We start from the raw sequence: 47859 nt of genomic DNA, 5'->3' as shown, positions 1-47859 counted from the left end.
CGACCTGGGCTCGAACCAGGGACCTACGGATTAACAGTCCGGCGCTCTACCAACTGAGCTATCGAGGATCAAACTCGTGTGTCATACATCGCTGTCGTGACGTATCGACTAAAACAAAAGCCCCGCGTGTGCGAGGCCATCGCTTCGGTATTCTTGGCTCCCCGACCTGGGCTCGAACCAGGGACCTACGGATTAACAGTCCGGCGCTCTACCAACTGAGCTATCGGGGATCAAAAGAGAAAGCGATTATAGAGGCGATTTTTGCACGCTGTCAACACCAGGCGCGCATTTTTTCTGCATCAAGGAGGCGAACTTCGCCACTAACGCTCGTGGTTCAGCGCTCAAGCAGATGCAGCTTCTCGGTGACGTCTTTCCACTGATCCGCGTCGGGCAGCGATGGCTTGGTCTTCGTGATGCTCGGCCAGTTCGGCGAGAGTTCTGCGTTGAGTGCGATGAAGGCTTGCTGATCGCCCGGCACGTCCTCTTCGGCATAAATGGCGTTCACCGGGCACTCGGCCACGCAGACGGCGCAATCGATGCACTCGTCCGGGTCGATTGCCAGGAAGTTCGGGCCTTCGCGGAAGCAGTCCACGGGGCAAACGTCCACACAGTCGGTGAATTTACATTTGATGCAGCTTTCGGTGACAACGTGCGTCATGCCAACTCCAGAGTAGGGCGCGAAACGGCTTCGAACGGCCGTTAAAACGCGTATTGTAACGCAGCCCGCCGCAGCAGGGGCGAGAGCCGAAATGCGGCCGGAGCAAGGCGTCCCGCCATTGCGCAATCCGCGGGGATACCATGGGTGACACCGCTTTGCGGTACGATGTTTGCTGTTCCCGTGCGCTGCCGAATGGACCATTGGCCGATCGGTCGTGTTCGCTGCTTTCTCGTGAGTGCTCCTTCCCGAGCCTGTCGTCATGATCATCACCTCGCTGCTCGATACCGATCTCTACAAGTTCACGATGATGCAGGTGGTGCTGCATCATTTTCCTGCTGCGCAGGTGGAGTACCGCTTCAAGTGCCGTACCGAAGGTGTCGACCTGACACCCTATGTCGAAGAAATTCGAGACGAGATCCGGTTGCTGTGCGGATTGCGCTTTACCGAGTCGGAATTGGGTTATCTCGGTGCGATGCGCTTCATCAAGAGCGATTTCGTCGACTTTCTCGACCTGTTCCATCTGAACGAGAAGTACATCACGGTGCAGCCGTCGACGAAGGGCAACGGTGAGATCGACATCACGATTCGCGGCCCTTGGCTACACACGATCCTGTTTGAGATCCCGGTACTCGCGATCGTCAACGAAGTGTATTTCCGCAATACGCAGCGCACGCCGGCGTATCAGGAAGGCCGTCTACGGTTGCGCGACAAGATCTGCATGCTTGCCGAGCGCGTGGATTATCGCGAGTGCAAGATCGCCGATTACGGTACGCGCCGCCGCTTCTCGAAGGAGTGGCACGAGGAGGTGATTCTCACGTTGCGCGACGAACTGGGTGAACAGTTCGCAGGCACGAGCAACGTGTATTACGCGTCGAAGCTCGGCCTTACGCCGCTCGGCACGATGGCGCATGAGTATCTTCAGGCGTGTCAGGCGCTCGGCCCCCGTCTGCGCGATTCGCAGATCTTCGGCTTCGAGACCTGGGCGAAGGAGTACCGTGGCGATCTGGGTATTGCACTCTCGGATGTGTACGGCATGTCTGCCTTCCTGCGCGACTTCGACATGTATTTCTGCAAGCTCTTCGACGGGGCGCGCCACGATTCGGGCGATCCGTTTGCGTGGGGCGAACGACTGCTGGAGCACTATGCGCAGAACCGTGTCGATGCGCGTACCAAGACGATGATCTTCTCGGACGGTCTCGATATTCCGAAGGTCCTTCAGCTTTTCGAGCGGTTTCGCGATCGCTGCAAACTGGCGTTCGGTGTGGGAACGAACCTCACGAACGACCTTGGCTATCAACCGCTGCAGATCGTCATCAAGATGGTGCGCTGCAACGGCCAGCCGGTGGCAAAGCTGTCGGATTCGCCGGGCAAGAACATGTGCGACGACGATGCGTATCTGGCCTATCTGCGTCAGGTTTTCGAGATCGCGCCGGAACCGGCGGCCCATGCCTGACGCTGCGTAACGCGTTGATTCGTACTAGCGGCCGTGTTGTCCGAACGACGGGACAGACCATTCCGATAATGTGCGAACGTCCGTCGTGCGGGCTGGGGCAGCCGCTATAATTGCGCATCGCCCGCCGGACTTGCACCGGCGGCTTCGAGAGACGATAAGTGACGATGCCGGCGGCAGACCGCGCGTCGGCTTCACAAGGACAGCCCATGGATACCTCCGACGCCCGCAATCGCATCTTTGCCCGCATTCGTCACGCACAGCATCGTCCCGATGTGGCGCGCGCAAACGAGCAGGCTGCGGCCGAGGAATATCTGGCGCGGCATCCGCAAGGGCCGCGTCCGGCACTGTCCGCCAATCTCATTGCCACGTTCATTGGCAAGGCGGAAGCGCTGTCGACCACGATCACGCGCGTGCCGGGCATGAGCGATGTCCCCGCTGCCGCCGCGACCTATCTGCAGGCCAACGGTCTCACCATGCAGGCCGTCGCGTGGCCGACGTTGCGTGAACTCGATTGGACGGGGGCAGGCTGCCAAGTGACATTCCGCAAGCCGCATGGCGACGATCTGGTGGGCATCACGGGGTGCTTTTGTGCCATTGCAGAGACCGGGGCGCTGATGATGATGTCCGGGCCGGAAACGTTTGCTTCGGCCACGCTGCTGCCCGAGACTCACATCGCCATCGTGCCTGCCCCGCGCATTGTCGCCGGCCATGAAGACGGTTTCGCCCTCATGCGCAGCGAGCAAGGTCAACTCTCGCGTGCGACCAATTTCATTGCCGGACCTTCGCGTACCGCCGATATCGAACAAACATTGGTGTTGGGCGCTCATGGTCCCTACCGCGTTCATCTCATCATCGTCGACGGCGCCTGACGCGGGACACGCACCCGCCACGTCTGGCGACGCCAGTCCGATACCGACAGTCGCCACCCGCCGCGCAGGCTTCGACTCGCGGCGGCGCGCCGTCCTTCGAGAATCAACTGAGGACTTGGGTCTTCGGTTTGCCGGGTGGTACGTAGATTTTGTATGGGAAATCTCCCAAGCTGGTGTTGCTTGGGGCACTCGGCCGCTAACGTCGACTCGTAAGGAGTTGACCATCAATCAACAGGAACCATAAACAATGCTTAAGCGGATTTGGGGCGCCCTGATTGCGGCGGGGCTGGCATTGGCGAGTCCTGCGGCGTTTGCTGCGGGACCGGACGGCGCACAACTCGTCGCCTGGTGGGGCGTGCCGTTTGCAGGGCTGTTGCTCTCGATCGCGCTCGGGCCGTTGCTCGTGCCCGCGTTCTGGCATCACCACTTCGGCAAGATTGCGGCGTTCTGGGGCGCAGCGTTTCTGCTGCCCTTCGCGCTCGTGTTCGGCGCCGGTGCCGCGTGGCACGGCGCGGTGCATGCCGTGGTCGCGGAATTCATCCCATTCGTCGTACTGCTCACGGCGCTGTTCACGACGGCCGGCGGCATTTGTGTTCACGGCAAACTGCGAGGCGGGGCGTGGCTCAACACCGGGCTGCTGACGCTGGGTACGGTGCTGGCGAGCATCATGGGGACGACGGGCGCGGCCATGCTGCTGATTCGTCCGCTCATCCGCGCGAACGACAATCGCAAGCACAACGTGCACGTTGTGGTGTTCTTCATTTTCCTCGTAGCGAATGCCGGGGGCTCGCTCACACCGCTGGGCGATCCGCCGCTCTTCCTCGGCTTCCTGCAAGGGGTGGATTTCTTCTGGACGGCCGCTTACCTCTGGCCCGAGACGCTGTTCATCTGCGCTGTGCTGCTGGGGCTGTTCTTCTTGATCGACAGCTATTACTTCCGCCAGAAGGACGAGCGTCAGGTCGAAGCACAGGACCCGGCATCGCATGTCGAGCCGCTGCGACTCGAGGGCAAGCGCAATTTCGTACTGCTCGCCGCCGCCGTGGGGCTGGTGCTGATGAGCGGGATCTGGAAGCCGGGCGTCGAGTTCGACGTCTTCGGGACGCCTGTCGCACTGCAAAACATCGCGCGTGACGTGGGATTGATCGTAGTGACGTTGATGTCGCTGGCGATAACACCGCGCACGGCGCGTAAAGGCAACGACTTCAACTGGGAGCCGATGAAGGAAGTCGCCAAGCTGTTCGCTGGCATCTTCCTGACGATCATTCCGGTGGTGGCCATCTTGCGTGCGGGCGAAGCCGGCGCACTCGGCTGGGTGATCCGTCTGGTGACTGGGCCGGACGGTGCGCCGGACAACGTCATGTATTTCTGGGCGACGGGTTTGCTCTCGTCATTCCTTGATAATGCGCCGACGTATCTGGTGTTCTTCAATACAGCAGGCGGCGACGCGGCAACGCTGATGACTTCCGGAGCGGCCACGCTGGCGGCGATTTCGGCGGGGGCGGTGTTCATGGGTGCCAACACCTACATCGGCAATGCACCGAACTTCATGGTGAAGGCCATCGCTGAGCAACGCGGCGTTCGCATGCCGAGCTTCTTTGGTTATATGCTGTGGTCGGGCGCGATTCTGCTGCCGCTGTTCGTCGTGACGACCCTGATATTCTTCTGAGCCGCGACATTGCCACGCGGTCAACCTCTGCGAGACAACTGGTGAAACCGAAGATCCTGGTAGCCCGAGCTATTTTTCCTGATGTCATCGAGCGTCTGGCGCAGTATTTCGATGTCGAGCGCAACGACACCGACACGGTGTATTCGCCTGACGAACTGCGCGCGCGTCTGGCCGACAAGGCTGGCGCCATCACCACGGCGAGTGAGCGCATCGATGCGTCGGTGCTCGCCGGTGCGCCGCATCTGCGTGTGGTGGCCAATATGGCGGTGGGCTACAACAACTTCGATATCGACGCCATGACCGCCGCCGGCGTCATGGCGACGAACACCCCCGACGTTCTCAACGAGACGACAGCCGACTTTGGCTGGGCCTTGTTGATGGCAACGGCGCGTCGTGTGACCGAGTCGGAGCGCTGGCTGCGCGAAGGACATTGGGATAAGTGGGCCTACGACATGTTCCTGGGCGCGGACGTGCATGGCAGCACGCTGGGCATCATCGGCATGGGACGCATCGGACAAGCCATTGCGCGCCGTGCGATGGGGTTCAACATGCGCGTGGTGTATCACAATCGCTCGCGTCTCGATGCCGCGACGGAAGCGGCCTGCAAGGCAAGCTACGTGGACAAGGACACACTGCTGCGCACGGCGGATCACGTCATCCTGGTGTTGCCGTATTCGGCCGCGACACATCACACGATCGGCGCGGCGGAGCTGGCCACCATGAAACCGACAGCCACGCTGGTCAATCTGGCGCGGGGCGGCATTGTCGACGATGCCGCACTCGCCGCAGCCCTTACGAACCGGCAGATTGCGGCGGCGGGGCTCGATGTCTTCGAGGGGGAGCCGAAGGTGCATCCCGACTTGCTGAAGGTGTCGAATATCGTGCTGACGCCGCATATCGCAAGTGCATCGGCGGCAACGCGTCGTGGTATGGCGAGTCTGGCGGCCGACAATCTGATTGCGGCGCTGGGATTCGGCGCGGCGGCGGGCAAACCGCCGTGTCTGCTGAATCCCGCGGCACGCAAGTCATAACGCGCCGCCACAGCAGTCGTCATGATCGTTACGATCGTCATGGCCAACTACGGCATACGGTAAGTTCTGGAAGCAGGATCGGCAGGCGTCAACGGGAGGTCGCAACGCGATGGTGGAGATGGTGTTGGTAGCGCTTGCAGCGCTGAATCTGTTGGTGATGATTGCGATTGCGGTGAAGGTTTGGCAGCGCAATGGCGATACGTCGCTGCGCGAGACACTCGTTGGCTCGCTCACTCAGGTGCGGGACGACTTGTTGCAAGCGGCCGATCGTAGTGAGCGCGGGCTGCGTCAGGAGTTCGCGGAAATCGCGCGCGCCGGACGCGGCGAACAGAGCGCGCAAATGGCGCAATTCCAGCAGACGCTGGCGGCGCAAATGACCAGCGTGGCCACGGTACAGAACAATCAGATCGATGGCTTTGCGCAGCAACTGGCGAAGCTGACCGAGTCCAACGCGGCACAGCTTGAGGCGGTGCGCCAGAGTCTGGTGCTCAATGGACAGCAGATGCGAGAGGAGCAGACGTCGGCGCTACGTCGCTTCGGCGACGCCCAGCATCAGCAACTCACGCAACTCGCGGAAGGCAACGAGCGTCGGCTGGCGGAAGTGCGCGCTACGCTCGAGCAGAAGCTCAAGGACATCGAGGTCAACAACGCGACCAAGCTCGAAGAGATGCGCCGCACCGTCGACGAGAAGCTGCATGCCACGCTGGAACAGCGGCTCGGCGAGTCGTTCAAGCTGGTTTCGGATCGTCTGGAGCAAGTGCATCGCGGTTTGGGCGAGATGCAGACGCTCGCCGCCGGTGTGGGCGATCTGAAGCGCGTGCTGACCAACGTGAAGACGCGAGGCATCTGGGGGGAAGTGCAGTTGCAGGCATTGCTCGAACAATTGCTGACACCCGATCAGTTCGCCAAGAACGTGGCGACCAAGCCGGGCAGTGCCGAGCGGGTGGAATTCGCGATTGCGCTGCCGGGACAGAGCAGCGACAGCAACACACCGGTCTGGTTGCCCATCGACGCGAAGTTTCCGCGTGAGGACTACGAGCGTCTGCTCGACGCGCAGGAGCGCGCGGACCCGGTGGCTGTGGAAGAGGCATCGAAGGCGTTGGAGACCCGCATCCGTCTGGAAGCGAAGACCATCGCCGACAAGTATCTCGCCCCACCGCACACGACCGACTTTGCGCTGCTGTTCCTGCCGACGGAAGGGCTCTACGCCGAAGTGCTGCGGCGTCCGGGGCTCTCGGATCTGCTGCAACGCGAGTATCGTGTGACCGTGGCGGGCCCGACAACATTGACCGCTCTGCTCAACAGTCTGCAGATGGGCTTCCGCACGCTTGCCATCGAACGTCGTTCCAGCGAAGTCTGGCAGGTGCTTGGCGCGGTGAAGACCGAATTTACCAAGTTCGGCGACGTACTTGCCAAGACCAAAGCGCAACTGGAGACGGTGACTCGCTCCATCGACAAGGCGGAGGTGCGCACGCGCGCGATGGCGCGTCAGCTCAAGGCCGTGGAGGCGCTGCCCGGTGAGCAGGCCGTCGAACTGCTGGGTGCGGAGTTGGAGAATGACGAAGAAGAGGCGTGAGCGGCAGAGCGCTCACGCCGGCGGCGGCCGAGATGCTTATTCGCCGCCCTTGGCGAAACGGTCGAGCGCCTCGCCCGTCATGCGCACCACGCGCCAATCGGGCAACACCGTCGCGCCTTGCGACGCGTAGAAGTCGATAGCTGGCTGATTCCAGTCGAGTACCGTCCATTCGAAGCGTCCGCATTGCCGTTCTACGGCAATGCGGGCGAGTTGGCGTAGCAACGCCTGTCCTACACCTTTGCCGCGTACGGATGGCTGTACGTAGACGTCTTCGAGGTACAGACCGCGCCGGCCGAGAAACGTCGAGAAGTTGTGGAAGTACAGTGCGTAGCCGACCGCATTGCCGTCCCATTCCGCCATAAGGCACTCAGCCGCCGGAGCGTTCCCAAACAACGCTTCGTGCACGCTATCAGGCGTGGCTTCGAAAATATCGAGCAACTTCTCGTAGACAGCCAGTTCGCGCATCAGGTGGTAGATCGCGCCGACATCATCGGCGGTGGCTGCACGCAGGGTCAGGGACATGGGAGCAAAAGAATGAGAGGCGGGGCTGTCTCCGGCAAAATACGCCGAATGTCAGCCACCGCAGGTGCGAGAATCAGTATTCTTCTTCGGGGACGTCGCTCAGCGCGACTTCGATGCCGCCAAATCGTTCAGCCACCCAGTTGTAGGCGTGACAGGCGATCCAGAGCAGCACGAAGCCGACGATGGCGTTGAGGATCAGCGCCGAAATGAACGCGAGGCCCGGCAGGTCGCCATAGCGGATGAATGCCGCCAGGAAGGCGAGCAGCACCAGCGGAATACTGAAAGTGAGATAGACCAGCACCAGCGCTTTGGCCGTCTGGCCGGGACTGATGTAGGTGATCTGTTTTTTCGTTGTCATTGACGTGTGTGCTTTTGGTTTGTTGCCGTCATCGTCGAAGCGCCAACGCCGGCGATATAGTGCTATTTCGTTGCTTCGGTTTTTGGGTATCGGGAGCGGTGTTCGCGCTAAACCAGTCCGTCGAACACAATGACGTCGACCAGTTCGCCTGCCGCCACGTCGCCGCGTGCGGCGCCCAGCGCGACGAAGCAGTTGGCTTCGCTCATCGTGCGCAGAATGCCGGCGCTTTGCGCATCGGCGACCGTGACCTGCCAGCGGCCCTGTGCGTCGGCGGCGAGAATACCGCGCAGGAAGTCGGTGCGGCCGGGACGTTTGGCAATGGCCGTTGTCGTTGGTACGGGCAAGCTCGGTGTGGCTTGCGGCTCGGCCCCCATCAGTGCGAACAGACCATCGCGAACCAGGTGATAGAACGACGCCATCACGGCTGCCGGATTACCCGGCAGCCCGAAGAGCAGCGCGCGTTGACCGTCGCTCTCGAGTTCGCCGAAAGCGAACGGGCGGCCCGGGCGCATCGCCATCTTCCAGAACACCACGTTGCCAAGGCGCGTCATCATCTCGCGCGTGAAATCGGCTTCGCCGACGGAGACCCCGCCTGACGTAATGACGGCATCGGCCTCGCGGCAAGCGGTGCGCAGCGTGTCTTCAATCGCCTGCGGATCGTCCCGTACCACACCCAGATCGAGCACTTCGACACCCAGCCGTTGCAGCATGCCAAAGAGCGTGTAGCGGTTGCTGTCGTACAGATTGCCCGGTGCGAGCGGTTCGCCGACAGAGCGGAGTTCGTCGCCCGTCGAGAAGAACGCCACGCGAATGCGACGGCGTACGGGCACTTCGGCAATCCCCAGCGACGCGAGCAGCCCGAGGGCCGCCGGGCGCAGACGTTTGCCGGCATGCAACGCCGCATGGCCTGTGCTCAGATCTTCACCGACATGGCGCACATGGCGACCAGCGGTGACGGCATTGGCTGCAAAGGAGATAACTTCGGTGTCGCCTTCGCGACGTACCTGTTCCTGAGGAATGACGGTGTCGCATCCGGCGGGCAACAGCGCACCGGTCATGATGCGCACGCATTCCCCCGGTGCCGCCACGCCATCGAACGGATGGCCGGCGAAAGAGCGGCCTGCCACGCGCAGGCGCACCTCGCCGCCAGCGGCCAGCGCGCTGCCGGCGAAGGCATAACCATCCATGGCGGCATTGTCGAAAGCGGGGACGTCGAGCGGCGAAATGACATCGCGCCCGAGTACGCGGCCCAGTGCACTGCGTACGGCGACCTGCTCGATGGCCGACACCGGACGCGCGGTGCGCACAATGATGGCACGCGCCAATTCGACCGGCATGTCGTTGGGGTCGTAGTCCGGCAAGCCGGCCAAGGCGTCGTCTAGTGTTGTCATCGGTGTGGCGTCGTCATCCGGCACGTATCCGGCATGAATCCCGTAAAAGCGGTGGCGACGGATCTGACCGCGTCAGTGCCCGGATTTGTCAGGGGCGCGCGGTGTATCGGTATGGAGGTCGTCCAGCGTGTTGACATTGTAAAACGGACGCTCGTCGCCGAAGTGAACTTGTACGGCCTTGTGGCGTGCCAGCCACGCTCGCACGCGATGCTCTCCGGCCGCCAGTGTGGCAGCCAGATCGTCTGCCAGCGAGCGGTGCAAAAGGGCGAATACCGGATGTGGGCCCTGCGCGGTGGCGGCATACGCGGCCAGTGATGGCGTGGCTGCACCGGAGTGCGACGCGCTTAGCGCAGCGGTCAGTCGTTCGCCGAGGTCCAGGGGAAGATAGGGGGCGTCGCATGGTGCGGTGAGAACGTAGTCCGTACGCGCGGCCCGCAGTCCGGCCAGCATGCCGGCGAGCGGTCCCGCGAAGTCCTGGGTCTCGTCGCTGATGACTGCCGCGCCGAGGTCCGCATAGGCATCGCGATTCCGATTTGCGCTGATGAGTAACGTCCCGACCTGCGGTTGCAGCCGTTCGACGGCATGTGCGGCAAGCGGCCGGCCGCCGAAAATCTGCAAACCCTTGTCACGCCCGCCCATGCGTTGCCCGCGTCCGCCTGCAAGAATCAGGCCGGTGATGGCATTGCGGGGAATCGGCGTGGCGGTCATGGACGTGGGTTCCTGCTCCGTGGGCGCGAGGTGATTTCCTAGGATCGGTTCAGCCCGATGACGCGGCCGTTTGCATCGAACCAGACAGCGCCGTCACCCAGCATCACGCCCTGATCGCGGGCGAACATCAACCGAGGTACCGCAGCGCCAATGGTGCGAACGTAACTGTCGGTGAAGATTTCGTTATAACGCGCGAGCAGCGACTTCGGGTTCCGAAGGATCAATGTCTTGCCGCGCAGCGACACGTGCAGCGGATAACGGATCAATTGTGCGACGACATCGCGACGGTCGTCGAGTACGCCTTTGCGGAACTGTGTCGCCGCCCGGTTGACGGTTTCATCGTCGCTCACGCCAGCAATGCCGTAGAGATGGCCGATCTTGCCGCTCTGGATGCTCGAGAGCGTCAGTTCGAACGGCATCGACCGGCCGGTGCGCAGATCCTTCCATTGACCGGAAATGGCCTCGCAGGCGGGGGACGCACCGCGTTGGCGATTGACGTCGTCGCTGGAGGAGAACTCGCCTTCGAAAGTGGCGCGCGGCATGCCGCCCGCGTCAAATTCGGTCAGATGCAGGCGAGACTTGGCTTCCAGTTTCCCCGTGAGATACGTATCGCTTTGCGACGAGGCGTTGGCATAGCGGCCTTCGAGTTTGCCGCCCGATGTGGGGCGCAACACCAGCCGCAACGGATTGCGCTCGCCAAGCTGACCGCTGTAGGTCATCAAATGGTTCGCAATGTCGCGATCGGATGGGTCGCAATCGGCTCGCGCGACCGATGGTGCAAAAGCGCTCAGCAGCAACGTCAGGGTGCTCAGACCTGCGACGATCAGACGCCGGGCCTGGAGACGTACGCCAAGATGTGACGTGCGTTGGGGGGCCAGCAGAGAGTCTCGAACGTGGTGAGCGTCCGGGGCAAGAGGAATCATGAGTCGAGAAGGAATTCGATAGTTCGAAAGCGTGCGGATGACCGAACGGGCGATGCCCTGGACGTTTAACCGCCGATGTAGGACATCTCCACTTTCGGTGGTGTGTTTTCGGGCAGGCCGGTGGCCGCCGTACGTAATGCTGAGTACCGGTCGGTGCGACCCCGCCAGATGTCGCCGATGACGGTCGAGATCTGCGCGTCGCTCGCGCCGTTGCGCAGCAACGTGCGCAAGTCGTACCCGGCGCTGGCGAACAGACACAGGTACAACTTGCCTTCCGTAGACAGGCGTGCCCGGGAACAAGTGCCGCAAAAAGCGCGCGTGACCGACGAAATGACACCAACTTCGCCGCCGCCATCGCGATATCGCCAGCGCTGCGCGGTCTCGCCGGGGTAATTCGGTTCGAGCGGCTCGACCGGCAGGGCTTCGTCGACTCGGGCGATGACGCTTGCCGACGGCAGCACGTCGTCCATGCGCCAGCCGTTCGATGTGCCCACATCCATGTACTCGATGAAACGCAACACCACGCCGCTGCCGTGGAAATGCCGCGCCATGGGCACGATTTCGGTGTCGTTGGTGCCGCGTTTGACGACCATATTGACTTTCACCGGGCCGAGTCCGACGTGCTGCGCTTGCGCGATGCCTTCAAGCACGTTGGCGACCGGGAAGTCGACATCGTTCATTTGCCGGAAGATCGTATCGTCGAGACTGTCCAGGCTGACGGTCACCCGCGTGAGTCCCGCGTCCTTGAGCGATTGTGCCCGGCGCGCGAGCAGCGACCCATTGGTCGTGAGCGTGATGTCGAGCGGTTTGCCCGACGGGGTGCGCAGGCGAGCCAGCATCTCGATCAGACGCTCGATGTGCTTGCGCAGCAGCGGTTCGCCACCGGTCAGACGCAGCTTCTCGACACCATGGTCAACAAACAGGCGCGCGGCACGCTCGATTTCTTCGAAAGACAGCAGGGAAGCGTGCGGAAGGAAGGTGTAGTCCTTGTCGAACACGTCCTTCGGCATGCAATACACGCAGCGGAAGTTGCAACGATCGGTCACCGAGATGCGCAGGTCGTGCAACGGCCGTGCCAGCGCATCTTCGAGATGGCCGGTGGCTGCGCGCACTTGTGCGGGAACCTGCGGGGAGTGCGTCGCATACCGCGCGTCGCTACGCAGATCGGTGAGTCGGATGATCGTTTCAGTCATGGTGGGGCCTTAGCTTGCGTCCCCATTCTAACGAATTGGCTCGTTGGCCGCCGATGCCAGCCATTCGGACATTGGATATCGGTACCAGAGCGTTCATTGGGGACGTCAAGCCCGTACGACGTCACAAGATACGGGCAGGGCCGGGAAGGCACAAGTCGGGACAACGCGGAGTTGCGGGAGAAAGGCAATCCCCATCAGCAAAAAAGGAGGCCGAAGCCTCCTTTTCTGATGTGTCACATCACGTTGGGCGGCGCCTTGCCATGAGGCGCGAGCCGCCCGAACGTGATACGCGGCACACGTTATGCCACATGATCCGACGGGGTGCGTGTTTCCACCTGCTCCATCGGGCCGCTGTTGACCGGCGTGGCCGGACGGCGCTCGCGCCGCACTTGCGGTGCCGGTGCCGTTTGCGCTGCGGCTTCCTTGGCGGCGCGGTGCTTGTCGGCGTCCGTGTGGACCCAGACGAGACCGGCGCTTGCCAGCGTCGATTCCAGTGCGCCGCGTTCCAGCGCCGGCGCGACGGCCGCAGGAGCCGGTTGCCGCGTCACGACTTCCGTAACAACCGCAGCGGCTTCCGGCGCGATCGGCGCGACCGGCGCGGCTTGCACCGGCTTTACCGTTTCGACCATCTCCACCGGCGTGGCCGGTGCAGCGGCTTCGACAGGTGCCGTCGGCGCGGGGCTAACGTCTGCCGGGGCGTTGGCCGTGGCTGCCGTGGCGGCGATTTCGGTCAATGCCTCGGCGGGAACCGTGGGCTGAGCCGGGCTCGGCGTTGCGGCGGGCAGCGGTGCGTTAACCGGCGGAACCACCGGCGCGGCGGCCACTTCTGCGGCGGGCAGCGGTGCTGCATTGACCGGGGCGATCGGCTCGGCGATCACATGGACCGGGACTTCCGGCGTTGCGGCCGGTGCTGCGGCAGCCGGGGCTTCCGCTTGTTCGGCGTGAACCTGCACCGGGGCGGGCGTCGGTTCGACTTGCTCGGCAGGTGCCGGCGCGGCCGCGATGCTCGCCGGGATTGCCGGTGCTGCCGCGCGGACCAGTGCATCGGTCGCTGCGTTTTCGCTGGCTTCGTCCGTCAGCATCGGGGCGCGAACGCCTTCGATACCTTCAGACGTCGAGCCTTCGGCGTGTTCGCCGTCGGCATGCTGTTGCTGCTCGTTGGCTTCGCGCTCACGACGACCGCCGCGGCGGCCGCGACGACGGCTGCGACGACGCTCCTCACCGCCTTGCTCGCCTTCTTCGCCTGCCGAGACCGTTGCACCGTCTTCGACTTGCGCCGTCAGACGATCCTGCTCGAGGTCTTCATGCTCGGCGACGAGCGGTGCGGCAGCTTGTGCAACACGTTGCGGTGCCGCTTGCTGGCCATCCGTGCCTTCCGGCTGACGACGTTCGCGGCGCTCGTTGCGGTCACGGCGGCTACCGCGCTCGCGGCCTTCGCGCGACTCACGACCCTCTTCGGTGCGCACGTCCTGTGCCGGCTGACGCTGGGCATCGTCGCGCTCACGCTTGTCACGACCCTCCTGACGCTCATTGCGGTCACCACGTTCGTTACGCTCGTTGCGTTCACCACGCTCGGCACGTTCTGCACGTTCCGGACGTGCGCCGCGACCTTCACGGGCCTCGCGTGCCGGTTGACCCGCGTTGTCCTTGCCCGACTTGTTGTCGTCGCGGGCATTGCCACGACGATTGCGGTTCTGCTGATGCGGACGGTCATGACGCTCACGCGGCGGGCGTGCGGTCGGCTTGGCTGGCTCTTCGGCCTTGACCGGTGTCGGTGCGGCCGGCTCAAGACCCAGCAGGCGCTTGACGAAGCCGATGAAACCACCGCTGCGCGCGGGGGCGGCGGCGGCCGGTGCCGTGGCAGCGACAGGTTCCGGACGCGGTTGCGCGGCGGGCGCCGGTTGCTCGGGCGTAATGCCCTTGACGGCGGCTTCCTGGCGCGGACGCACGTCTTCCTTCTTCTTGCTGTAACCCGCCGGATCGTCTTCCAGTGCACGCGCGGCTTCCTCGGCGAGCGCGTAGCTGGCCTTCGGCGCATCCAGACGCGGATCGTCGAAGCGCAGGCGTTCGAGCTTGTAATGCGGCGTTTCGAGATGCTTGTTCGGGATCAGCAGCACGCCAACCTTGAAGCGCGCTTCGATCTTGTTGATTTCCTGACGCTTTTCGTTGAGCAGGAAGGCGGAGACCTCGACCGGCACCTGGCAGTGGATAGCTGCCGTGTGCTCCTTCATGGCCTCTTCCTGGATGATGCGCAGGACTTGCAGCGACGACGATTCGGCGTCACGGATGTGGCCGGTGCCGTTGCAGCGCGGGCAGGTCACGTGCGTGCCTTCCGAGAGCGACGGACGCAGGCGCTGACGCGACAGTTCCATCAGGCCGAAACGCGAGATCTTGCCCATCTGGACGCGGGCACGGTCGTGCTTGAGCGCGTCCTTCACCCGTTGTTCGACTTCGCGCTGGCTCTTGGCAGACTCCATGTCGATGAAGTCGATCACGATCAGGCCACCCAGGTCGCGCAGACGCAACTGGCGCGCAACTTCGTCGGCAGCTTCCAGGTTGGTGCGAAGGGCCGTTTCCTCGATGTCGGCACCCTTGGTGGCGCGCGCCGAGTTGACGTCGATCGAGACCAGCGCTTCGGTGTGATCGATCACGATCGCGCCACCCGAGGGCAGCGGCACCTGACGCGAATACGCCGTTTCGATCTGATGTTCGATCTGGAAACGCGAGAACAGCGGCACATCGTCGCGATACTGCTTCACGCGGTTCAGGTGATCGGGCATGACCACTTGCATGAAGTTACGTGCCTGTTCGGCAATTTCTTCCGTATCGATGAGAATTTCACCGATGTCAGGCTGGAAGTAGTCGCGGATGGCGCGAATGACGAGGCTCGACTCGAGATAGATCAGCGCCGAGTCGCGTGGCAGTTCGATGTTGGCGGCGGCGCTTTCGACGGCGTGCCAGAGTTGCAGCAGATAGTTCAGGTCCCACTGCAGTTCTTCGGCCGAGCGGCCGATGCCTGCGGTGCGGGCGATGATGCTCATGCCTTCCGGCAGTTCGAGCTGCGCCATCGTTTCGCGCAGTTCCTGACGGTCTTCGCCCTCGATGCGGCGCGACACGCCACCGCCACGCGGGTTGTTCGGCATCAGCACGAGGTAACGGCCTGCCAGCGAAATGAACGTAGTGAGGGCTGCGCCCTTGTTGCCACGCTCTTCCTTTTCGACCTGAACGATGAGTTCCTGGCCTTCTGAGAGGGCGTCCTGAATGCGCGCATTGCGCACATCGGCACCTTCGCGGAAGTACGCGCGGGCGACTTCCTTGAACGGCAGGAAGCCGTGGCGGCCCTCACCGTAGTTGACGAAGCAGGCTTCGAGAGAGGGTTCGATACGGGTGATGACACCCTTGTAGATATTGCCTTTGCGTTGTTCGCGGCCGGCCGTCTCGATATCGATGTCGATGAGTTTCTGCCCATCGACAATTGCCACGCGCAGTTCTTCCTGCTGCGTGGCGTTGAACAACATGCGTTTCATGAAAACGACTCCCACCCGCCGCAGTTGCCAATGCGCAGTGCGTCGGGCACGTATCACTCGAGTTATCCAACACGCGAGGTTCGAGCCGGGAGTGGAAGAATTGCCGGGGGGTCCGGGCGATGAGGCCCACGGACGCAAAGGCGCCTGCAAATACGTTATCGCGCTCACCCGGAACCGCCGAGACACCGGAAAATTCCGGCCCAGCGCAGATCACTTCGGGCTTGCAGTCCTTACCAGGAGAAACTGGACGAGAAATTTCATCAGCATTTTCTCGGGGCGCCTGCCGACACTTATTCTTCTTGTGACGGCGCCTCACTATGACTATGTGCGCGAACAATATTCACAAAGCGATCAGCTCGGGCAATGGAGCCCGGGCTGATCGCCAAAAAATTCTATAACCACCAACTCTATCCGCGTCCCGCGCGCTGCGACCGAAGCGGCCTATGGGCCCACTTCCTGCCGACGCTGCGTGACGTGCGTGCGCTCGCTGCTCCAGGGTCACCGGACGAGCAGCCTGCCCGGGGTGCAAGTAAAATACCGTTTTGGGGTATGCACCGACAGAGGTGGGGATTTGGCATGATTCCCGCTACCGCCACCTCTGTTGGGCAAATTATATTCATAATGAATGAGTTAGGCAAAAGTCGGCAGAAAATGGTTTCGCCGGCACCCACGCCGCAGGTTCGGCTCGTCGAGGTTGACGACGGCTCGGCCGGCCAGCGAATCGATAATTTCCTCCTGCGCGAATGCAAAGGCGTCCCGAAAAGCCACGTTTATCGCATATTGCGTAGTGGTGAAGTGCGCGTAAATAAAGGGCGTATAGACGCTTCCTATCGACTCGTTCTTGGCGATATTGTCAGAATTCCGCCTGTTCGCGTCGCGGTGCCTGCCGCCGAAATCCCGGCCCATGTTCCCGCCGCCACCTTCCCGGTGCTGTTCGAAGACGATTACCTGATGGCGATCGACAAGCCCGCCGGCGTTGCCGTGCATGGCGGCAGCGGGGTGTCGTTCGGCGTTATCGAGCAGTTGCGCCGGGCGTTGCCGCACCTGAAGTTTCTCGAACTGGTGCACCGTCTGGACCGTGAAACGTCCGGCATTCTGCTGCTCGCAAAAAAGCGGGCGGCGCTTGTCGGCATGCACGAGCAGATTCGCCACAACCGGATGGACAAGCGTTATCTGGCGTGTGTCACAGGCGAATGGCGCGATCGCCAACGTGCGGTCAAGGCACCGCTGTATAAGTACGTGACGGCGGAAGGAGAGCGCCGCGTGCGCGTGCAGGAAGACGGGCAGGTCTCGCATACCGTATTTCGCATGGTGGAATCTCTGCCGCCTTATACGTTACTGGAAGCGGAACTGAAAACGGGGCGAACCCATCAGATCCGAGTTCACCTGGCGCATTGCGGTACGCCGATTGTCGGCGACGACAAGTACGGCGACTTTACGCTGAACAAGACACTCGCCCGTCCCGGTGCCCGGCCCGGAATCAAGCGGATGTTCCTGCATGCATGGCGGCTGAAGTTCACTCACCCTGTGTTGGACACGCCAATTGCGTTGCAGGCAGCGTTACCGCCAGAATGTGAGCAATTCCTGAATCAACTTCGAGGCGCTTCCGCCGATGCCAAGCCCTGAGTTTGACCTGGTCGTTTTCGACTGGGATGGGACGTTGATGGACTCGACGCCCACGATTACCCGTTGCATCCAGGCGGCCTGCCGCGATCTGGGGCTGCCTGTGCCGTCCGATGAGGTGGCGAGTCACGTGATCGGCCTTGGTCTGCGCGATGCGCTGCAAATGGCCGTGCCGTCTCTCGACCCGGCCCACTACCCGCGTTTGTCGGAGCGCTATCGCTTTCACTATTTGATAGGCGACAAGGAGACCGTGCTGTTTCCCGGCATTCGCGAACTGCTCGACGAATTGCGTTCGCGGGGGCGTTTCCTCGCCGTGGCGACGGGCAAGTCGCGTGTCGGCCTGAATCGCGCGCTTGAGGCCGCGGGCCTGATGCGGATGTTCGATGCGACCCGTTGTGCCGATGAGACATTTTCGAAGCCGCATCCGGCGATGCTGCAGGAACTCACGCGTGAGCTCGGTCAGGACCTTAGCCGCACGGTCATGATCGGTGACACCACGCACGATCTACAGATGGCGCGTAGCGCCGGAACGGCGGGCGTAGCCGTAGCTTACGGCGGGGCACATCCGCGCGAACAACTGGTGGCGCTGGAGCCCGCGTATTGCGCGGGGAGCGTGATCGAGCTGCGCGACTGGCTGCTGGAGCGCGTGTGAGCGAGCCGGTGCCGCTGCCGATTTGTCCGGGCTCCGTACTTGAGGACGGCGGTCGAGGTGTGCGTTTCGAGGTGCTCGTCTGCGGTCGCCGTACGCCTGCGTTCGTCGTTCGGTACGGCGGGCAGGTCTACGGCTATCTCAATCAGTGCGCGCATGTGCCGATGGAACTCGACTGGTCGGAGGGGCAGTTCTTCGAGGCGTCCGGCTTATACTTGATGTGCGCGACGCACGGCGCGACGTATGAACCCGATACCGGGCACTGCGTCGGCGGCCCGTGCCGTGGTGGCGCCTTGCAGCCCGTGCGTGTCGAAGAGCGGCCCGCCATGCAGGACGGGGGCGGCGATGTTCATACGACCGTTGTCTGGTGGCCTGATGCGTACATCGAGGCGCCGGAGTCCTCGGCGCCCTGACAGCGCAGCATCCCGATGCCGATCGCATCTTTCGCCTTTTACCCAAGTTCTCTGGATAACGTATGGCCGACTCCCTGCCGCCCGATTCGTCCCGCACCGAACCCGGTTTCCCGCTGCCAGGCGGGCGTCCGCCGTCTGGCGGCGGTGCCGCGCGCGATCCCCATGAGGTGAAGCCGTGGGAGCGCGAAATGCTGGAAAAGGTGTTGATGGCCGGCATTCGCGAGCAACGCGCAGCACGTCGCTGGAAGATATTCTTCCGGTTGTCGCTGCTGGCGATCCTCGCGCTTATCGTCTGGTCGATCTTTGATTTCGATGGCGGCACGACGTCGGTCGGTGCAAGCTCAGGCAAGCACACGGCACTCGTGACATTGAGCGGTGAAATTTCGCCCGACGGTCAGGCGAGTGCCCAGAAAATCAACACGGCGCTCGAGTCGGCTTTCGAAGATTCGTCGGCCGCAGGGGTGATCCTGCGTATCAATAGTCCGGGCGGCAGCCCCGTTCAGGCCGGCATGATCTACGACGACATCGCGCGGCTGCGGGCGAAATACCCGAAGAAGCCGCTTTATGTCGTAGTCGAGGAGATTTGCGCCTCGGGCGGCTATTACGTCGCAGCGGCGGCCGACAAGATTTACGTCGACAAGGCGAGTATTGTCGGCTCCATTGGCGTGCTGATGGACGGTTTCGGCTTCACCGGGCTGATGGACAAGCTCGGGATCGAGCGGCGCTTGCTGACGGCCGGCCGTAATAAAGGCATCCTCGATCCGTTCTCGCCGCAGAACGATCAGCAAAAGACGTATGCCCTCGACATGCTGGAGCAGGTTCATCAGCAGTTCATCGGTGCCGTAAAGAAGGGGCGCGGCAATCGCCTGAAGGATGACCCGGACCTGTTCAGTGGTTTGTTCTGGACTGGCCAGCGTTCCATTGAACTCGGGCTGGCAGACGGTCTCGGAACGGTCGACTCGGTCGCCCGCGACGTGCTCAAGGCCCCCGATCTCGTCGACTACACCGTCAAGGAGAACCTGCCCGAGCGTGTGGCGCGGCGCTTCGGCGCGGCCCTTGGCACGGCGGCCATGAAAACGATGATGATGGGCTCGACCCTGTCGTTGAAGTAACGCTGGCGGCGTGCGAAAAGACAAAACCCCACGGAAAGTCAGATTTCCGTGGGGTTTGTGATTTTTGCGTGGGATGTTGGGCGCTACTGGCCTAAAAACAGAAAAATCGCTGGCCGTTTGTGCAGGTCGATGCTCGTCTGAGGCCATCCCTTGATTCGATGGGTCACGATCTGCTCGGCCTCCTGCGTGACATCGACGGCTACGCAAAGCAGGGTGGAGGCGTCGCAATTCTGTAGCAGGGCGTCGAGCATGGCCTTGTTGCGATAGGGTGTCTCAATAAAGATCTGCGTCTGTTTTTCCTTGCGCGAGCGCTGTTCGAGTTCGCGCAGCCGCTTGGCACGCTCGGCGGGGTCGGTCGGCAGATAGCCATGGAACGCGAAGCTCTGCCCGTTCAGGCCGCTGGCCATCAACGCGAGAAGAATCGAACTCGGCCCGACGAACGGCACCACCTGCACGCCTTTCTCGTGCGCGCGCCGCACCAGCAGCGCACCGGGGTCCGCCACGGCCGGACAACCCGCTTCGGACACAAGGCCGCCATCTTTGCCGGCGAGAATCGGTGCGAGGAGGGCATCGATGGCCGCCTCCGGCGTATTGACGTTCAGCTCGCGGATATCGATTTCCTGAATCGGCGTGCTCACGCCAGCCAGCTTCAGGAATGCCCGCGTGCTCTTGGCTTGTTCGCCGACGAAATACTTCAGGCCGGCGGTAACCGCGCGAACCTCTTCGGGGAGCACTGCCGGCAGACCGCCGCGGGTGTTCGCCCCCAGCGTATTCGGGATCAGATACAAGGTGCCGCTCATGCTGACGTTCCCGTCGTGCCGGGGCCGGGCAGCGAGATGCCGGCGTGCATCAGCAGGGTTGTCAACGCGATCAGCGGCAGGCCGATAAGGGCGGTCGGATCGTCGTTTTCGATGGTTTCGAGCAGCATGATGCCGAGTCCTTCGGACTTGGCGCTGCCGGCGCAGTCGTAGGGCGTTTCGGCGTGAAGGTAGGCGGCGAGTACATCGTCGGGCAGGTTGCGGAACTTCACTCGTGTCACGACGTCGGTAGCTTGGCTCTGAGCGCTGCGGGCGTCGTATACGCACAGGGCCGAGTGAAACTCGACCACCTTGCCGCGCATGTCGCGCAACTGGGCCATGGCGTTCTCGAAATTGCCGGGTTTGCCGATCTGCCGGCCTTCGAAGGTGGCTACCTGATCCGAGCCGATGACGACGGCACCCGGCTGGCGGGCGGCGACGGCCTCGGCCTTCTGGCGAGCCAGGCGCAGCGAGGTGTCATGCGGCGTTTCGCCGGGGGCGGGGGTTTCGTCGATGTCCGGGACGTCGACCGAAAACGGCAGGCGCAGGCGCTCGAGCAGTTCACGGCGATAGCGCGATCCGGAGGCCAGGATCAGCGGTGGCAGGGGCTGTGCGGTCATCGGGTTTAAGTGTTTGACGAGAAACGAAAAACTATTTAGAATTCACGGCTTTTGCAATCTGGCGCTCGGTCCCGCCAGTCTGCGCGACATCGGTTCGAACGCCCGGAAATGGCGTCAGATCAAGGCGCTGCGGGTGGCAGGGGACGTTAATGCGCTCAGATGCGCCAAGGCAAGGATGAGCGTGATGAACGAATATATCGTCGATCTGTTCGAATTCGCGCGTACCGGCCGGGTGGCGGAAGGTGACGTGCAACTTGCGGCGTTGCCGCGCATGGTAACCGAAGTGCCTGCCGAAGTCTCGGCATCGGGGCGCGCAGACGGCGTATTCCACTGGCGTGCCGAAGGTGCCGAAAAACAGGTGCTGCGCGCGGATGGGAAGCCCAAGGTGGCCCAGTTCCTGACGCTCTCGGTGCAGGGCCCGATGTGGCTCGAGTGCCAGCGGTGCCTCACGCCGTACCAGGAGCCGCTCGATTCGGAAACGACTTTCGAGATTGTGCGCGATGACGCTGAGGCGGAAGGTCGCCCCCTCGACGAAGACGAACTCGAGGCGCTGGTGGGTTCCAAACATTTCGATTTGCGTGAGCTGATCGAAGAAGAATTGTTGTTGGCTTTGCCGATCGTGCCGAAACATGAGGTTTGTCCGAGTGTGCACGAGAGCCTGGCCACGGGTGAGGATGGATTGGCTGAGCCGGTCCCAGAGCCCGAAGAAGAGGATAAGCCGTCTCCGTTCGCGGCGCTGGCAGCGCTCAAGCGCTCGCCGGACAAGGGCGGAAAGTAATGTGCGGCCGGGTTTCCGGCTCACCAAAGTACATGTTTGCGTTAGTCGCACAGGTCGGGCCGACAGGCCGACACCGTAGGGCGGCGCTCGAACTGTGTTAAAATTTCGCGATATTTTGAGGAGTTATCATGGCCGTTCAACAGAACAAGAAGTCGCCGTCGAAGCGCGGCATGCACCGTTCGCACGATTTCCTGACCGCACCGGCAACCGCCGTCGAGCAGACGTCGGGTGAAACGCATCTGCGTCACCACATCACGCCGAACGGTTTCTACCGTGGTCGCAAGGTCATCAAGACCAAGAACGACTAAACTCGGCCCCGCAAGGCGAAACGCGCCCATCATGGCGCTGTTTGATCGTCCGATGTGGCAAAAGCGGCACTTATCCTGCCGCTTTTTTTGTTACCTGTACCGCAAGCCAATCACGTCGACATGACAGTCACCCTGACGATCGATTGTATGGGCGGGGATCACGGCCCATCGGTGACGGTGCCGGCCGCGGTTCACTTCGTGCAATCTACCGACGATGTCGAACTTGTGCTGGTCGGACAGCAGGAGATCATTAACGCGCAGCTCGCGAAGCTGCGTGTGACGGATCACCCGCGCCTGTCTGTGGTCAATGCGAGCGAAGTCGTCGCCATGGACGACTCCGTCGAGACCGCCCTGCGCAGGAAAAAAGACTCCTCGATGCGTGTGGCGCTCAATCTGGTCAAGGAAGCGCGTGCGCAAGCGTGCGTGTCCGCCGGTAATACCGGTGCGCTGATGGCCGTTTCGCGCTATGTGCTCAAGACGCTGCCGGGTATCGAGCGGCCCGCCATTGCCACCGTGTTGCCGAACCAGAAGGGCGGCTACACCACGATGCTCGATCTGGGCGCGAACGTGGACTGCGAGCCGACTCACCTGTTGCAATTCGCCGAGATGGGCCACGCACTCGTTGCGGCGGTCGATGGCAAGGACCGCCCGTCGATCGGTTTGCTCAACATCGGCGAAGAAGTCATCAAAGGCAACGACGTCATCAAGCAGGCCGGCGAGCTGCTGCGCGGCTCCACGCTGAACTTCTACGGCAACGTGGAAGGCAACGACATCTATCGCGGCACGACCGACATCGTCGTGTGCGACGGATTTGTCGGCAACGTCGCACTCAAGACCTCCGAAGGCCTGGCGCAAATGCTTGGTGACATGATCCGCGAAGAATTCACCCGTACCTGGTGGACAAAAGTGATCGCTGTCGTTGCGCTGCCGATTCTCACCCGCTTCAAGAACCGCGTCGATCATCGCCGTTACAACGGTGCCGCGTTGCTCGGATTGCGTGCGCTCGTTATCAAGAGCCACGGCTCGGCCGATGCCTACTCGTTTGAATGGGCCATCAAACGCGGCTATGATGCAGTTCGCAATGGTGTGCTGGACCGTCTGTCGCACGCCATGGAAGAGAATCAGACTCAGCTCCGGGACAACAAGCCGGCGAGCGCCATTCCGGCGCTCTGATGCCGGTGGCTGCTCTTGGCGCCCTAACCGATCATAAGATGACCCAGTCCGCGATTTATTCCCGTGTCGTCGGCACCGGCAGCTACCTGCCGGCGCGACGCGTGACCAATCAGCAGTTGGCCGACGAGCTTGCTACCCGCGGCATCGAGACGAGCGACGAGTGGATCGTTGCACGTACCGGTATCAAGGCGCGCCATTTCGCCGCCCCCGATCAGACGAGCAGCGATATGGCGGTGGAGGCCGCGAAGCGCGCGCTCGACATGGCCGGGCTGAACGCCGACCAGCTCGATCTGATTCTGGTCGCCACGTCGACGCCCGATTTTGTGTTTCCGAGTACCGCCTGCCTTGTGCAGCACAAGCTCGGCATCAAAAACGGTTGCCCGGCATTCGACATTCAGGCGGTCTGCTCCGGTTTCGTCTACGCCATGGCGATGGCCGACACCCTCATCCGCTCCGGTGCGTATCGCAACGTGCTCGTGATCGGTGCCGAAACGTTCTCGCGTATTCTCGATTTCAACGACCGTACGACGTGCGTGCTGTTTGGTGACGGCGCGGGCGCTGTCGTGCTGCAAGCTTCGAGCGAACCGGGCGTTCTGTCGACTGCGCTGCATGCGGACGGCAGCCACGCGAACATCCTGTGCGTGCCGGGTAATGTCAGCGGCGGTGCAGTGCAAGGCGAAGCGTTCCTCTATATGGATGGCCAGGCTGTGTTCAAGCTGGCCGTCAAAGTGCTGGAAAAGGTGGCCACCGAGGCCCTCGAAAAGGCAGGATTAGCGTCGTCGGCGATCGACTGGCTGATTCCGCACCAGGCCAATCTGCGCATCATGTCGAGCACGGCCCGCAAGCTGGGGCTCTCGGAAGAGAAGATGATCGTGACCGTCGACCAGCATGGCAATACGTCTGCCGCTTCGATTCCGCTCGCGCTTGACGTCGCGGTTCGCGACGGGCGTATCAAGCCGGGCCAGAACGTCATGATCGAAGGCGTGGGTGGTGGCTTTACATGGGGCGCAGTGCTGTTCCGCATGTAACCCCCCCTGGCGCGCTGGAGCGTCACGCGTATTCGAGGGTGTTCCGTTTGGGGCACAGCGCGTGGCGTCGCTTCTGCGTGCGTCATACAGGCGCGCGACAATGCGCCGCAATGTTTCTGAATCTGACTGCAAAACCAGGCGCTATGACATTCGCTTTCGTTTTCCCGGGACAAGGGTCCCAATCGGTGGGCATGCTGGACGCGTTCGCGGACAACGCGGTAGTGCGCGAGACGCTCGCCGAGGCTTCGGATGCCCTTGGGCAGGATATGGCCAAGCTGATCGCCACTGGCCCTGCCGAAGAACTCAACCTCACCACCAATACCCAGCCGGTGATGCTCACCGCCGCCTACGCGATGTACCGCGCGTGGCTGGCCGAGGGCGGTGCCAAACCCGCATTCGTGGCAGGCCACAGCCTGGGTGAATACACGGCGCTGGTCGCTGCCGGCGTGATTGCGTTCAAAGATGCTGTTCCGCTCGTGCGCTTTCGCGCGCAAGCCATGCAGGAAGCCGTGCCCGTCGGTCAAGGTGGCATGGCGGCCATTCTGGGGTTGGACGACGATACCGTGCGCAACGTCTGCGCAGAAGCGTCGGCAGCCGGGGTGGTCGAGGCCGTCAACTTCAACGCGCCGGCGCAAGTCGTGATCGCCGGTGCCAAGGCGGGCGTGGAGAAGGCTTGCGAACTGGCCAAGGCGGCTGGTGCGAAGCGTGCGCTCGTGCTGCCGGTCTCGGCGCCATTCCACTCGTCGCTGCTCAAGCCGGCGTCGGATCGTCTGCGTGAGTATCTGGCGAACGTGACGTTTAACGTGCCGCAGATCCCGCTCGTCAACAACGTGGATGTCGTTGTCGAAAACGACGTGGCACGCATCAAGGATGCGTTGGTGCGTCAGGCGGCGGCACCGGTGCGTTGGGTCGAGTCGGTGAAGTGGCTCGCGGCGCAAGGCGTGACGCAATTGATCGAGTGCGGTCCAGGCAAGGTGCTGACCGGCCTGACCAAGCGCATCGACGGCAATCTCACGGGGCTGGCGATCACCGATCCGGCGTCGCTCGCCGACGTGCGCGCCCAACTCTCGTAAGCAATAGGCAAGGGTATTTCTCTCATGAGCAAGCAACTCGACAACCTCGTGGCGCTGGTGACCGGCGCCTCGCGCGGCATCGGTCGTGCCATCGCCCTCGAACTCGCTCGTCAGGGCGCAACGGTCGTGGGCACCGCCACCAGCGATGCCGGCGCGCAAGGCATCAGCGACTATTTCACCGCAGAAGGTGTTAAGGGCAAGGGCATCGTCCTGAATGTGACTGACGCCGCCGGCGTAGCTGCCGCGCTCGACGACATTCTCAAGCAGTACGGCAAGCTCGACATCCTCGTCAACAACGCCGGCATCACGCGCGATAACCTCGCCATGCGGATGAAGGACGACGAGTGGGATGACGTGATCGACACGAACCTCAAGGCGATCTTCCGGCTTTCGCGCGCTGTCATCAAGCCGATGATGAAGGCGCGTAGCGGCCGGATCATCAATGTGACCTCGGTCGTCGGCTCGGCGGGTAACCCGGGTCAGGCCAACTATGCGGCCGCCAAGGCCGGCGTTGCTGGTATGTCCCGTTCGCTGGCCGCCGAGATCGGCAGCCGAAACATCACTGTGAACTGTGTCGCGCCGGGGTTTATCGACACCGATATGACCAAGGCGCTGGGCGAAGCGCAGCACGAAGCGCTTAAGACGCGAATTCCGCTGGGGCGCCTCGGCGCACCGGAAGACATCGCCAATGCGGTGGCATTTCTTGCGTCTCCGCAGGCCGGCTACATCACCGGCACGACGCTCCACGTGAACGGTGGCATGTTCATGAGTTAAGGTGTGATCGTGAAAATTGTGCTTGATTTGTGCAATTTTGAGCGATATTGAACATTATTTGGCGCAGGCTAACTTTGCTTGGCAAACCTGTTAAAATGCGCGCACTTGTCTGAACTAACTACCCCGGAGGGTTTGAATGGATAACATTGAGCAACGCGTCAAGAAGATCGTCGCGGAACAACTTGGCGTGAACGAAGCCGACGTCAAGAACGAATCCAGCTTTGTGAACGATCTCGGCGCTGACTCGCTCGACACGGTTGAGCTGGTGATGGCACTGGAAGAAGAATTCGAAACGGAAATCCCGGACGAAGAAGCTGAAAAGATCACCACGGTGCAACAGGCCATCGATTACGTTCAAGGCAATTCGAAGGCCTAAGGGCCGTTGGATCGCCTGGCCGGCCGGGGTGCCGACTGGTTCCCGGCGCCAGGCATGCCTCTCAGCCGCAGGGAGCACAGGGGCGGACCCTGTCGCCTCTGTGGCTTTTGTTTTGTATGACCCAGCAGAAGAAGGGGAGTATCGTGAGTCGTCGTCGCGTCGTCATTACCGGTCTGGGCCTGATCTCGCCGGTCGGCAACACTGTTGCCGAGGGTTGGAAAAATCTGGTCGAAGGCCGTTCGGGCATCGCCAACATCACGAAGTTCGATGCGAGCAACCATAGGGTGCATTTCGCGGGAGAAGTGAAAAACTTCGAAACCGAGAAGTACATCTCCGCCAAGGAAGCCCGTCGTATGGATACGTTTATCCATTACGGGCTGGCTGCCGGTATCCAGGCGTTCGAGGACAGTGGCCTGCTGGTCACCGAGGCGAACGCGGAGCGCGTCGGCGTAGTGGTCGGATCGGGGATCGGCGGTTTGCCGATGATTGAAGACACCGATAAGGCGCTTATCGAAGGGGGGCCACGCAAGATCTCCCCGTTCTTCGTGCCGGGCTCGATCATCAACATGATCTCCGGCCATCTGTCGATCAGGTACGGTCTGAAGGGACCGAACCTTGCCATCGTCACGGCCTGCACAACCGGCCTGCACTGTATCGGTCAGGCCGCGCGCATGATCCAGTATGGCGAAGCCGACGCGATGCTCGCCGGTGGTGCCGAATCGACGGTGTCGCCGCTGGGTATCGGTGGTTTTGCGGCCATGAAGGCACTGTCGGAGCGCAACGACGATCCGGCGACGGCTAGCCGTCCGTGGGACAGAGATCGCGACGGCTTTGTGCTGGGCGAAGGCGCCGGCGTGATGATGGTCGAAGAGTACGAGCACGCCAAGGCGCGCGGCGCGAAGATCTACGCCGAGCTGACTGGCTTCGGCATGAGCGCTGATGCGTACCATATGACTGCGCCGTGCGAAGACGGCGACGGTGCGCTGCGCTCGATGACGAACGCGCTGCGCGATGCCGGCGTCAGTGCCGATAAGGTGAACTATGTGAATGCGCACGGCACGTCGACGCCGCTGGGCGATATCGCCGAGACGGTTGCGGTCAAGCGCCTGATGGGCGATGCCGCAAAGTCGGTGGTGGTGAACTCGACCAAGTCGATGACCGGTCACCTGTTGGGTGGCGCGGGCGGGCTGGAGTCGGTGTTTACCGTGCTGGCCGTTTATCATCAAAAGTCGCCGCCGACGATCAATATCTTCAATCAGGACCCCGCTTGCGACCTGGATTACTGCGCAAATGTGGCTCGCGACATGAAAATTGATGTCGCATTGAAGAACTCTTTTGGATTCGGCGGGACTAACGGCACGCTGGTCTTCCAGCGCGTCTAAGTTTGCGGGACGCCTTGCCGGCGTCCCGTTTCGCTGACCCACGCTCCGGCGAGTGTGCCCGGGCGTGCGGCGTCACAGACACTTCCAAGCCATGGCAGCCAACGCTGCCGTGGTGCAATCGGGCCCGTCAGGGCCTGGCAGCCAGAGAAAATACGGATCCAAATCAGGTGAGTGAACGAGAAATCGACCAAGCGCTCGTTGAGCGCGTGCAAAAAGGCGACAAAGCCGCCTTCGAGCTATTGGTCGCGAAATATCACCGCAAGATCATCCGCCTCGTATCACGGCTCGTGCGCGACGCCGCCGAGGTTGAGGATGTGACGCAGGAGGCCTTTATCAAGGCCTACCGGGCTTTGCCGCAGTTTCGCGGTGAATCGGCGTTCTATACCTGGCTGTATCGTATTGCTGTCAACACGGCGAAGAACCACCTGGCTACGCAGGGACGCCGTGCACCGACTTCGACTGAAGCGAACGCTGAAGAAGCTGAAACTTTTGCCGAGGCCGATCAACTAAGGGATATCAACACGCCTGAGTCGATGCTGATGAGCAAGCAGATTGCTCAAACGGTCAACACAGCGATGGAGGCTTTGCCCGATGAGCTTCGAACGGCAATTACCCTGCGGGAAATCGAGGGTTTGAGCTACGAAGAGATCGCCGAAGCCATGGGGTGCCCGATCGGAACGGTCCGTTCGCGAATTTTCCGGGCGCGTGAAGCGATTGCCAGCCGGCTCAGGCCGCTGCTGGACACGCCTGACGGTAAGCGCTGGTGAGCGCGCCGCCGGGAAAGTTATTTTCGTTGGGGGATATCATGGGATCAGCGACGGTGCAAACGCGGCGGGGGCTGCAAGCCGAGCGGATTTCCGCGTTGATGGACGGGGAATTCGATCCGGACGAGCTGGCCGCTCTGCTGGATGAGGCTGACGCCTTGGGTCGGCCTCTGTGGGGCGACTACCATCTGATTGGGGACGCGCTGCGTTCCGATGAACTGACACTGCCGCGTTCGGAGTCGGCCTTTATGGCGTCCTTCGCAGCACGTCTCGACGCCGAGCCGCATTTGCTCGCCCCGGCTGCACTGGCCGACGCTCCGACAGTCACCGCACAAGGTGCTAATGCGGCGGGTTCGCGAGTTGCTCGTATCAATCCGTTCCTGCGCGTACGCCGCGTGTTGCCGACGGCGGCTGCCGCCGCTGCGGTTGCCGCGCTGTCGTGGGTCGTGGTGCCGCGTCTGCAGGATCATCCGGCAGGTGGCGCACAACCGCAGGTGCTCGCTCAGAACGTTGCACCGGCGACGGCTGCCGGAGGCTCCAGTCTCACTCGCGTAGCGCTTTCGCAGCAGCCCCAGGCTGCTACGGCTGCCAACGGCGCGAGCGCAGGTGTGCCGAACGATCTGATCGTGCTGCGCGACGAGCGTCTCGATCAGTATCTGGCGGCGCATCAGCAATATGCCCCGACACCGATCGGCCAGAGCGTATCCCCTTATATGCGAGCCTCGGCGCAAGCGGACGAATAAATGCAGCGTCTGAGTATCGAATCCTTACCGCGTGCGCCCTTGGGGCGCACTTTCTTCCTGTTCGCTTTCCTGCTGGCGACCACGCTGCAAACGCAAGCGTGGGCACAGGCTTCCGCGCCGTCCGTCGATCCGTTGGTCGAGCGGCGTGAAGTCAGCGCGTGGCTCAACAAGATCCATCGTGCTGCGCAGACGCAAAATTACGTTGGCACCTTCGTTTACCAGCGTGGTTCGACCATGCGCTCGTCGAAGATCAGTCACTTCGCCGATAAGAGTAACGAGTACGAAGAACTTGAGACGCTCGACGGACGTCAGCGCCGCATTCTTCGTCAGAACGAAGATGTCTACACGCTCATTCCCGAGCAGAAGACCGTCTTCCAGGAAAAGCGAGAGAGCAAGGATTCGTTCCCGGCATTGCTCGCCACACCCAATCGCGACGTGCTCGATTACTACGCACCGAAGGTGCTGCCCAATGAACGCATGGCAGGCTTCGACTGTATGGTGATCGAACTCACGCCGAAGGACGAATACCGCTTCGGCTACCGTTTGTGGGCCGATCGCAACACGGGGCTGTTGTTACGCGCCCAGACCCTTGATGCCGAAGGTCACTTGCTCGAGCAAGCCGCGTTCTCGCAGATTTCGATCGGTGTGCCGAGCGAGAAGGCGCGTATCGTGCATGCGATCCAGGCCACGCATGGCTGGCACGTCATCAAGCCGCAGATTACGGCCACGCGACTGTCCGACGCTGGCTGGAGTATCGACGTCGACAAGAAGGTGCCGGGATTCAAGTCGGTGCGTGAGGTACGTCGAACGATGCGTTCAACGGTCGACGGGAAACCGCTGGAAGTCCAGCAGGTGGTATATTCCGACGGCATGGCAGGACTTTCGGTGTTCATCGAGCCGGCCACGCGGGAACGCAAGGAAGGCCACGGTAACGCCGGCGCGACGAATATCCTCATCAAGCGCTACGGCGATTTCTGGCTGACCTTGCTCGGCGAAGTGCCGCAGGCCACATTGCAGCAGTTCGCTTCCAGCATCGAGTACAAACAGCCGGCGAAGTGACCGGCTGTCGGGTGGGCCGCGACCGGCGACGGTGCGGTCCGGACAGCGAGGCGCACAAGAGACGCGATGCCGTGTCGGGTGCCGGACTGTCCTCAGAGATTCCGAGACTATCGCGCACCACGATCTTCCAATGAAGAAGACCCTCCTGCTTCGTGTCATCCTCGGCGGCGCCATTGCCGCTCAATTGGCGGGAGCGCCTGCCGCCTTTGCCGCACCGGCTTCGGCGTCGACCGCACCGCTCGTTACCAATCTTCCCGATTTCACCCAACTCGTCGAGCGCGTCGGCCCGGCCGTCGTGAATATTCGGACGACCGAGCGTGTCAGCCGCAATCAGCGTGGCCTGCCGCCTGGCGTGGACGACGACATGGCGGAGCTGTTCCGCCGGTTCTTCGGCGTCCCGCTGCCGCAGCCGGGTCCGAAGGGCGGTACGCCGCGACGCGGTCAGCCCCAGCCGGATGAAGAACAGAACAGCGGTGTCGGTTCGGGCTTTGTCGTCTCGGCTGACGGCTACATCCTGACCAACGCGCACGTCGTCGATGGCGCCGACAGCATCTACGTCACCCTCACCGACAAGCGCGAGTTCAAGGCGAAATTGGTCGGCGCAGACAAGCGCACAGACGTTGCCGTAGTCAAGGTCGACGCCAAGGATCTGCCGACCGTGCCGGTAGGCGATTCCAACAGGCTGCGTGTCGGCGAGTGGGTGGTTGCCATCGGTTCACCGTTCGGCCTTGAAAACACGGTGACGGCGGGTATCGTTTCGGCCAAGGGCCGCGATACCGGCGATTACCTGCCGTTCATTCAGACGGACGTGGCCGTGAACCCCGGCAATTCGGGCGGCCCGCTCATCAATATGCGTGGCGAGGTCGTCGGTATCAACTCGATGATCTACAGCCAGACCGGCGGCTTCATGGGCATTTCGTTTGCGATTCCGATCGACGAAGTCATGCGCGTGGCCGACCAGCTCAAGAAGAGCGGCAAGGTGGTGCGCGGCCGGATTGGTGTCGCGATCAGCGAGGTCAGCAAGGATGTGGCTGATTCGCTGGGCCTGCCGCGTGCGCAGGGTGCGCTCGTGCGCAGCATCGAACCGGGCAGCCCAGCCGAGAAGGCCGGCGTGCAGCCGGGTGACATCATCATGAAGTTCGAAGGCCGCGCCGTCGATCATGCAACGGACCTGCCGCGTATGGTCGGCGAGACGAAGCCGGGTTCGTCCGCCACGCTGCAAGTGCTGCGCAAGGGCAAGAATCAGGATCTGCGCATCACGATCGCGGAAGCGGACACCGATGCACCGAAGGCATCGAAGGCACAGAGCGGTAGCGCCGATACGCCGCATCCGAACGCGCTGGGTCTGGTGGTCTCCGACCTGACCGAAGCGCAGAAGAAGGACCTGAAGCTGCGCGGCGGTGTGCAGGTCGAGCTGGCGGAAGGCCCGGCGGGCCGGGCGGGTCTGCAGCAGGGCGACATCATCCTGCGTGTGGGCGATGCCGACATCGTCAGCGCGAAGCAGTTCGAGGACGTAGTCAAGGCGCTGGATCCGAAGCGTCTCGTGCCGATTCTCGTGCGTCGCGGTGACGCCACGCAGTTCGTGCCGCTGCGCCCGCGCGCACCCGGCAAGTAATCCCGCAGTGTCATGACTGCGCCGGCGCTGACCCTTTACGGCCGCAAGTGGTGTCATCTTTGCGATGACATGCTGGCGGCGTTGGAGGCGATGCGTCCGGCGTGGAATTTCTCGGTGACGGTTGTCGATGTCGACAGCGACCCCGCGCTTGAGGCGCAGTACGACGAGATCGTGCCGGTGCTTGCGCTGGACGGGCGCGAGCTGTGCAGGTATCGTTTCGACGCAGCGGCGGTCGCTGCTGCATTGCAATCGGATTGACGTTGCGCCACACCACCATTCCTCGCACGACCTCAGAACCTTCCCGCCATTACCGATGTAGCGCCGTGATCCGCGCGATTCCAGACGGAATCGGTGTACTTTCGGCTAAAATGTCGTGTTTGCCGATTCTCTCGAAGGCCGCTGCCGAGCCGAATCCGATGGCACCGACTTTTCTATAGCCCCGCCTCATGGACCATATCCGCAATTTTTCGATCATCGCCCACATCGACCACGGGAAATCCACCCTGGCCGATCGCATCATCCAGTTGAGCGGCGGTTTGTCCGATCGTGAAATGGAATCCCGAGTCCTCGACTCGATGGACCTCGAGCGTGAGCGTGGCATCACCATCAAGGCACAGACGGCCGCGCTGCAATACAAGGCGCGCGACGGCAAGATCTATAACCTGAACCTCATCGATACGCCGGGACACGTCGACTTCTCGTACGAAGTGAGCCGCTCGCTGTCCGCGTGCGAAGGCGCACTGCTCGTGGTCGACGCTTCGCAAGGCGTGGAAGCGCAGACGGTCGCGAATTGCTACACGGCAATCGAGTTGGGCGTGGAAGTCGTGCCGGTGCTCAACAAGATCGACCTGCCGTCCGCCGAGCCGGAAAACGCGATCCAGGAAATTGAAGACGTCATCGGCATCGAAGCCGTCGACGCGGTGCGCTGCTCGGCCAAGACCGGTTTCGGCGTGGAAGATGTGCTCGAGTCCCTCATCGCCAAGGTGCCGCCGCCCAAGGGCGACGCGAGCGCCCCGCTTCAGGCGCTGATCATCGACTCGTGGTTCGACAACTACGTGGGCGTGGTGATGCTGGTGCGCGTGTTCAACGGCACGCTCAAGCCGAAGGAAAAGATTCAACTGATGGCCACCGGCGCGACGTATCCGGTCGAGCAGGTCGGCGTGTTCACGCCGCGCTCCCAGCAGCGCGACTCGTTGTCGGCCGGTCAGGTGGGCTTCATCATCTCGGGCATCAAGGAACTGCACGCTGCCAAGGTCGGTGACACCGTGACGCACGCGCTCACCACCACGACCAAGCCTGCGCCGGAACCGCTGCCGGGCTTCAAGGAAGTCAAGCCGCAGGTGTTCGCCGGCCTCTACCCGGTCGAGGCGAACCAGTACGATGCACTGCGCGAATCGCTCGAAAAGCTCAAGCTCAACGATGCCTCGCTGCAATATGAGCCGGAAGTCTCGCAGGCCCTCGGCTTCGGGTTCCGTTGCGGCTTCCTCGGCCTGCTGCACATGGAAATCGTGCAGGAACGTCTGGAGCGCGAGTTCGACATGGACCTCATCACCACGGCCCCGACCGTGATCTATGAGGTGATCGAACGCGACGGCACGCTGACGACGGTGGAAAACCCGTCGAAGATGCCGGACCCGGGCCGAATCGAAGAGATTCGCGAGCCTATCGTCACCGTCAACCTGTACATGCCGCAGGAATATGTCGGCGCTGTGGTCACGCTGTGCCAGCAAAAGCGCGGTGTGCAGATCGATATGCAATACCACGGTCGCCAGGTACGTCTGATTTACGAAATTCCGATGGCCGAAATCGTGCTCGATTTCTTCGACCGTCTGAAGTCGGTGTCGCGCGGCTATGCGTCGATGGACTACGAATTCAAGGAATATCGCACGTCCGACGTGGTCAAGGTCGACATGCTGATCAACGGCGACAAGGTCGATGCACTGTCGATCATCGTGCACCGTTCCGAGAGCCGTCGCCGCGGCAGTCAGGTGGCGGCGAAGATGCGGGAAATCATTCCGCGTCAGATGTACGATGTGGCGATTCAGGCGGCTATCGGCGCGAACATTATTTCCCGTGAGAACATCAAGGCATTGCGTAAAAACGTGCTGGCGAAGTGCTATGGTGGCGACATCACGCGTAAGAAGAAGCTGCTTGAGAAACAGAAGGAAGGTAAGAAACGCATGAAGCAGGTGGGGAGCGTCGAGATTCCTCAGGAAGCGTTCCTCGCCATTTTGCAAGTCGAAGACAAATAACGTAGCGACAGGTCCCGCATGAATTTCGCCCTGATTCTTTTGATCCTGGTGCTGGTGACCGGGGTGGCCTGGGTGGCCGACAAGTTGGTGTTTCAACCGGCGCGCCGCCGGGCAGCACAGGACGCTATGGCGCAATTCGATCAGCAGCAGCTTTCGTTGCAGGGTTCCGGCGTTCAGGGCTCTGGCACGCAGGATGGCAATGCGCTTTCGAGCGCCCGCGCGAAAGTGCGTGACGACAAGCTGCGTCAGCCGTGGTGGCTTGAGTATTCGGCGAGCTTCTTCCCGGTGATTCTGGCGGTGTTCGTGCTGCGCTCGTTCGTGGTCGAGCCGTTCAAGATTCCGTCCGGCTCGATGATTCCGACGTTGCTCGTCGGCGATTTTATCCTCGTGAACAAGTTCGACTACGGGATTCGTCTGCCGGTGATCAACAAGAAGATCGTCGAACTGGGCGAGCCGAAGCGCGGTGACGTGGTGGTGTTCCGCTATCCGAAAGATGAGTCGATGGACTACATCAAGCGCGTGATCGGCGTGCCCGGCGACGTGGTGGCGTACGAGAACAAGAAGCTCACCGTGAACGGTCAGCCGGTACCCGAGACGGCCATGCCGGATTACTTCGACGACGAGCACATCGCCTACTTCAAGCAGTTCGAAGAGACGGTGGGCGGCGTGAAGCACCGCATTCTGAACGATCCGAACGTGCCGCCGTACATCATGGGGGCCGACGACTTCCCGAACAAGCAGAACTGCCAGTACAACAGCCAGGGCGTGATCTGCAAGGTGCCTCCGGGCAACTACTTCATGATGGGCGACAACCGCGATAACAGCGCGGACAGCCGTTACTGGGGCTTCGTGCCCGAACAGAACATCGTGGGCCGGGCATTCTTCATTTGGATGAACTTCTCGAACCTCAAGCGCCTGGGCGGCTTCCAATAAGCGTTCGGTTCATTGGGGCGGGCATCTCTCTGGACTAGGGTTTGATTAATGCGGAAATTGATGTGAAATAATCAATTTCCGCATTATTATTTCAAAAATTAAAATAAAAGATGCGATGGGGGCGAGACCTAGGGGAGATCGATTCGTCGTCACCTCGGAAATGTCTAATCCACTGGCCTCACGCGAGTCTGAAAAGCCCGCCGGACGGCGGCTAAGCCCGTCGTTTCTTGGCGACGACGCGCGCCGGGGCGGGAGCGTCGCGCTATACTTGCGCCATGTCTCAATCACTGAACCAACTGGAAGAACGTCTCCAGTATCGTTTCCACGATGCGGAATTGCTTCGCCAAGCACTGACGCATCGTAGCCATAGTGCCGCCAACAATGAGCGGTTGGAATTCCTCGGCGATTCCATTCTGAATTGTTCGGTCGCAGCGATCCTGTTCCGTCGCTACGGCAAGCTCGACGAAGGCGACCTTTCGCGTGTGCGCGCCAATCTCGTCAAGCAACAGTCGTTGTACGAAATTGCGCAGACGCTGGGTGTCTCCGATTTCCTGCGCCTGGGCGAGGGTGAACTCAAGAGTGGCGGTTTTCGCCGTCCGTCGATTCTGGCCGACACGCTCGAAGCGTTATTTGGGGCGATGTACCTCGACGGCGGTTTCGACGCAGCGTATGCGGCGATCGAGCGTCTGTACACGCCGGTGCTGGAACATGTCGACCCGAAGACGCTTGGAAAAGACGCCAAGACGCTGCTTCAGGAATATCTGCAAGGTCACAAGATCGCATTGCCGCAGTACACGGTGATTGCGACGCATGGCGCGGCACACAACCAGCAATTCGAGGTGGAGTGCACTGTGCCGAAGCTCGACATCAAGGTCGGTGGCTCAGGGGCAAGCCGACGTGCCGCCGAGCAAGCGGCTGCCAAGAAGGCATTAGAAGAAGTGCAGAAGATGCCGGCGCTCGCCAAGCCGAAGGCCGAGAAGAGCGCCAAGGCTGCGAAGAAGCGTGCCGCGAAGGCCGCAGCTTCCGAGGCGAAGAAAGCCGGGCAGATGAGCACCGCGCAGCCGGTCGAGGCGCGGGAGCTGAAGGACGCGAAAGACACGAAGGACGCTAAGGAGCCGAAGGACACCCGTGAAGCCGCCGTCGGCTCGGGCAGCGTTCCGGCCATGACGGCATCCGCCAGTAACGGCTCGACTCGCCCCGCGGCAATTCCTGCGGAGAAGAGCGCAGAGAAGACAGCCGAGAAGACCGACGCCGCCAAGCAACCCCCGGCAGCCGCCTGAGCCCCATTCAAGGGGACGGTGCGCGGCGCCGGCCCCCTATCAAGAGAGTTCCCAACCATGAACGATAAGACGGATTTTCGCTGCGGGACCGTGGCGATCGTCGGGCGTCCGAACGTCGGCAAATCGACGCTGCTCAACGCCCTCGTCGGTCAGAAGATCAGCATTACGTCGCGCAAGGCGCAGACCACGCGCCATCGTATTACCGGCATTTGCACCACGGACGACGCGCAATACATCTTTGTCGATACGCCCGGCTTTCAGACCCGTCACGCGACGGCACTGAACCGCTCGCTCAATCGCGCCGTGACGTCGACACTCTCCAGCGTCGACGTCGTGCTTTTCGTCATCGAGGCAGGCAACTTCGGTCCGGACGACGAGAAGGTGCTCAATCTGCTGCCCGAGAACACGCCGGTGCTGCTCATCGTCAACAAGCTCGATCGTATTACCGATAAAGCGAAGGTGTTGCCGTTCCTGAAGACGATGGGCGAGAAGTGGAATTTCCGCGAGATCGTGCCGCTTTCGGCGAAGCGTCCGGAAGACATCAAGCGCTTGCCGGGCATATTGCGCCCGTACCTGCTAGAGGGCGATCCGATCTACGGCGAGGACGATCTGACCGATCGCAGCGAGCGATTCATGGCGTCTGAAATCCTGCGCGAGAAGGTATTCCGTTGGACCGGCGACGAGTTGCCGTACACCAGCACGGTCGTCATCGACAAGTTCGAGCAGGAAGGCAATTTGCGCCGGATCTTCGCGACGATTCTGGTCGATCGCGATAATCACAAGGCGATGATCATCGGCAACAAGGGCGCCAAGCTCAAGCAGATTTCCACCGACGCGCGCGTCGATATGGAGAAGCTCTTCGACGGGCCCGTGTATCTGGAAGTCTGGATCAAGGTCAAGGGCGGTTGGGCCGACAACGAGGCCGGCCTGCGGGCGTATGGCTACGAGTGAACTCGACACTGCACGTGACGAAATTGCGACGCCGGACGACGTAACACCGGCGGCAAGCAACGCGTCGGTCGCCGATGCACCGCGTGCGCCACGCGCCGGGGCAACCGGGGCGCGTCCTGCGCGCCAAACGCGTGGTGCGCGCACGCGGGGTGTGGACGACGAGGCGTCGGAAGCGTTCCAGCAAGCCGAGGCCAATACCGAGACCGTCAGGCGCGAGACCAAGCGCGCGCGGCGTGCGCCGTCGCCCGCCCGGGCAGCCGAGCGCGAACAGAGTCGCATCGCCGAGCAACCCGGCTTCGTGCTGCACAGTTATCCCTATCGCGAAACCAGCCTGATCATCGATGTGCTCACGCGCGATCACGGTCGTATCGCACTGGTGGCAAAGGGCGCCAAACGCCCGCACTCTGCGCTGCGCGGCGTGCTCCAGACATTTCAGCCACTCTCGCTCGCCTGGCTCGGCAAGGGCGAGTTGCGCACGCTGACCAAGGCCGAGTGGGTGGGGGGCTTACGCCCGCTCGAAGGCGATGCGCTGCTGTCCGGCTTCTACCTGAACGAATTGCTGGTGAAGTTCTGTGCGCGCGACGATCCGCACGACAAGCTGTTTCAACACTATCTGACGACACTGCACCATCTCGCGCACGGCGAGCCGGCGGGCATCATTCTGCGGGCATTCGAGCGCGTGTTGCTGCGCGAGACCGGATACGCTGTCGCGTTTGACCGTTGCACCCAGACGCGCGGCAAAGTGGTGCCCGAGCGCCGTTACGTGTTTCATCCCGACTGGGGCGTGCGCCCGGCGCGCGGTGACGAGCCGTCCGACTGGCCGATCGTCATCGGGCAAACGCTGCTCGACATGGAACAAGACGACTACTCCCGGGCGCAGACCGTGCAGCAAAGCAAGCTGCTCATGCGCTTTCTTCTCAACCACCATTTGGGCGGCGTTCCGCTCAATACCCGGCAGATCCTGCTCGACCTGCAAAAACTATGAGCCTCTTCTTCCACGGCAACCCCATCGCCCTTGGGGTGAACATCGATCACGTCGCGACGGTGCGCAATGCGCGCGGCACGGCTTATCCCGACCCGATCAAGGCGGCGTTGCTGGCCGAAGCGGCGGGCGCGGATGTCATTACGTTGCATTTGCGTGAAGACCGCCGCCATATTCGCGACGACGACGTGACGAATCTGCGCGACAAGCTGCTCACGCGCATGAACCTCGAATGCGCAGTGACGGAAGAGATGCTGGCGATTGCGTGCCGCGTGAAGGCGCACGACGTTTGCCTGGTGCCGGAGCGCCGTCAGGAACTGACGACCGAGGGCGGGCTGGACGTCGTAGGTCTGTACGACCGTGTCGCTGCCGCTACGCAACAGCTCAGCGAAGCGGGCAGCCGCGTGTCGCTTTTCATCGATCCGGACGAAGCGCCGATTCGCGCTGCCGCTCGCATGGGGGCGCCGGTCGTCGAACTGCACACCGGGCGTTATGCCGAGGCGCACGACGAGCAAACGCGCGAGGCCGAGTTCGCTCGCATCGAACGTGCTGTTGCACTGGGTCTGTCGCTGGGGTTGCGGGTCAATGCCGGTCACGGTCTGCATTACGAAAACGTGCAGCCGATTGCCGCCATCGAAGGCATTGCCGAACTGAATATCGGACACGCAATCGTGGCTCACGCCATTTTTGCCGGCTGGGAGAACGCCGTGCGCGAGATGAAGGCGATCATCGTGGCCAGCCGCATTGCGGCGCGCGGCTGAATCGCAACGTTGCGCGATCAGACCCATTATCAGGCACCGCCCATGAGCGATTCGACGCCATCGTCGTCCTTGTCCCCAGATACGCCACCGCAGAGCGGTAACGCTGCTGCCTCCGAGCCGGGCGCGACAGCGATGTTCGGCGTGGGCACCGACATCCTCCAGATCAGCCGTGTCGTCGGCGTGATGACGCGTACCAACGGGCGGTTCGCCGAGCGCGTACTGGGGCCGGAGGAACTCAAGGTCTACTACGCTCGTCAGAAGCGATCCGAAGTTCGCGGACTCGCGTATCTGTGCACGCGCTTCGCCGCCAAGGAGGCCGTATCCAAGGCCATCGGGCTGGGTATGCGCTGGCCGATGACGTGGCGTGCTGTGCAAACGCTCAATGCGCCGTCCGGCAAGCCGTTCGTAGTGGCCTCGGGCGAGTTGGTGCAGTGGTTGGCCGAGCGGCAACTGTCGATCGAGATTTCGATCACGGACGAGAAGGAATACGCGGTGGCATTTGCGATCGCGTCACGTAATTTAGGCAACATTCGCAATATCGCATCGGAGAAAACGCAATGACGAAGCGCAGGCCGGGCCCGGTGATGTTGGACGTCGTCGGGCTGACCCTCAGCGAAGACGACATCCGCCGCATCGACCATCCGTTGACCGGGGGTGTCATCCTGTTTGCCCGCAACTTTGATGACCGCGCGCAACTGTGCGCGCTCACGAAGCAGATTCGCGACGTGCGCGACGACATCCTGATCGCTGTGGATCATGAGGGCGGGCGCGTGCAGCGTTTCCGTACCGACGGTTTCACGCATCTGCCCGCGATGGGCAAGCTGGGCAAACTCTGGCATGAAGACGTGTTCAAGGCGACGCGCGTGACGACGGCCGTGGGCTATGTGCTCGCGTCAGAATTGCGTGCGTGCGATATCGATCTGAGTTTCACGCCCGTGCTGGACCTGGATTACGGAACGTCGACGGTGATCGGTGATCGCGCGTTCGATGCCGATCCGCGCGTGGTGGCCATGCTGGCCAAGAGTCTGAATCACGGCCTGCTTCTCGCCGGGATGGCGAACTGCGGCAAGCACTTCCCGGGTCATGGCTTTGTGGCGGCCGATTCGCACCATGAAATTCCGGTCGACGAGCGCTCGCTCGACGAAATTCTCTCGATCGACGCACAGCCGTACGACTGGCTGGGCATGTCGCTCGCGGCGGTCATGCCGGCGCACGTGATTTATCCGCAGGTCGATCCCAACCCGGCAGGCTTCTCGGCCAAGTGGCTCAAGGAAATCCTGCGCGGCAAGTATGGTTTCGATGGCGTGATTTTCAGCGACGACCTGTCGATGCAGGGCGCGAGCGCCGCGGGGGATGTCGTCACGGCCGCGCATGCCGCGCTGGAAGCGGGGTGCGACATGGTGCTTATCTGCAACAGCCCGGAAAAGGCGGATCGCCTGCTGCGTGAAATGAAGTCGGCGCCCGATACCGTCTCGCAGCGCCGCATCAAGCATCTGAAGGGCCGTGGCAAAGTGCATGGCTGGGAGAAGATGCTTGACCAGCCGGAGTATCAGGCGGCGAAGCGTCTGATCGCGCAGACGTTCGGCGGATACGTCGCGTAAGTCCGTCAAACGCCGGACCTTCGGTGCAAATAAAAAAGCGCTCGACCCCTTGGGGGACGAGCGCTTTTTTGTTACCTGACGGCCGCTTCGCCCGAAGGCGTCACGGCAATCCGCCGTCGTTTAGACGCGGCTGCGGTACTCGTCGGTACGCGTATCGATTTCGATCTTGTCGCCGGTGTTCACGAACAGCGGCACCTGGATTTCCAGCAGATCGTTGATCTTGGCGTTCTTCAGAACGCGGCCCGACGACGTGTCGCCCTTGACGGCCGGTTCGGTGTATTCCACAACGCGCACGAGCGAGGTCGGCAGATCGACCGAGATGGCCTTGTCATTGTAGAAAACGACTTCGCATTTCATGCCGTCTTCCAGGTACTTGATCGCGTCGCCCATGTTTTCGGCTTCGACTTCGTACTGGTTGTAGTCGGCGTCCATGAACACGTACATCGGATCGGCGAAGTACGAGTAGGTCACTTCCTTCTTGTCGAGCACGACGACGTCGAACTTGTCGTCTGCCTTGTACGAGAATTCGCCGCGACCTTCGGTCAGCAGCTTCTTGTACTTCATCTTCACGACGCTGGAGTTACGACCCGACTTGACGTATTCGGTCTTCAGCACGACATTGGGCTCACCATCGATCATGACGACGTTGCCGACGCGGAGTTCTTGAGCGGTTTTCATAAAAAAACGAGATCCTGTGACGAAATAAGCGATTTGCCGCTTGTTTGAGCGCTTCCATACGCCCATTCGCCGCTTGATTCCCGCGTCCGCCCGGAACGATCCGGGGCAGCAGGTTCAGCAGCAAAGCGTTGAAAAACCAGCTATTTTACCTGAATTTCCGCGAAGCTTGCCAACTGTCGCGCTAGATCCGGATGGGCTGCCTGTGCATTTGCCCACGCGCGGGCGTGGCGATTCAGTTCCGGCAGCGCGGCAGCGAGCGCCGGCCAATCGGGCGCGGTGCTCGCGTAGCCATTCCAGAGATGCCAGAAAGTGCGCAACGCCTCGCGCGCGCCATGCGACAGTGAGGCCGCATCGGGCGTATCGTCTTGCCGATCCGTCAGATATCGACTGAGAAAGGCGTCAAGCTTCCCATGATGGGCATTCTCGTCCTGCGGATAGATATGCCAGACGAACGGCTTCGCCGCCCACTGTGCGCGTACGAAGGAATCTTCTCCGCGCACGAAATTGAGGTCGCAGGCCCAGAGCAGTGCATCGAACTCGGTTTGCGGGACGAACGGCAGCCCGTACACCGTCAGCGCGCCTCGGGCCGCTGACTCCCCGGGGGCCAGCACCTCACGACCGAACCAGGCGCCTACGGCGGGTGCGATACGCCCTTGCGGCACGAGGCAGACGATAGGCGTTGCGCTGTCGGCCCACTGCGTGAGCAACGCCGCAAGCGCGGGGTTTTCATACGCGAAGAGCGATACGACCAACGCATCCTTCGGTGCGGCGGGCAGGCCGAGTGTGCGCTGCCACCAGGCGTTGCGTAGTTCGGGAGAGGCGAGAAACGCATCGCGCCGGGAGAACAACTCCCGTTCCCGGATGAGCCCGCCGGTGCGTTCGGTGAAGCCAGGGAAGAAGAACGTTTTCAGCAGCCCCAACTGCGGGTGGAGCGACTTTTGCAGATGACAGCCGTCTACCCAGTCTTCCGCGCTCAGATACTCAAGATTGATCCACACCGGCGCGTTGCCTGCCTTCTTGCGCGCGTGCATCGCTTGAACGCAGACGTCGGGAATATTGCAGGCAAAGGCTTCGATGACGATATCGCCCGGCGCATTGTCGTCGGTGATGGGCCCAAAGTCGGCATCCCAGCGGCGGACGTCGACGCCGTCGCAGCGTTGCCGGGCCAGTGACGGATCGATGTCGGGACGCAGGTGGCGGAAGCTCGTCAGATCGTCGACCCAAAGCCTGATCGACCAGCCGTGTTCGCGCACGAGCTGCCGGGCGAGCCGCCAGCACACGCCGATATCGCCAAAGTTGTCGACGACGGTGCAGAACAGATCGCAACGCGGCACCAGAGGTAAGGCGCTTGATGCTGGAGAGGCGGCGGTAGGCAGGGACATTGAGAAGCGGCGACGCGGATTGGTCTAAACTTCGGATTCTAGTCCCTGCGACGCGTAACGATGTGATCGCGGAAGCTGCAAACGGTGCCATGCCTGCATCCATTCGCGCCGGGGGACGTTCAGATTGCCAGAGTTCATGACCGAAGACGCCCACGACGTCACGCCAACGCGCAAGTCCCGCAAAGCGAAATCCGTCACCGTTGCGGACGTCGCGTCACCTTCGGCGCCGGCTGCGCCGGAGCACGCGAACACGCCGATCGATGCCGCGACCGGGAAATCGGCCAAGTCCGCCAAGTCCGGCAACGTGAAGCGTACGCGCAATACCGCCGCTCAGGCGTCCCGCTCGGAGGATGCCGGCGACACGCCGTCGTTCGATGTCCGCAAAGTGCTTGCCCAGTTGCCGAATCTGCCCGGCGTCTACCGCTATTACGACACGTCGGGCAATGTGCTGTACGTCGGCAAGGCGCGCAATCTCAAGAAGCGGGTGTCGAGCTACTTCAACAAGACGCAGCTTTCTCCGCGCATCGCGTTGATGGTCGCGCGCATCGCGAAACTGGAAACGACAGTCACCCGTTCGGAAACCGAGGCGCTGCTGCTTGAGAATAATCTGATCAAGGCGCTGCATCCGCGTTACAACATTCTGTTTCGCGACGACAAGTCGTATCCGTTCCTCAAGCTCACCCAGCACAAATATCCGCGCATGGCGTATTACCGGGGTTCGGTGGATCGTCGCGGGCAATATTTCGGACCGTTCCCCAGTGCGTGGGCGGTGCGCGAGAGCATCCAGATCCTGCAAAAGGTGTTCCAACTGCGGACCTGCGAGGACTCCGTTTTTGCGAATCGCACGCGGCCGTGTCTGTTGCATCAGATCGAGCGATGCAGCGCGCCGTGCGTTGGTGCCATTCGGGACGAAGACTATGCGCGCGACGTGCATAACGCGGCGGCGTTCCTTTCCGGACGTCAAAAAGAAGTCCTCGGCGCGCTCGAAGAGAAAATGATGACGTACGCCGACGCGCTTCAATTCGAGCAAGCGGCCGTGGTGCGCAACCAGATGCAGGCACTGTCCGGCGTGCTTCAGCAACAGTCCGTCGAAACCGTTGGGGATGTGGATGCCGACATCCTCGCCGTCGCCTACGCGGGCGGCCGTGCGTGCGTGAACCTCGCGATGGTTCGCGGTGGACGTCACCTTGGCGATAAGGCGTATTTCCCGGCGCATGTGGAGCGCGGCGTCGAAGGTGGCATCGCGGATGAGTTTGAGGAAGACGACGTGGTGACGCCGGCATCGCCGGATGCAGACTCGGACGATTCCGTGCTCGCCGCTGAAGAGATCTCGGGCGACGTGCCGTCGGACAGCCCGTCGGCGTCGCTCGAATCGCGATTGCTCGAGGCCTTTGTCGCGCAGCACTATCTGGGGCAATCGGTGCCGCCGGTGCTGATCGTGAGCCACGCGTTGCCGAGCGACGAGTTGCTGACGGTGTTGTCCGAGCAGGCGGGGCGGCGCATTACGATGGTGCGTCAACCGCAGGGGCAACGACGTGCGTGGCTCGACATGGCGCAACAGGGGGCACAGCTCGCGCTTGCGCGCCTGTTGACCGAGCAGGGCAGCCAGCAGGCACGCACGCATGAACTGGTGCAGACCATCGGGCTCGACATCGACGATCCGGCGCTGCTGCGTGTGGAGTGTTTCGACATCAGCCATACGCAGGGAGAAGCCACGCAGGCGTCGTGCGTGGTGTTCCACCATCACAAGATGCAGACGAGCGAGTACCGCCGTTACAACATCGCGGGCATTACGCCGGGCGATGACTACGCGGCGATGCGTCAGGTGCTCACGCGCCGGTACGGCCGGCTGATGGAGGCCGCCGCAGCAACGGTGAGCGGCGCGGCAGATCCGTCATCCGTGGCGGCCGACGTGGCGCGAGCCGAGGCTGATACCGTGGTGTTGCCGGACAGCGAGGCAATGACGCCGAGCGGCGAGTCCATCGAGGCCGGCGTGCCGGCGGTGGCTGCGCCGGAGGCTTCCGACGTGGAGGCCAATCTGCCGCAGTTGGTGCTGATCGACGGCGGCAAGGGGCAGGTCGAAGTGGCGCGTCAGGTGTTCGTCGAACTGGGGATCGATATCGGTCGATTGGTGGGGGTGGCGAAAGGCGAGGGCCGCAAAGTGGGCCTCGAGACGCTGATTTTTGCCGACGGACGCGCGCCGCTCGAACTGGGGCGCGAGAGTGCGGTGCTGATGCTGATCGCCCAGATTCGCGACGAGGCGCACCGCTTTGCGATTACGGGCATGCGGGCCAAGCGTGCGAAAGCGCGTCAGACCTCACGGCTCGAGGAAATCGAGGGCATTGGCGCGAAGCGTCGCCAGCGGTTGCTCATGCGGTTTGGCGGGCTGCAAGGGGTGGCGTCGGCCAGTGTCGACGAACTGGCCAGCGTCGAAGGCATTTCGACAACGCTCGCCGAGCAGATCTATCGTCAACTGCACTGACCCCCACGGCGCTTCACGCTTCACGTATCGCCGTGGAACAACAGGCGCATCACGGTATCGTTGTCGACCGTCTCGCCGGACAGCGTGCGCGCGAGAAGCTCCCCGCCGACGACGGGCGGCGCGAAGATCATGTCCGGCTGAACGCGCTTGAGCTTGCTCAAGTGCTTGCTGTCGTTGACTGACGCGATGGTACGCACGGTGGGCGCGATTTCCTTCGAAGCGAGCACGATGAAGGCATTTTCCGAATCGTCGGCCCGCAGCGCGAGTAAGGCCCTGGCATGTTCGATGCCGGCATGGGTGAGCACGGCGTTGTCGCTGGCGTCGCCATGCATGACATCGGCATCCTCTGGGTAGGGATTGTCGGCGCCGCTGGCGATAATGACCGTGACCGGCCAGCCGCGTTTGGTGAGTTCGTGGTGCACGTTGATGGCGAGCGGCGACGCGCCGGCCACGATGAAGTGGTTCTTGCGTATCACGTGAGTGAACCTCCCCGCGAGAATTTTCCTAAGGTTGCCGCCGACGAGCGGGCCGATGACGACGGTCAACGACGTCGCAAACACACTGATTCCGAAAATGATGACCGATGCGGTGAAGAGCCGTGCGTCGGTGGAGTGCGGCACGATGTCGCCGTAACCGACGGTCGTCATCGTGACGATGGAGAAGTAGAACGCTGTCGCCAGATCGGTGACGGGCGGCGCGAATTCGCGACCGAGATACATCGTGCCGAACGTGGCGTAGACAAGCAGCGCGAACACGGCCACGAGGGTGTAGAGCGTGGCGGCGGCGAAGCTCGCGCGGTCGAATTCCCGCCAGTACCAGAGCAGTAATGCGATGCAGACGATCGAGAGGGTGAACGTCAGATCGAGGCGGATGTCCAGGTGGAAATTGATGGCGGCGGCCAGCGCGAGCATGACCAGCGTAAAGGCCCAGGCGGTGCGGGCCCGGATGACGAGACCGCAGGCGAGCGCGACCAGCGAAAGCCCGGCCAGCGCGCGGGGCAGGTGCGAGAAGTCGATGCGCTCGATGGCGTTCAGCCCGAAGAGCAGCCGGGGCAGATGGGTTGCTTCGATGCGTTCCAGCGCGGAGAGGTCGCCGCGGACGAAGAGATCGATGAGCACTGTGCCGGGCACGCGCAACAGCACCGACGCGATGAGCAGCAAGCCGTTGATGCCGACCAGTGTCGCGATGACGACGTGAGGGGGCAGCAGCGGTCGTCGCAGGGCGGGCAGGGGCCAGGGCAGTTTCACGAGATCGGTGCTATTGGCGGGGTGTTGCGAGCAAGATAGGGGCACACTGGCGCACATGTCAACCGCTGTGCGGTGCCTTGGCCTTGTGGCTGCGGGGCAGACACGGCACAATGCGGGTCTGGTACGGCTGCCGAGGGCGCCGTGTGTCGACTGCCGTTTGCCGAACTCATGCTGCCATGCCTTTTAATGTTCCCATATTCCTGACCTGGCTTCGGATCGTGCTGATCCCGCTGGTGGTCGGCGTTTACTACTTGCCTGCGACGTGGTTCTCGTCGGTGGAGATGAATTGGGTGGCGTGCGGGGTCTTCGTACTGGCGGCGCTGACCGACTGGTTCGACGGTTTTCTGGCGCGTCGCTGGAATCAGACGTCGGCGTTCGGGGCGTTTCTGGACCCGGTCGCAGACAAGCTGATGGTCGCGGCGGCGCTGCTGATGTTGTTGCAGATGGGGCGGATCAATGCGTTGGTGGCGTTGATCATCATTGGCCGCGAGATCACGATTTCGGCGTTGCGTGAGTGGATGGCGCAGATTGGCGCGTCGCGCAGCGTGGCGGTGCATCAGTTGGGCAAGATCAAGACGGCGGCGCAGATGGTGGCGATCCCGCTGTTGTTGTTCAACGGCACCGTGGTGTGGAACGGTTGGCGTTTCGACTCGCGATTCTGGGGGACGTGGCTGATATACGTGGCGGCGGTTCTCACGTTGTGGTCGATGTTGTATTATCTGCGCCGCGCGTGGCCGCAGATTCGGGAGCGCGGTGCGGGCAAGATGTGAGCGTAAGTCTCTGAAGACGCGGGATTTGCGCGGTGGAGAAGAAAAATCTTCACAAATTTTCGGTGCAGGTGCTTGACACTGAATCACGGTTTCGACATAATCTCCTTCTCGCTGCTACGGCACATGCCCGGCAGCGAAGTTTTGAGAAGTGGTTGGATTGGTAGTACGCATGACAATGCGGGAGTAGCTCAGTTGGTAGAGCGCAACCTTGCCAAGGTTGAGGTCGCGAGTTCGAGACTCGTCTCCCGCTCCAGTTTTCACACTGGACATTGAGTGAGTTGATCCTTGGTGTTCGGTGTCATGCGGGAGTAGCTCAGTTGGTAGAGCGCAACCTTGCCAAGGTTGAGGTCGCGAGTTCGAGACTCGTCTCCCGCTCCA

At 62.1% G+C, this 47859-nt stretch carries 45 protein-coding genes and 3 tRNA genes; 34 read left to right on the top strand and 14 right to left on the bottom strand.

Annotated elements, in window-relative coordinates; genetic code table 11:
* Positions 1–154: 154 nt before the first annotated feature.
* Both C266_RS23835 and fdxA read right to left on the bottom strand, forming a co-directional pair.
* Positions 155–230, bottom strand: a tRNA-Asn gene (locus C266_RS23835).
* Positions 231–334: 104 nt separating this feature from the next.
* Positions 335–658: a ferredoxin FdxA gene (gene fdxA, locus C266_RS23830; RefSeq protein WP_010805257.1), complete on the bottom strand. Its 324-nt coding sequence runs from the start codon at positions 656–658 to the stop codon at positions 335–337.
* Between the two features lie 259 nt (positions 659–917).
* Between fdxA and pncB the strand changes: the two genes are divergently transcribed.
* From pncB to rmuC, 5 genes are all read left to right on the top strand, one after another.
* A complete protein-coding gene (gene pncB, locus C266_RS23825; protein WP_010805256.1) occupies positions 918–2111 on the top strand; it encodes a nicotinate phosphoribosyltransferase in 1194 nt (397 codons plus the stop codon).
* Positions 2112–2317: 206 nt separating this feature from the next.
* Positions 2318–2980 carry a lactate utilization protein C gene (locus C266_RS23820; RefSeq protein WP_010805255.1) on the top strand — a complete coding sequence of 221 codons (663 nt, stop codon included), beginning with the start codon at positions 2318–2320 and terminating at the stop codon, positions 2978–2980.
* 247 nt (positions 2981–3227) lie between these two features.
* Positions 3228–4646, top strand: a complete 1419-nt coding sequence (locus C266_RS23815; protein ID WP_010805254.1) for a sodium:proton antiporter — start codon at positions 3228–3230, stop codon at positions 4644–4646.
* Positions 4647–4684: 38 nt separating this feature from the next.
* Positions 4685–5677, top strand: coding sequence for a D-glycerate dehydrogenase (locus tag C266_RS23810; RefSeq protein ID WP_036664404.1), 993 nt, complete (start codon positions 4685–4687; stop codon positions 5675–5677).
* Positions 5678–5786: 109 nt separating this feature from the next.
* Complete coding sequence (gene rmuC / locus C266_RS23805; RefSeq protein WP_010805252.1) at positions 5787–7253, top strand: DNA recombination protein RmuC; 1467 nt, start codon at positions 5787–5789, stop codon at positions 7251–7253.
* 36 nt (positions 7254–7289) lie between these two features.
* On the opposite strand, the gene C266_RS23800 is transcribed toward rmuC, so the two are convergent.
* From C266_RS23800 to C266_RS23770, 7 genes are all read right to left on the bottom strand, one after another.
* The gene (locus C266_RS23800; RefSeq protein ID WP_010805251.1) at positions 7290–7775 is read right to left on the bottom strand and encodes a GNAT family N-acetyltransferase; all 486 of its coding nucleotides are present in this window, start codon (positions 7773–7775) and stop codon (positions 7290–7292) included.
* A gap of 73 nt (positions 7776–7848) precedes the next feature.
* The gene (locus tag C266_RS23795) at positions 7849–8133 is read right to left on the bottom strand and encodes a hypothetical protein (protein WP_010805250.1); all 285 of its coding nucleotides are present in this window, start codon (positions 8131–8133) and stop codon (positions 7849–7851) included.
* A gap of 107 nt (positions 8134–8240) precedes the next feature.
* On the bottom strand, positions 8241–9524 hold the full coding sequence (glp, locus tag C266_RS23790; protein WP_010805249.1) for a gephyrin-like molybdotransferase Glp: 1284 nt from the start codon (positions 9522–9524) through the stop codon (positions 8241–8243).
* 72 nt (positions 9525–9596) lie between these two features.
* Positions 9597–10232, bottom strand: coding sequence for a molybdenum cofactor guanylyltransferase MobA (mobA, locus tag C266_RS23785; protein ID WP_010805248.1), 636 nt, complete (start codon positions 10230–10232; stop codon positions 9597–9599).
* 38 nt (positions 10233–10270) lie between these two features.
* Positions 10271–11155, bottom strand: coding sequence for a hypothetical protein (locus C266_RS23780; protein ID WP_144265914.1), 885 nt, complete (start codon positions 11153–11155; stop codon positions 10271–10273).
* A gap of 65 nt (positions 11156–11220) precedes the next feature.
* Positions 11221–12348, bottom strand: coding sequence for a GTP 3',8-cyclase MoaA (moaA, locus tag C266_RS23775; protein WP_010805246.1), 1128 nt, complete (start codon positions 12346–12348; stop codon positions 11221–11223).
* Between the two features lie 299 nt (positions 12349–12647).
* The gene (locus C266_RS23770) at positions 12648–15875 is read right to left on the bottom strand and encodes an Rne/Rng family ribonuclease (RefSeq protein ID WP_010805245.1); all 3228 of its coding nucleotides are present in this window, start codon (positions 15873–15875) and stop codon (positions 12648–12650) included.
* A 621-nt stretch (positions 15876–16496) separates the two neighbouring features.
* Between C266_RS23770 and C266_RS23765 the strand changes: the two genes are divergently transcribed.
* From C266_RS23765 to C266_RS23750, 4 genes are all read left to right on the top strand, one after another.
* Entirely contained in the window at positions 16497–17501 is a 1005-nt protein-coding gene (locus C266_RS23765) for an RluA family pseudouridine synthase (RefSeq protein WP_036664299.1), read from the top strand.
* The gene (locus C266_RS23760) at positions 17488–18150 is read left to right on the top strand and encodes an HAD family hydrolase (RefSeq protein ID WP_010805243.1); all 663 of its coding nucleotides are present in this window, start codon (positions 17488–17490) and stop codon (positions 18148–18150) included. The genes C266_RS23765 and C266_RS23760 overlap by 14 nt, the downstream gene beginning before the upstream one ends.
* Positions 18147–18560, top strand: a complete 414-nt coding sequence (locus C266_RS23755) for a Rieske 2Fe-2S domain-containing protein (RefSeq protein ID WP_010805242.1) — start codon at positions 18147–18149, stop codon at positions 18558–18560. The genes C266_RS23760 and C266_RS23755 overlap by 4 nt, the downstream gene beginning before the upstream one ends.
* A 62-nt stretch (positions 18561–18622) precedes the next feature.
* Positions 18623–19672, top strand: coding sequence for a S49 family peptidase (locus C266_RS23750; RefSeq protein ID WP_010805241.1), 1050 nt, complete (start codon positions 18623–18625; stop codon positions 19670–19672).
* 83 nt (positions 19673–19755) lie between these two features.
* Here C266_RS23750 and C266_RS23745 read toward each other — a convergent pair whose 3' ends face one another.
* Both C266_RS23745 and C266_RS23740 read right to left on the bottom strand, forming a co-directional pair.
* Positions 19756–20472 (bottom strand): SAM-dependent methyltransferase, encoded by a 717-nt coding sequence (locus C266_RS23745; RefSeq protein WP_010805240.1) that lies wholly within the window; start codon positions 20470–20472, stop codon positions 19756–19758.
* On the bottom strand, positions 20469–21089 hold the full coding sequence (locus tag C266_RS23740; protein WP_010805239.1) for a Maf-like protein: 621 nt from the start codon (positions 21087–21089) through the stop codon (positions 20469–20471). The genes C266_RS23745 and C266_RS23740 overlap by 4 nt, the downstream gene beginning before the upstream one ends.
* Before the next feature lie 175 nt (positions 21090–21264).
* Here C266_RS23740 and C266_RS23735 point away from each other — a divergent pair, with 175 nt between their 5' ends.
* From C266_RS23735 to nagZ, 21 genes are all read left to right on the top strand, one after another.
* Positions 21265–21867, top strand: coding sequence for a DUF177 domain-containing protein (locus C266_RS23735; protein ID WP_010805238.1), 603 nt, complete (start codon positions 21265–21267; stop codon positions 21865–21867).
* Positions 21868–21995: 128 nt separating this feature from the next.
* Positions 21996–22175: a 50S ribosomal protein L32 gene (gene rpmF / locus C266_RS23730; protein ID WP_010805237.1), complete on the top strand. Its 180-nt coding sequence runs from the start codon at positions 21996–21998 to the stop codon at positions 22173–22175.
* A gap of 120 nt (positions 22176–22295) precedes the next feature.
* Positions 22296–23348 (top strand): phosphate acyltransferase PlsX, encoded by a 1053-nt coding sequence (gene plsX, locus C266_RS23725; RefSeq protein WP_051126555.1) that lies wholly within the window; start codon positions 22296–22298, stop codon positions 23346–23348.
* A 38-nt stretch (positions 23349–23386) separates the two neighbouring features.
* Positions 23387–24376: a beta-ketoacyl-ACP synthase III gene (locus tag C266_RS23720; RefSeq protein WP_010805235.1), complete on the top strand. Its 990-nt coding sequence runs from the start codon at positions 23387–23389 to the stop codon at positions 24374–24376.
* 143 nt (positions 24377–24519) lie between these two features.
* On the top strand, positions 24520–25449 hold the full coding sequence (gene fabD / locus C266_RS23715) for an ACP S-malonyltransferase (protein ID WP_010805234.1): 930 nt from the start codon (positions 24520–24522) through the stop codon (positions 25447–25449).
* Between the two features lie 24 nt (positions 25450–25473).
* A complete protein-coding gene (gene fabG, locus C266_RS23710; protein WP_010805233.1) occupies positions 25474–26223 on the top strand; it encodes a 3-oxoacyl-ACP reductase FabG in 750 nt (249 codons plus the stop codon).
* A 136-nt stretch (positions 26224–26359) separates the two neighbouring features.
* Positions 26360–26599, top strand: coding sequence for an acyl carrier protein (gene acpP, locus C266_RS23705; protein WP_010805232.1), 240 nt, complete (start codon positions 26360–26362; stop codon positions 26597–26599).
* Between the two features lie 143 nt (positions 26600–26742).
* A complete protein-coding gene (gene fabF, locus C266_RS23700; RefSeq protein WP_010805231.1) occupies positions 26743–27981 on the top strand; it encodes a beta-ketoacyl-ACP synthase II in 1239 nt (412 codons plus the stop codon).
* Between the two features lie 167 nt (positions 27982–28148).
* Positions 28149–28748, top strand: a complete 600-nt coding sequence (rpoE, locus tag C266_RS23695) for an RNA polymerase sigma factor RpoE (protein WP_010805230.1) — start codon at positions 28149–28151, stop codon at positions 28746–28748.
* Between the two features lie 38 nt (positions 28749–28786).
* Complete coding sequence (locus tag C266_RS23690; protein WP_010805229.1) at positions 28787–29488, top strand: sigma-E factor negative regulatory protein; 702 nt, start codon at positions 28787–28789, stop codon at positions 29486–29488.
* Positions 29489–30547: a MucB/RseB C-terminal domain-containing protein gene (locus C266_RS23685; RefSeq protein WP_010805228.1), complete on the top strand. Its 1059-nt coding sequence runs from the start codon at positions 29489–29491 to the stop codon at positions 30545–30547.
* A 130-nt stretch (positions 30548–30677) separates the two neighbouring features.
* Positions 30678–32162 (top strand): DegQ family serine endoprotease, encoded by a 1485-nt coding sequence (locus C266_RS23680; RefSeq protein WP_010805227.1) that lies wholly within the window; start codon positions 30678–30680, stop codon positions 32160–32162.
* 12 nt (positions 32163–32174) lie between these two features.
* A complete protein-coding gene (locus C266_RS23675) occupies positions 32175–32420 on the top strand; it encodes a glutaredoxin family protein (RefSeq protein ID WP_010805226.1) in 246 nt (81 codons plus the stop codon).
* A 188-nt stretch (positions 32421–32608) separates the two neighbouring features.
* On the top strand, positions 32609–34414 hold the full coding sequence (gene lepA, locus C266_RS23670; RefSeq protein WP_010805225.1) for a translation elongation factor 4: 1806 nt from the start codon (positions 32609–32611) through the stop codon (positions 34412–34414).
* Between the two features lie 18 nt (positions 34415–34432).
* Positions 34433–35347 (top strand): signal peptidase I, encoded by a 915-nt coding sequence (gene lepB / locus C266_RS23665; protein ID WP_010805224.1) that lies wholly within the window; start codon positions 34433–34435, stop codon positions 35345–35347.
* A gap of 275 nt (positions 35348–35622) precedes the next feature.
* Positions 35623–36627: a ribonuclease III gene (gene rnc, locus C266_RS23660; protein WP_010805223.1), complete on the top strand. Its 1005-nt coding sequence runs from the start codon at positions 35623–35625 to the stop codon at positions 36625–36627.
* A gap of 57 nt (positions 36628–36684) precedes the next feature.
* Positions 36685–37578 carry a GTPase Era gene (gene era / locus C266_RS23655; protein ID WP_010805222.1) on the top strand — a complete coding sequence of 298 codons (894 nt, stop codon included), beginning with the start codon at positions 36685–36687 and terminating at the stop codon, positions 37576–37578.
* The gene (gene recO, locus C266_RS23650) at positions 37565–38563 is read left to right on the top strand and encodes a DNA repair protein RecO (RefSeq protein ID WP_010805221.1); all 999 of its coding nucleotides are present in this window, start codon (positions 37565–37567) and stop codon (positions 38561–38563) included. The genes era and recO overlap by 14 nt, the downstream gene beginning before the upstream one ends.
* Positions 38560–39321, top strand: a complete 762-nt coding sequence (gene pdxJ, locus C266_RS23645; RefSeq protein ID WP_010805220.1) for a pyridoxine 5'-phosphate synthase — start codon at positions 38560–38562, stop codon at positions 39319–39321. Before recO ends, pdxJ begins: the two co-directional genes overlap by 4 nt.
* A 42-nt stretch (positions 39322–39363) precedes the next feature.
* On the top strand, positions 39364–39882 hold the full coding sequence (acpS, locus tag C266_RS23640) for a holo-ACP synthase (protein WP_081636408.1): 519 nt from the start codon (positions 39364–39366) through the stop codon (positions 39880–39882).
* Positions 39879–40922 (top strand): beta-N-acetylhexosaminidase, encoded by a 1044-nt coding sequence (gene nagZ / locus C266_RS23635; RefSeq protein ID WP_010805218.1) that lies wholly within the window; start codon positions 39879–39881, stop codon positions 40920–40922. The genes acpS and nagZ overlap by 4 nt, the downstream gene beginning before the upstream one ends.
* A gap of 120 nt (positions 40923–41042) precedes the next feature.
* Here the strand turns inward: nagZ and efp are convergent, their stop codons facing one another.
* Together efp and earP are read right to left on the bottom strand one after the other, a co-directional pair.
* Positions 41043–41600 carry an elongation factor P gene (gene efp / locus C266_RS23630; RefSeq protein WP_010805217.1) on the bottom strand — a complete coding sequence of 186 codons (558 nt, stop codon included), beginning with the start codon at positions 41598–41600 and terminating at the stop codon, positions 41043–41045.
* 140 nt (positions 41601–41740) lie between these two features.
* Entirely contained in the window at positions 41741–42976 is a 1236-nt protein-coding gene (earP, locus tag C266_RS23625) for an elongation factor P maturation arginine rhamnosyltransferase EarP (protein WP_371257193.1), read from the bottom strand.
* Positions 42977–43118: 142 nt separating this feature from the next.
* On the opposite strand from earP, the gene uvrC reads away from it, so the two are divergent.
* Positions 43119–45464 (top strand): excinuclease ABC subunit UvrC, encoded by a 2346-nt coding sequence (uvrC, locus tag C266_RS23620; protein ID WP_010805215.1) that lies wholly within the window; start codon positions 43119–43121, stop codon positions 45462–45464.
* A 20-nt stretch (positions 45465–45484) separates the two neighbouring features.
* Here uvrC and kch read toward each other — a convergent pair whose 3' ends face one another.
* Positions 45485–46594, bottom strand: coding sequence for a voltage-gated potassium channel protein (kch, locus tag C266_RS23615; protein WP_246831227.1), 1110 nt, complete (start codon positions 46592–46594; stop codon positions 45485–45487).
* A gap of 293 nt (positions 46595–46887) precedes the next feature.
* On the opposite strand from kch, the gene pgsA reads away from it, so the two are divergent.
* From pgsA to C266_RS23600, 3 genes are all read left to right on the top strand, one after another.
* Positions 46888–47481 carry a CDP-diacylglycerol--glycerol-3-phosphate 3-phosphatidyltransferase gene (gene pgsA, locus C266_RS23610; protein ID WP_010805213.1) on the top strand — a complete coding sequence of 198 codons (594 nt, stop codon included), beginning with the start codon at positions 46888–46890 and terminating at the stop codon, positions 47479–47481.
* 177 nt (positions 47482–47658) lie between these two features.
* Positions 47659–47734 (top strand) — tRNA-Gly (locus C266_RS23605).
* A gap of 49 nt (positions 47735–47783) precedes the next feature.
* Positions 47784–47859, top strand: a tRNA-Gly gene (locus C266_RS23600).

This window comes from Pandoraea sp. SD6-2 (assembly GCF_000389825.1).
GTDB classification, from domain to species: Bacteria; Pseudomonadota; Gammaproteobacteria; order Burkholderiales; family Burkholderiaceae; genus Pandoraea; species Pandoraea communis.
Note: the sequence above shows the minus strand (reverse complement) of the source record. Positions and strands in the feature narration are given on the sequence as shown.

Coding starts and splice junctions, on each gene's coding strand:
- C266_RS23800 (WP_010805251.1), bottom strand. CDS start 7,775: ATGTCCCTGACCCTGCGTGCAGCCACCGCCGATGATGTCGGCGCGATC.
- C266_RS23820 (WP_010805255.1), top strand. CDS start 2,318: ATGGATACCTCCGACGCCCGCAATCGCATCTTTGCCCGCATTCGTCAC.
- mobA (WP_010805248.1), bottom strand. CDS start 10,232: ATGACCGCCACGCCGATTCCCCGCAATGCCATCACCGGCCTGATTCTT.
- C266_RS23780 (WP_144265914.1), bottom strand. CDS start 11,155: ATGATTCCTCTTGCCCCGGACGCTCACCACGTTCGAGACTCTCTGCTG.
- rpmF (WP_010805237.1), top strand. CDS start 21,996: ATGGCCGTTCAACAGAACAAGAAGTCGCCGTCGAAGCGCGGCATGCAC.
- nagZ (WP_010805218.1), top strand. CDS start 39,879: ATGACGAAGCGCAGGCCGGGCCCGGTGATGTTGGACGTCGTCGGGCTG.
- fabG (WP_010805233.1), top strand. CDS start 25,474: ATGAGCAAGCAACTCGACAACCTCGTGGCGCTGGTGACCGGCGCCTCG.
- glp (WP_010805249.1), bottom strand. CDS start 9,524: ATGACAACACTAGACGACGCCTTGGCCGGCTTGCCGGACTACGACCCC.
- fdxA (WP_010805257.1), bottom strand. CDS start 658: ATGACGCACGTTGTCACCGAAAGCTGCATCAAATGTAAATTCACCGAC.
- uvrC (WP_010805215.1), top strand. CDS start 43,119: ATGACCGAAGACGCCCACGACGTCACGCCAACGCGCAAGTCCCGCAAA.
- C266_RS23760 (WP_010805243.1), top strand. CDS start 17,488: ATGCCAAGCCCTGAGTTTGACCTGGTCGTTTTCGACTGGGATGGGACG.
- acpS (WP_081636408.1), top strand. CDS start 39,364: ATGAGCGATTCGACGCCATCGTCGTCCTTGTCCCCAGATACGCCACCG.
- C266_RS23675 (WP_010805226.1), top strand. CDS start 32,175: ATGACTGCGCCGGCGCTGACCCTTTACGGCCGCAAGTGGTGTCATCTT.
- era (WP_010805222.1), top strand. CDS start 36,685: ATGAACGATAAGACGGATTTTCGCTGCGGGACCGTGGCGATCGTCGGG.
- lepA (WP_010805225.1), top strand. CDS start 32,609: ATGGACCATATCCGCAATTTTTCGATCATCGCCCACATCGACCACGGG.
- C266_RS23735 (WP_010805238.1), top strand. CDS start 21,265: ATGAGCGTGATGAACGAATATATCGTCGATCTGTTCGAATTCGCGCGT.
- lepB (WP_010805224.1), top strand. CDS start 34,433: ATGAATTTCGCCCTGATTCTTTTGATCCTGGTGCTGGTGACCGGGGTG.
- moaA (WP_010805246.1), bottom strand. CDS start 12,348: ATGACTGAAACGATCATCCGACTCACCGATCTGCGTAGCGACGCGCGG.
- rnc (WP_010805223.1), top strand. CDS start 35,623: ATGTCTCAATCACTGAACCAACTGGAAGAACGTCTCCAGTATCGTTTC.
- C266_RS23685 (WP_010805228.1), top strand. CDS start 29,489: ATGCAGCGTCTGAGTATCGAATCCTTACCGCGTGCGCCCTTGGGGCGC.
- rmuC (WP_010805252.1), top strand. CDS start 5,787: ATGGTGGAGATGGTGTTGGTAGCGCTTGCAGCGCTGAATCTGTTGGTG.
- efp (WP_010805217.1), bottom strand. CDS start 41,600: ATGAAAACCGCTCAAGAACTCCGCGTCGGCAACGTCGTCATGATCGAT.
- C266_RS23745 (WP_010805240.1), bottom strand. CDS start 20,472: ATGAGCGGCACCTTGTATCTGATCCCGAATACGCTGGGGGCGAACACC.
- pgsA (WP_010805213.1), top strand. CDS start 46,888: ATGCCTTTTAATGTTCCCATATTCCTGACCTGGCTTCGGATCGTGCTG.
- pdxJ (WP_010805220.1), top strand. CDS start 38,560: ATGAGCCTCTTCTTCCACGGCAACCCCATCGCCCTTGGGGTGAACATC.
- acpP (WP_010805232.1), top strand. CDS start 26,360: ATGGATAACATTGAGCAACGCGTCAAGAAGATCGTCGCGGAACAACTT.
- recO (WP_010805221.1), top strand. CDS start 37,565: ATGGCTACGAGTGAACTCGACACTGCACGTGACGAAATTGCGACGCCG.
- C266_RS23795 (WP_010805250.1), bottom strand. CDS start 8,133: ATGACAACGAAAAAACAGATCACCTACATCAGTCCCGGCCAGACGGCC.
- C266_RS23815 (WP_010805254.1), top strand. CDS start 3,228: ATGCTTAAGCGGATTTGGGGCGCCCTGATTGCGGCGGGGCTGGCATTG.
- C266_RS23750 (WP_010805241.1), top strand. CDS start 18,623: ATGGCCGACTCCCTGCCGCCCGATTCGTCCCGCACCGAACCCGGTTTC.
- plsX (WP_051126555.1), top strand. CDS start 22,296: ATGACAGTCACCCTGACGATCGATTGTATGGGCGGGGATCACGGCCCA.
- fabD (WP_010805234.1), top strand. CDS start 24,520: ATGACATTCGCTTTCGTTTTCCCGGGACAAGGGTCCCAATCGGTGGGC.
- C266_RS23720 (WP_010805235.1), top strand. CDS start 23,387: ATGACCCAGTCCGCGATTTATTCCCGTGTCGTCGGCACCGGCAGCTAC.
- C266_RS23765 (WP_036664299.1), top strand. CDS start 16,497: ATGAATGAGTTAGGCAAAAGTCGGCAGAAAATGGTTTCGCCGGCACCC.
- C266_RS23680 (WP_010805227.1), top strand. CDS start 30,678: ATGAAGAAGACCCTCCTGCTTCGTGTCATCCTCGGCGGCGCCATTGCC.
- C266_RS23740 (WP_010805239.1), bottom strand. CDS start 21,089: ATGACCGCACAGCCCCTGCCACCGCTGATCCTGGCCTCCGGATCGCGC.
- C266_RS23690 (WP_010805229.1), top strand. CDS start 28,787: ATGGGATCAGCGACGGTGCAAACGCGGCGGGGGCTGCAAGCCGAGCGG.
- C266_RS23770 (WP_010805245.1), bottom strand. CDS start 15,875: ATGAAACGCATGTTGTTCAACGCCACGCAGCAGGAAGAACTGCGCGTG.
- pncB (WP_010805256.1), top strand. CDS start 918: ATGATCATCACCTCGCTGCTCGATACCGATCTCTACAAGTTCACGATG.